The sequence below is a fragment of the Bradyrhizobium murdochi genome (genome assembly GCF_000472965.1).
Lineage (GTDB): Bacteria > Pseudomonadota > Alphaproteobacteria > Rhizobiales > Xanthobacteraceae > Bradyrhizobium > Bradyrhizobium murdochi.
The window spans coordinates 1-55,958 of the sequence record NZ_AXAU01000013.1; the positions used below are offsets into that span (position 1 = coordinate 1).

General features: G+C 63.0%; 54 protein-coding genes and 2 pseudogenes (1 of these 56 running past the window's edge). 32 read left to right on the forward strand and 24 right to left on the reverse strand.

The window, feature by feature from the left end:
• The 7 genes and pseudogenes from YUO_RS48965 to YUO_RS0122965 form a co-directional block, all read left to right on the forward strand.
• Positions 1 to 96, forward strand: a pseudogene (locus YUO_RS48965) (integrase core domain-containing protein); the annotation flags it as partial.
• Positions 78 to 263, forward strand: a pseudogene (locus YUO_RS41425) (IS3 family transposase); the annotation flags it as partial. The pseudogenes YUO_RS48965 and YUO_RS41425, both read left to right, overlap by 19 nt.
• A 41-nt stretch (positions 264 to 304) precedes the next feature.
• The gene (locus YUO_RS0122945; RefSeq protein WP_035727385.1) at positions 305 to 1,129 is read left to right on the forward strand and encodes an alpha/beta fold hydrolase; all 825 of its coding nucleotides are present in this window, start codon (positions 305 to 307) and stop codon (positions 1,127 to 1,129) included.
• A 317-nt stretch (positions 1,130 to 1,446) separates the two neighbouring features.
• Positions 1,447 to 3,495 (forward strand): elongation factor G, encoded by a 2,049-nt coding sequence (locus tag YUO_RS0122950; protein ID WP_028349383.1) that lies wholly within the window; start codon positions 1,447 to 1,449, stop codon positions 3,493 to 3,495.
• 126 nt (positions 3,496 to 3,621) lie between these two features.
• On the forward strand, positions 3,622 to 4,461 hold the full coding sequence (locus YUO_RS0122955; protein WP_156908737.1) for a shikimate dehydrogenase: 840 nt from the start codon (positions 3,622 to 3,624) through the stop codon (positions 4,459 to 4,461).
• Between the two features lie 134 nt (positions 4,462 to 4,595).
• Positions 4,596 to 5,174, forward strand: a complete 579-nt coding sequence (locus YUO_RS0122960; protein WP_198028076.1) for a hypothetical protein — start codon at positions 4,596 to 4,598, stop codon at positions 5,172 to 5,174.
• A 76-nt stretch (positions 5,175 to 5,250) separates the two neighbouring features.
• Positions 5,251 to 5,877, forward strand: coding sequence for a single stranded DNA-binding domain-containing protein (locus YUO_RS0122965; RefSeq protein ID WP_028349386.1), 627 nt, complete (start codon positions 5,251 to 5,253; stop codon positions 5,875 to 5,877).
• A 106-nt stretch (positions 5,878 to 5,983) separates the two neighbouring features.
• On the opposite strand, the gene YUO_RS0122970 is transcribed toward YUO_RS0122965, so the two are convergent.
• A complete protein-coding gene (locus YUO_RS0122970) occupies positions 5,984 to 7,120 on the reverse strand; it encodes an alpha-hydroxy acid oxidase (RefSeq protein ID WP_028349387.1) in 1,137 nt (378 codons plus the stop codon).
• A 104-nt stretch (positions 7,121 to 7,224) separates the two neighbouring features.
• Here YUO_RS0122970 and YUO_RS0122975 point away from each other — a divergent pair, with 104 nt between their 5' ends.
• The 11 genes from YUO_RS0122975 to YUO_RS0123030 all read left to right on the forward strand — a co-directional run bounded on the left by YUO_RS0122975 (position 7,225) and on the right by YUO_RS0123030 (position 18,948).
• Positions 7,225 to 7,404: a hypothetical protein gene (locus YUO_RS0122975; RefSeq protein ID WP_028349388.1), complete on the forward strand. Its 180-nt coding sequence runs from the start codon at positions 7,225 to 7,227 to the stop codon at positions 7,402 to 7,404.
• A gap of 207 nt (positions 7,405 to 7,611) precedes the next feature.
• Positions 7,612 to 8,958, forward strand: a complete 1,347-nt coding sequence (gene glmM, locus YUO_RS0122980; protein WP_028349389.1) for a phosphoglucosamine mutase — start codon at positions 7,612 to 7,614, stop codon at positions 8,956 to 8,958.
• Between the two features lie 145 nt (positions 8,959 to 9,103).
• The gene (locus tag YUO_RS0122985; protein WP_035727388.1) at positions 9,104 to 10,366 is read left to right on the forward strand and encodes an MFS transporter; all 1,263 of its coding nucleotides are present in this window, start codon (positions 9,104 to 9,106) and stop codon (positions 10,364 to 10,366) included.
• A 290-nt stretch (positions 10,367 to 10,656) separates the two neighbouring features.
• Positions 10,657 to 11,484 carry an outer membrane protein gene (locus YUO_RS0122990; RefSeq protein WP_028349391.1) on the forward strand — a complete coding sequence of 276 codons (828 nt, stop codon included), beginning with the start codon at positions 10,657 to 10,659 and terminating at the stop codon, positions 11,482 to 11,484.
• Between the two features lie 275 nt (positions 11,485 to 11,759).
• Positions 11,760 to 12,515 carry an outer membrane protein gene (locus YUO_RS0123000; RefSeq protein ID WP_235782795.1) on the forward strand — a complete coding sequence of 252 codons (756 nt, stop codon included), beginning with the start codon at positions 11,760 to 11,762 and terminating at the stop codon, positions 12,513 to 12,515.
• Between the two features lie 82 nt (positions 12,516 to 12,597).
• A complete protein-coding gene (locus YUO_RS0123005; RefSeq protein ID WP_028349393.1) occupies positions 12,598 to 13,188 on the forward strand; it encodes a glutathione S-transferase family protein in 591 nt (196 codons plus the stop codon).
• A 17-nt stretch (positions 13,189 to 13,205) separates the two neighbouring features.
• A complete protein-coding gene (locus YUO_RS0123010) occupies positions 13,206 to 13,679 on the forward strand; it encodes a GNAT family N-acetyltransferase (RefSeq protein ID WP_028349394.1) in 474 nt (157 codons plus the stop codon).
• A 251-nt stretch (positions 13,680 to 13,930) separates the two neighbouring features.
• The gene (locus YUO_RS0123015) at positions 13,931 to 14,125 is read left to right on the forward strand and encodes a hypothetical protein (protein WP_028349395.1); all 195 of its coding nucleotides are present in this window, start codon (positions 13,931 to 13,933) and stop codon (positions 14,123 to 14,125) included.
• An 80-nt stretch (positions 14,126 to 14,205) separates the two neighbouring features.
• Positions 14,206 to 15,378, forward strand: coding sequence for a phosphoserine transaminase (locus tag YUO_RS0123020; protein ID WP_028349396.1), 1,173 nt, complete (start codon positions 14,206 to 14,208; stop codon positions 15,376 to 15,378).
• A gap of 167 nt (positions 15,379 to 15,545) precedes the next feature.
• Positions 15,546 to 17,135, forward strand: coding sequence for a phosphoglycerate dehydrogenase (serA, locus tag YUO_RS0123025; RefSeq protein ID WP_028349397.1), 1,590 nt, complete (start codon positions 15,546 to 15,548; stop codon positions 17,133 to 17,135).
• A gap of 157 nt (positions 17,136 to 17,292) precedes the next feature.
• Complete coding sequence (locus YUO_RS0123030) at positions 17,293 to 18,948, forward strand: mucoidy inhibitor MuiA family protein (protein WP_028349398.1); 1,656 nt, start codon at positions 17,293 to 17,295, stop codon at positions 18,946 to 18,948.
• Positions 18,949 to 19,125: 177 nt separating this feature from the next.
• On the opposite strand, the gene YUO_RS0123035 is transcribed toward YUO_RS0123030, so the two are convergent.
• The 7 genes from YUO_RS0123035 to hemP form a co-directional block, all read right to left on the reverse strand.
• A complete protein-coding gene (locus tag YUO_RS0123035) occupies positions 19,126 to 20,364 on the reverse strand; it encodes a DUF763 domain-containing protein (RefSeq protein ID WP_028349399.1) in 1,239 nt (412 codons plus the stop codon).
• A gap of 56 nt (positions 20,365 to 20,420) precedes the next feature.
• Positions 20,421 to 20,873, reverse strand: a complete 453-nt coding sequence (locus tag YUO_RS0123040; RefSeq protein ID WP_235782796.1) for an alpha-ketoglutarate-dependent dioxygenase AlkB — start codon at positions 20,871 to 20,873, stop codon at positions 20,421 to 20,423.
• A 270-nt stretch (positions 20,874 to 21,143) separates the two neighbouring features.
• Positions 21,144 to 22,496 carry an esterase-like activity of phytase family protein gene (locus YUO_RS0123045; protein ID WP_028349401.1) on the reverse strand — a complete coding sequence of 451 codons (1,353 nt, stop codon included), beginning with the start codon at positions 22,494 to 22,496 and terminating at the stop codon, positions 21,144 to 21,146.
• Positions 22,497 to 22,609: 113 nt separating this feature from the next.
• Positions 22,610 to 23,410: a heme ABC transporter ATP-binding protein gene (locus YUO_RS0123050; RefSeq protein ID WP_028349402.1), complete on the reverse strand. Its 801-nt coding sequence runs from the start codon at positions 23,408 to 23,410 to the stop codon at positions 22,610 to 22,612.
• Positions 23,407 to 24,498 carry a FecCD family ABC transporter permease gene (locus YUO_RS0123055; protein WP_028349403.1) on the reverse strand — a complete coding sequence of 364 codons (1,092 nt, stop codon included), beginning with the start codon at positions 24,496 to 24,498 and terminating at the stop codon, positions 23,407 to 23,409. The genes YUO_RS0123050 and YUO_RS0123055 overlap by 4 nt, the downstream gene beginning before the upstream one ends.
• Positions 24,495 to 25,445 (reverse strand): heme/hemin ABC transporter substrate-binding protein, encoded by a 951-nt coding sequence (locus YUO_RS0123060; RefSeq protein WP_028349404.1) that lies wholly within the window; start codon positions 25,443 to 25,445, stop codon positions 24,495 to 24,497. The genes YUO_RS0123055 and YUO_RS0123060 overlap by 4 nt, the downstream gene beginning before the upstream one ends.
• A 19-nt stretch (positions 25,446 to 25,464) precedes the next feature.
• Complete coding sequence (hemP, locus tag YUO_RS0123065) at positions 25,465 to 25,671, reverse strand: hemin uptake protein HemP (RefSeq protein ID WP_028349405.1); 207 nt, start codon at positions 25,669 to 25,671, stop codon at positions 25,465 to 25,467.
• A 261-nt stretch (positions 25,672 to 25,932) separates the two neighbouring features.
• Between hemP and YUO_RS0123070 the strand changes: the two genes are divergently transcribed.
• From YUO_RS0123070 to YUO_RS0123095, 6 genes are all read left to right on the forward strand, one after another.
• Complete coding sequence (locus YUO_RS0123070) at positions 25,933 to 28,302, forward strand: TonB-dependent hemoglobin/transferrin/lactoferrin family receptor (RefSeq protein ID WP_028349406.1); 2,370 nt, start codon at positions 25,933 to 25,935, stop codon at positions 28,300 to 28,302.
• A 134-nt stretch (positions 28,303 to 28,436) separates the two neighbouring features.
• Complete coding sequence (gene hmuQ, locus YUO_RS0123075; protein WP_028349407.1) at positions 28,437 to 28,772, forward strand: heme-degrading protein HmuQ; 336 nt, start codon at positions 28,437 to 28,439, stop codon at positions 28,770 to 28,772.
• A 13-nt stretch (positions 28,773 to 28,785) separates the two neighbouring features.
• Positions 28,786 to 29,301 (forward strand): heme utilization cystosolic carrier protein HutX, encoded by a 516-nt coding sequence (gene hutX / locus YUO_RS0123080; RefSeq protein WP_028349408.1) that lies wholly within the window; start codon positions 28,786 to 28,788, stop codon positions 29,299 to 29,301.
• A 55-nt stretch (positions 29,302 to 29,356) separates the two neighbouring features.
• On the forward strand, positions 29,357 to 30,118 hold the full coding sequence (gene exbB / locus YUO_RS0123085) for a tonB-system energizer ExbB (RefSeq protein ID WP_051379605.1): 762 nt from the start codon (positions 29,357 to 29,359) through the stop codon (positions 30,116 to 30,118).
• A gap of 18 nt (positions 30,119 to 30,136) precedes the next feature.
• Positions 30,137 to 30,580 carry a TonB system transport protein ExbD gene (gene exbD, locus YUO_RS0123090; RefSeq protein WP_028349410.1) on the forward strand — a complete coding sequence of 148 codons (444 nt, stop codon included), beginning with the start codon at positions 30,137 to 30,139 and terminating at the stop codon, positions 30,578 to 30,580.
• Between the two features lie 4 nt (positions 30,581 to 30,584).
• Complete coding sequence (locus YUO_RS0123095; RefSeq protein ID WP_028349411.1) at positions 30,585 to 31,418, forward strand: TonB family protein; 834 nt, start codon at positions 30,585 to 30,587, stop codon at positions 31,416 to 31,418.
• On the opposite strand, the gene YUO_RS0123100 is transcribed toward YUO_RS0123095, so the two are convergent.
• The 4 genes from YUO_RS0123100 to YUO_RS0123115 form a co-directional block, all read right to left on the reverse strand.
• The gene (locus YUO_RS0123100; RefSeq protein WP_028349412.1) at positions 31,419 to 32,315 is read right to left on the reverse strand and encodes a carbohydrate ABC transporter permease; all 897 of its coding nucleotides are present in this window, start codon (positions 32,313 to 32,315) and stop codon (positions 31,419 to 31,421) included.
• Positions 32,308 to 33,264 carry a carbohydrate ABC transporter permease gene (locus YUO_RS0123105; protein WP_028349413.1) on the reverse strand — a complete coding sequence of 319 codons (957 nt, stop codon included), beginning with the start codon at positions 33,262 to 33,264 and terminating at the stop codon, positions 32,308 to 32,310. Before YUO_RS0123105 ends, YUO_RS0123100 begins: the two co-directional genes overlap by 8 nt.
• A gap of 128 nt (positions 33,265 to 33,392) precedes the next feature.
• Entirely contained in the window at positions 33,393 to 34,739 is a 1,347-nt protein-coding gene (locus tag YUO_RS0123110; protein ID WP_028349414.1) for an ABC transporter substrate-binding protein, read from the reverse strand.
• A gap of 72 nt (positions 34,740 to 34,811) precedes the next feature.
• On the reverse strand, positions 34,812 to 35,855 hold the full coding sequence (locus YUO_RS0123115) for a C-terminal binding protein (protein WP_028349415.1): 1,044 nt from the start codon (positions 35,853 to 35,855) through the stop codon (positions 34,812 to 34,814).
• A gap of 252 nt (positions 35,856 to 36,107) precedes the next feature.
• Here YUO_RS0123115 and YUO_RS0123120 point away from each other — a divergent pair, with 252 nt between their 5' ends.
• Entirely contained in the window at positions 36,108 to 37,793 is a 1,686-nt protein-coding gene (locus YUO_RS0123120) for a methyl-accepting chemotaxis protein (RefSeq protein WP_028349416.1), read from the forward strand.
• A 119-nt stretch (positions 37,794 to 37,912) separates the two neighbouring features.
• On the opposite strand, the gene YUO_RS0123125 is transcribed toward YUO_RS0123120, so the two are convergent.
• From YUO_RS0123125 to YUO_RS0123145, 5 genes are all read right to left on the reverse strand, one after another.
• A complete protein-coding gene (locus YUO_RS0123125; RefSeq protein ID WP_430649558.1) occupies positions 37,913 to 38,839 on the reverse strand; it encodes a Bug family tripartite tricarboxylate transporter substrate binding protein in 927 nt (308 codons plus the stop codon).
• Between the two features lie 307 nt (positions 38,840 to 39,146).
• Positions 39,147 to 40,082 (reverse strand): DMT family transporter, encoded by a 936-nt coding sequence (locus YUO_RS0123130; protein ID WP_028349418.1) that lies wholly within the window; start codon positions 40,080 to 40,082, stop codon positions 39,147 to 39,149.
• A 232-nt stretch (positions 40,083 to 40,314) separates the two neighbouring features.
• Positions 40,315 to 41,325 carry a tripartite tricarboxylate transporter substrate binding protein gene (locus tag YUO_RS0123135; protein ID WP_051379595.1) on the reverse strand — a complete coding sequence of 337 codons (1,011 nt, stop codon included), beginning with the start codon at positions 41,323 to 41,325 and terminating at the stop codon, positions 40,315 to 40,317.
• 54 nt (positions 41,326 to 41,379) lie between these two features.
• The gene (locus YUO_RS0123140) at positions 41,380 to 42,288 is read right to left on the reverse strand and encodes a VOC family protein (protein WP_235782798.1); all 909 of its coding nucleotides are present in this window, start codon (positions 42,286 to 42,288) and stop codon (positions 41,380 to 41,382) included.
• A gap of 52 nt (positions 42,289 to 42,340) precedes the next feature.
• Positions 42,341 to 43,336, reverse strand: a complete 996-nt coding sequence (locus YUO_RS0123145; protein WP_028349421.1) for a zinc-dependent alcohol dehydrogenase family protein — start codon at positions 43,334 to 43,336, stop codon at positions 42,341 to 42,343.
• A 110-nt stretch (positions 43,337 to 43,446) separates the two neighbouring features.
• Here YUO_RS0123145 and YUO_RS0123150 point away from each other — a divergent pair, with 110 nt between their 5' ends.
• The 3 genes from YUO_RS0123150 (at position 43,447) to YUO_RS0123160 (ending at position 45,764) form a co-directional block, all read left to right on the forward strand.
• The gene (locus YUO_RS0123150) at positions 43,447 to 44,148 is read left to right on the forward strand and encodes a GntR family transcriptional regulator (protein ID WP_028349422.1); all 702 of its coding nucleotides are present in this window, start codon (positions 43,447 to 43,449) and stop codon (positions 44,146 to 44,148) included.
• Positions 44,149 to 44,307: 159 nt separating this feature from the next.
• Positions 44,308 to 45,174, forward strand: a complete 867-nt coding sequence (locus tag YUO_RS0123155) for a fumarylacetoacetate hydrolase family protein (protein ID WP_028349423.1) — start codon at positions 44,308 to 44,310, stop codon at positions 45,172 to 45,174.
• Entirely contained in the window at positions 45,171 to 45,764 is a 594-nt protein-coding gene (locus tag YUO_RS0123160; protein WP_028349424.1) for an amino acid synthesis family protein, read from the forward strand. Before YUO_RS0123155 ends, YUO_RS0123160 begins: the two co-directional genes overlap by 4 nt.
• A 70-nt stretch (positions 45,765 to 45,834) precedes the next feature.
• Here YUO_RS0123160 and YUO_RS0123165 read toward each other — a convergent pair whose 3' ends face one another.
• Together YUO_RS0123165 and YUO_RS0123170 are read right to left on the reverse strand one after the other, a co-directional pair.
• The gene (locus YUO_RS0123165) at positions 45,835 to 46,062 is read right to left on the reverse strand and encodes a hypothetical protein (RefSeq protein WP_156908728.1); all 228 of its coding nucleotides are present in this window, start codon (positions 46,060 to 46,062) and stop codon (positions 45,835 to 45,837) included.
• 304 nt (positions 46,063 to 46,366) lie between these two features.
• A complete protein-coding gene (locus tag YUO_RS0123170; RefSeq protein ID WP_028349426.1) occupies positions 46,367 to 47,374 on the reverse strand; it encodes an alpha/beta fold hydrolase in 1,008 nt (335 codons plus the stop codon).
• A gap of 119 nt (positions 47,375 to 47,493) precedes the next feature.
• On the opposite strand from YUO_RS0123170, the gene YUO_RS0123175 reads away from it, so the two are divergent.
• The gene (locus YUO_RS0123175; RefSeq protein ID WP_028349427.1) at positions 47,494 to 47,913 is read left to right on the forward strand and encodes a CopG family transcriptional regulator; all 420 of its coding nucleotides are present in this window, start codon (positions 47,494 to 47,496) and stop codon (positions 47,911 to 47,913) included.
• Positions 47,914 to 47,918: 5 nt separating this feature from the next.
• Positions 47,919 to 49,121: an extracellular catalytic domain type 1 short-chain-length polyhydroxyalkanoate depolymerase gene (locus tag YUO_RS0123180; protein WP_028349428.1), complete on the forward strand. Its 1,203-nt coding sequence runs from the start codon at positions 47,919 to 47,921 to the stop codon at positions 49,119 to 49,121.
• Between the two features lie 189 nt (positions 49,122 to 49,310).
• Here YUO_RS0123180 and YUO_RS0123185 read toward each other — a convergent pair whose 3' ends face one another.
• From YUO_RS0123185 to YUO_RS0123200, 3 genes are all read right to left on the reverse strand, one after another.
• Positions 49,311 to 49,499: a hypothetical protein gene (locus tag YUO_RS0123185; RefSeq protein ID WP_028349429.1), complete on the reverse strand. Its 189-nt coding sequence runs from the start codon at positions 49,497 to 49,499 to the stop codon at positions 49,311 to 49,313.
• A gap of 647 nt (positions 49,500 to 50,146) precedes the next feature.
• Positions 50,147 to 51,364: an alpha-hydroxy acid oxidase gene (locus YUO_RS0123195; protein ID WP_235782799.1), complete on the reverse strand. Its 1,218-nt coding sequence runs from the start codon at positions 51,362 to 51,364 to the stop codon at positions 50,147 to 50,149.
• A gap of 41 nt (positions 51,365 to 51,405) precedes the next feature.
• Positions 51,406 to 52,221 carry an MlaD family protein gene (locus YUO_RS0123200; protein WP_028349432.1) on the reverse strand — a complete coding sequence of 272 codons (816 nt, stop codon included), beginning with the start codon at positions 52,219 to 52,221 and terminating at the stop codon, positions 51,406 to 51,408.
• Between the two features lie 334 nt (positions 52,222 to 52,555).
• Here YUO_RS0123200 and YUO_RS0123205 point away from each other — a divergent pair, with 334 nt between their 5' ends.
• Positions 52,556 to 54,088, forward strand: a complete 1,533-nt coding sequence (locus tag YUO_RS0123205) for a L,D-transpeptidase (RefSeq protein ID WP_028349433.1) — start codon at positions 52,556 to 52,558, stop codon at positions 54,086 to 54,088.
• 17 nt (positions 54,089 to 54,105) lie between these two features.
• On the opposite strand, the gene YUO_RS0123210 is transcribed toward YUO_RS0123205, so the two are convergent.
• Positions 54,106 to 55,035, reverse strand: coding sequence for a DMT family transporter (locus tag YUO_RS0123210; RefSeq protein ID WP_028349434.1), 930 nt, complete (start codon positions 55,033 to 55,035; stop codon positions 54,106 to 54,108).
• Between the two features lie 367 nt (positions 55,036 to 55,402).
• Here YUO_RS0123210 and YUO_RS0123215 point away from each other — a divergent pair, with 367 nt between their 5' ends.
• Entirely contained in the window at positions 55,403 to 55,579 is a 177-nt protein-coding gene (locus YUO_RS0123215) for a hypothetical protein (protein WP_156908729.1), read from the forward strand.
• Between the two features lie 23 nt (positions 55,580 to 55,602).
• On the opposite strand, the gene ybaK is transcribed toward YUO_RS0123215, so the two are convergent.
• Positions 55,603 to 55,958: the 3' portion of a Cys-tRNA(Pro) deacylase gene (gene ybaK / locus YUO_RS0123220; RefSeq protein WP_028349436.1), read on the reverse strand. It continues 118 nt past the right edge of the window; 356 of the gene's 474 nt are visible here — the last part of the coding sequence; its start codon lies beyond the right edge, outside the window; its stop codon occupies positions 55,603 to 55,605.

The window sequence follows — 55,958 nt, forward strand, 5'->3', positions numbered from 1 at the left end:
CCATGCTGCTCGAACTCGGCATCAAGCATCGCTACACCAGACCCTACCGGCCGCAAACCAATGGCAAGGTCGAGCGCTTCTGGCGAACCCTCGAAGAGGACGTCATCGAGGGCGCAACCTTCGACAATCTCGACCATTTCGCCAAAGAGCTGTTCGAGTACCTGATCTACTACAATAACCACAGGCCTCATCAGGCCCTTGCAGGGCTCACCCCGAAGGCCTTTGCAGCCACCAAGACCACCGCGATCCAATCAGCGAATTAGTGAACATCGACAATTGCGAGCCAACTGGGCTAGCATCAATCATGATTTCGAATCATCAGATTACGTCCGGCCAGGCCAAGTTGGCCGCGACAGTCGTCGGCCACGGCGCCCCTATCGTCTTTCTGCATGCCGCGGTCTGCGATAGTCGAATGTGGCTCGCGCAACTGGATGCACTCGGCGCAAGCAACAAGGCGATCGCGTACGATCGGCGGGGCTTTGGCGAGACTCGCGCGGAAAAGGAGGACTTTTCAGCAGTCGCGGATTTGCTGGCGGTGATTGACGCCGTCGGGAACGGCGCGCCGACGATCCTTGTTGGATGCTCTCAGGGTCGACGGATCGCGCTCGACACTGCTCTTCTGCATCCATCCTATGTCCGTGCGCTCGTTCTCATTGCGCCCGCCGTGAGCGGCGCGCCTGAGCCGATTTATCCGCCTGAGATCGAGGGCCTGATGGCGAAGCTCAAGGACGCCGAACAAGCCCGCGATTTGGATCGCGTGAACGCAATCAAGGCTCATCTTTGGCTGGACGGTCCGCTGCAGCCCGAGGAGCGTGTCACAGGTGAGGCGCGCCGGCTGTTCCTCGACATGAACGCCATTGCGCTACGGTCGGCGCCGGCCGGGTCGAACCTCGATGTCGTGCCCACCTTCCATCGTTTGCGCGCGATATCAGCACCATCGCTTGTGATCTGGGGTGACCTCGATTTTCCGCACATTCAGGAACGAAGCCGCCAAATTGCAACGGCGCTGTTGAAGGCGGCGGGCCATATGTTGACCGGCACTGCCCATCTACCGAGCCTGGAGCGGCCAACTGAAATCACGGGCCTCGTTGCGGAGTTCATCGAGCGTTGTTCCGACCGTCGGGCATAAGCCGGCGTAACCATTGAGCGTCCAGGGTCAGGTTGGGGTCAGCATCGCTGCCGGATTGGAGAGCCTGGAACTCAGGCAGGACGGTAACTTTCGTCGGTCCTCCGCCGTCATTGCGAGCGAAGCAAAGCAATCCATTTCTCCGCACGGGACAAATGGATTGCTTCGTCGCTTTCGCTCCTCGCAATGACGGCGTCTGGCCTTTTCGGTCTCACCTCGCACCGCAGCGACGTTTTCCCGCTTGCCAAATCGTTGCGACAGGCGGAGCATCAGAGGTTGCCGACCCAATCACGGGCCGAGCTCCAAACAGGGAGGCGGCAATGGGACAAGACGTCAGAAGTCCCCAAGGTCCACGGTGCATTGCGCTGGTGGGCCCTTTCCAGAGCGGTAAAACCACACTTCTAGAAGCCATACTGGCGCGAACGGGCGCCATTAAAAGTGCCGGCAGCGTCGATGCCGGAACTTCCGTCGGCGATGCCAGCCCCGAGGCGCGCAATCACAAAATGGGCGTGGCCTTGAGCGCCGCCACCACCACCTTCATGGGCGACAGTTACACCTTTATCGATTGTCCCGGCTCGGTCGAGTTCGCGCATGACATGCGCGCCGCGTTGCCCGCGGTCGATGCCGCGGTCGTGGTCTGCGAGGCGGACGAGAAGAAGCTGCCGCAACTGCAGATCATCCTGCGCGAGCTGGAAGATCTCGGCATTCCGCGTTTTCTGTTTTTGAACAAGATCGACCGCGCCAACAAGCGCATCCGCGAAACGCTGGCAACCCTGCAGCCGGCCTCGCGCGTGCCGCTGGTGTTGCGGCAGATTCCGATCTGGAACGGCGACTTGATCGAAGGCTTTGTCGACCTCGCACTCGAGCGCGCCTTCGTCTACCGCGAGCACAAGCCTTCGGAAGTGATCGCGCTGCAAGGCGGCGATCTCGACCGCGAGAAGGAAGCGCGCTTCTCGATGCTTGAAAAGCTCGCCGATCATGACGACGCGTTGATGGAGCAGTTGCTGGAGGACATCCAGCCGCCGCGCGACGCGGTGTTCGACGATCTCGCTCGCGAATTGCGCGAAGGGCTGATCTGCCCGGTTCTGCTGGGCGCCGCGAGCCGCGAAAACGGCGTGCTGCGGCTGATGAAGGCGCTGCGGCATGAATCGCCCGGCGTTGTTGAAACGGCGAAACGCCTCGGCGCATCGTCGCAAAAGGAGGCGCTGGCCTATGTGTTCAAGACGCTGCATCTGCAGCACGGCGGCAAGCTGTCGCTGACGCGGCTGCTCGCAGGCCACCTCGATGACGGCGCGACGCTGCAATCCTCCTCCGGCGAAGCCGGACGGGTGTCCGGCATTCTCGCGGTCAACGGCGCGCACGATACCAAGCGCTCCGCGGCGGAAGCTGGCGAGACGATCGCGCTCGGCAAGCTCGACGCGATCAAGACCGGCGACACGCTGTCGAGCGGCAAGGTCGCGCCCGCGGCACTGGTGCAGATCGCGCCGGCACCGCCGGTGCTCGCCATGTCGCTGTCGGCGGCCGATCGCAAGGACGACGTCAAGCTGGGCCAGGCGCTGCTGCGGCTGAACGAGGAGGATCCGTCGCTGACGATGATCCAGAACCAGCGCACCCACGATATCGTGCTATGGGGACAGGGCGAGATGCACTTACGCGTCGCGCTCGAGCGGCTGCGCGACCGCTTCGGCGTCAACGTCAAATCGCAGCCGCCGGCGATCGGCTATCAGGAGACCATCCGCAAACCGATCACCCAGCGCGGCCGCCACAAGAAGCAATCCGGCGGCCATGGCCAGTTCGGCGACGTGGTGCTGGAAATCAAACCGATGCCACGCGGCTCGGGCTTCGAGTTCCACGAAAAAGTGGTCGGCGGCGCAGTGCCGAAAAATTATATCGGCGCGGTGGAAGAGGGTGTGGTCGACGGCCTCGCCAAGGGTCCGCTCGGTTTTCCCGTCATCGACGTTGAGGTCACGCTTATCGACGGCTCCTATCACAGCGTCGATTCGTCCGATCTCGCGTTCCGCACCGCGGCGCGAATCGGCATGACCGAGGCGCTGCCGCAGTGCCAGCCGGTGCTGCTGGAGCCGATCCACATGGTGGAGATCGTCTGCCCGACGGAAGCGACGGCGAAGATCAACGCCATCCTGTCGGCGCGACGCGGCCAGATTCTCGGCTTCGACACCCGCGAGGGCTGGCCGGGATGGGACTGCGTCCGCGCCACCATGCCGGAGGCCGAGATCGGCGATCTGATCGTGGAGTTGCGCTCGGCCACCGCCGGCGCCGGCGGGTTCACCCGCCAGTTCGACCGCATGGCCGAGGTCACCGGCCGCGCCGCCGACCAGATCATCGCCGCGCATCGCGTCGCGGCGTAGTTGGCCGGCCTGGCCGCCGCAGCTCCGTCTGCGGCGGCGGGTGCGTGGCTTGACTCATTTCAGCGGAAGATAAATTGATAATGGTGGCCGGGTTTATCCCGGCCATCGACGTCTTTGGAGGAGGCTATTGCCGTGCCTAAACCCCCCGCCGCGTGCCTGATCGGATGGCCGGCCGCGCATTCGCGCTCGCCGTTGATCCATCATTACTGGCTGCGGACGCTGGGCATCGAGGGCGGTTACGTCATCGAGGCGGTGCCGCCCGACGAATTTCAGGATTTCGTCTTCCGCCTGTCGCTGCGCGGCTTTGTCGGCGCCAACGTCACCATTCCGCACAAGGAGCGCGCACTTGCGCTGTCGAAGCCGGACGAGCGCGCCCGCGCGGTCGGCGCCGCCAACACGCTGTGGTTTGCAGACGGCGAATTGTGCTCGACCAATACCGACGTCGAAGGCTTTATCAACAATCTCGACGCCTGCGCCAGCGGCTGGGACCAGGCAGAGGATGCACTGGTGCTGGGCGCCGGCGGTTCGTCACGCGCCGTCGTGTTTGGACTGCGCGAACGCGGCATCAAGCGCATTCATCTCGTCAATCGCACCATGGCGCGCGCGAGCGCGTTGGCGGATCAGTTCGGCGCGAGCGTGTTGCCCGTGGCGTGGGATGCGCTGGGCGATCTCCTGCCGCGCGCCGGACTTCTGGTGAATACCACCTCGCTCGGCATGAAGGGCCAGCCGCCGCTCGAACTCGATGTCGGCCGGCTGCCGTCACGCGCCGTCGTCGCCGATCTCGTTTATGTGCCGCTCGACACGCCGCTGCTGACGGCTGCACGCGCCCGCGGGCTGAAGACCGCCGATGGGCTCGGCATGCTGTTGCATCAGGCGGTGCGGGGATTCGAATTGTGGTTCGGGCGGCGCCCCGAGGTGACGCCGGAGCTTCGTGCGCTCGTCGAAGCCGATCTCACGAATACATGATCGGCTGATCGCGGAATCTTGAGCCGGAATTTTTTTGAAAGGCCGGGGTCAATGGCTACGTCAGTGCCACTATCGGAGACCCTAGCATGCCCGTCCGTCATTTTCAGCTCGTTCGCCCGCTTGTCGCCGTCGCGATGGTCGCGGGCTCCACGCTTTACGCGATCGCGCAGCAGCCGCCAACGTCGACGCGCGTTCGCGGCACCATCGAGGCCGTCGATGGCGACGTGCTCGCCGTGAAGTCGCGTGGCGGCGAGGACGTCAAGCTGCATATGACCGGCGACGTCAACGTCGTCGGGATCAGCAAGATCTCGCTGTCCGACGTCAAGGTGGGATCGTTCATCGGCACCACCACAGTGCCGGGACCTGACGGCAGCCAGAACGCGGTGGAAGTGCATGTGTTTCCGGAAGCGATGCGCGGCACCGGCGAGGGCTCGCGGCCCTATGATCTGCGTCCGAACTCCACCATGACCAACGCGACGGTCGCGGATTCCGTGGTCGGCAATGACGGCCATACCCTGACGATCAAATACCGGGGCGGCGAGAAGAAAGTGGTGGTCTCTCCGGAGACGCCGGTGGTGACCTATGTTCCCGCCGGCAAGTCCGACCTCAAGCCTGGCGCCAAGGTGATCGCCTTCATGAAGAAGCTGCCGGACGGCTCGCTCGAAACCAGCCGCGTCAGCGTTGGCCGCGATGGGCTGACCCCGCCGATGTGACGCCGCCTGCTGGAATAGCTACCTCCGTGCGGTGTTTGCGTTGAGTTGGGCGCCAATACATCTCGGGAGGAATACCATGCTGAAATGTTCTTCATGGCCGCGTGGGTTTGCGGCCTCGCTGGGCCTTGTCGCGCTGTTAGCAACGGAGGCCTGGGCACAGCAACCACCGACGGTGCGCATTCGTGGCACGATCGAGGCAGTCGACGGGTCCATGCTGTCGATCAAGTCGCGCGAGGGCGCCGACATGAAGGTGCGTCTCACCGACAATGTCGCCGTGTTCGGCGTGGCCAAGACCGCGCTGTCGGAGATCAAGGAAGGCTCCTATATCGGCGTCACCGGCATGCCGGAGCCGGACGGCACCCAAAAGGCGGTCGCGGTGCATATCTTCCCGGAGAACCAGCGCGGCGCGGCCGAAGGCTTTCGGCCTTGGGATCAGCGCCCGAACTCGACCATGACCAACGCCACCGTCGCCCAGACGGTGAAGGGCACCGATGGCCAGAATATTTTGGTCAAATACAAGGACGGCGAAAAGAAAGTCGTGGTGCCGCCGGATACGCCTGTTGTCACCTTCGTCGCCGGCGACAAGTCCGAGCTGAAGCCGGGCGCGAAGATCATCATCTTCGGCGCGGTGAAGAAGGACGACGGCACACTCGAAGCCAACCGCGTCAATGTCGGCCGCGACGGCATCACGCCGCCGATGTGACGCGAAGCGTCATTCCGGGGCGATGCGCAGCATCGAACCCGGAATCTCGAGATTCCGGGTCTGGTCCTTCGGACCATCCCGGAATGACGGCGTGAAACGGTCGCCCTCAAACCGCCAGCACGCGATCGTCGATCTCGGCAATCGTGTTGACGCCGCACAGCCCCATCGTGGTGAGCATTTCCTTGGCCAGGATGTCGAGCGCCTTGGCGACGCCGGCCTGGCCAGCGGCCCCTAGGCCGTAGGCATAGGCGCGGCCGATCATGCAGGATTTGGCGCCGAGCGCGAGCGCACGCACCACGTCCTGGCCGGAGCGGATGCCGCCGTCGAACATGATCTCCATCTTCGAGCCGACGGTATCGACGATTTCGGGCAGCACCTCGATCGAGGACGGCGCGCCGTCGAGTTGGCGGCCGCCATGGTTGGAAACCACGATCGCCTGCGCGCCGGTCTTGGCGGCTTCCTCGGCGTCCTCGACGTCGAGAATGCCTTTGAGGATCAGCTTGCCCGGCCAGATCGAGCGGATCCAGTCGAGGTCCTTCCAGTTCAGCGAGGTATCGAATTGCGACGCGGTCCACTCCGAGAGCTTGGTGAGGTCCTCGGTGCCTTTGACGTGGCCAACAATGTTGCCGAAGGTGCGGCGCTTGCCGCGCAGCACGCCCGCGACCCATGACGGCTTGCTGGCGAAATCGATCAGCTTCGACAGCGACCATTCCGGCGGCACCGTCATGCCGTTCTTGATGTCCTGATGGCGCTGGCCGATCACCTGCAAATCGACGGTCAGCACCAGCGCCGAGCATTTCGCCGCAATGGCGCGCTCGATCAGCGATTTGATGAAGCCGCGGTCCTTCATCACGTAGAGCTGGAACCAGAACGGCTTGTCGACGCTGGCTGCGATATCCTCGATCGAGCAGATCGACATCGTGCTCTGGGTGAAGGGAATGCCGGCGGCCTGCGCGGCGCGGCAGGCATGAATCTCGCCGTCGCCATGCTGCATGCCGAGCAGGCCGACCGGGGCAAGAATCAAGGGCATCGCGGCCGGCTCGCCGAGGATCGTCGTGGAGAGATCGCGCTTGGAGACATCGACCAGGATACGCTGGCGGAACTTGATCTGCTGAAGATCCTCGGAATTGGCCCGCAGCGTGTCCTCGGTGTAGGAGCCGCGGTCGGCGTAGTCGAAAAACGCCTTGGGAACCCTGCGCTTGTGCAACTGGCGCAGATCCTCAATGCAGGTGATATGCTTCATGGACTCCCGGCCCTTCTTGAAACTTCTTCGCTGCGTCGTCATCTAGCATGGTTGGATGGCCAGCCAAATCGCATCTCGCGGCGCCATTCCCGGGAGGACATCCCATGACCGGACCGCGCAAAGCCGTCCCCGTCGAGACCGGCACGGCCGATCGCGAGGAAAAACGCCGGCTCGACGACGCTTTGGAGGAGGGCCTGGAAGAGACCTTTCCGGCATCCGACCCGGTCAATGTCATCCAGCCGCCGCCTTCGAAAGGCGACCAGCACGTCAAGCGGCGCGGTTGAGCCGGCAGGCGGATGGCCTGCCTGGGGTGAATATCCAGATATAACAAATAGTTATATTGCCTTTTGGCCACTAATGGCCGTAATGATTCATCATATTTTTTGAAGCCATTTTAGCGGGCGAAGGATTATAACCCCCAGCACGCTACGATGGAGGCGTTCGGGATTCGTGGCCGTGATGGCCTGAAGACCAGAATGGCTGGGGGTCACATGAGCCGCAAATATTTCGGTACCGACGGAATTCGGGGCCGCGCCAATGGTTTGATCACGCCGGAGCTCGCGCTCAAGGTGGGGCAGGCGGCCGGCCTGGTGTTTCAGCGTGGCGATCACCGCCACCGCGTCGTCATCGGCAAGGATACGCGGCTCTCCGGCTACATGATCGAGTATGCCATGGTGGCCGGATTTACCTCGGTCGGCATGGACGTGCTGCTGCTCGGCCCGATGCCGACGCCGGCGGTCGCGATGCTGACCAAGTCGATGCGCGCCGATCTCGGCGTGATGATTTCAGCGTCGCACAATCTGTTCGAGGACAACGGCATCAAGCTGTTCGGTCCGCAGGGCTTCAAACTGTCCGACGACGTCGAGAAGCAGATCGAGCAACTGCTCGACGAGCCGATCGACCGTCGCTTGGCGCAGAGCGCTAGCCTCGGGCGCGCCCGCCGCATCGACGGCGTCCACGACCGCTATATCGAATTCGCCAAGCGGACGCTGCCGCGCGAGCTCTCGCTCGACGGCCTGCGCGTCGTGATCGATTGCGCGCACGGCGCGGCCTACAAAGTGGTGCCGGAAGCGCTGTGGGAGCTCGGCGCCGACGTCGTCGCGATCGGCGTCGAACCCGATGGCTTCAACATCAACAAGGAGTGCGGCTCGACCTCTCCGGAGGCGCTCGCCAAGAAGGTGCGCGAGATGCGCGCCGATATCGGCATTGCGCTCGATGGCGACGCCGATCGCGTCATCCTGGTCGACGAGCGCGGCCACGTCGTCGACGGCGACCAGTTGCTCGCGGTGATCGCGCAAAGCTGGAAGGAAGACGGCCGTCTCGCCAAGCCCGGCATCGTCGCTACCGTGATGTCGAATCTCGGGCTCGAGCGCTTCCTCGAGGGGCAGGGCCTCGGCATGGTGCGCACGCCGGTCGGCGACCGCTACGTGCTCGAGCAGATGATGTCGCAGGGCTATAATCTCGGCGGCGAGCCCTCGGGCCATATCATCCTCTCCGACTACGCCACGACAGGCGACGGCTTCGTCGCCGCGCTCCAGGTGCTGGCCGTGGTGCAAAAGCTTCGCCGCCCGGTGTCGGAGGTCTGCCACCGCTTCGATCCGCTGCCGCAGATCTTGAAGAATGTACGCTATCGCTCCGGCAAACCGCTCGACCACGCCGAGGTGAAATCGGCGATCATGGACGGCGAGAATCGCCTCAACGGCCATGGCCGGCTGCTGGTGCGTTCGTCCGGCACCGAGCCTGTGATCCGCGTGATGGGCGAGGGCGACGACCGCGTGCTGGTCGAGGAAGTCGTCGACCAGATCGTCAACGCGCTTGGCCACGCTGCGGCAGCATAAGCACGCTTTATCCAAAGGACGCGTGATTGCTGATCGGCGGTGCGCATGAGCGCATCGCAGCTATCGGCTATTGCTGCTGGTCGCAACCGGTCGTGCGGCGTAAAACGCGGCATTGCGTCCACGAATCCCTTTCGGAAATGCGCCGTTGAACAAGCCCGTCATCGTAACCGAGGAAAGCGCGACCGCGCCGGTGATCGTGTCGGACGCGGCGCCGGGGCTCGCTCCGAAGGCGGCCGTGGCAGGGCCGGCCTATATCGTGCTCGCCGGCATCAGCTTCTCGCATTTCCTCAACGACACCATGCAGTCGTTGATTGCGTCGGTCTATCCGATCCTGAAGGACGCCTACGCGCTCGACTACGCGCAGATCGGCATGATCACGCTGGCGTTCCAGTTCACCGCATCGCTGCTGCAGCCCGTCGTCGGGCACTTCACCGACAAGAAGGCGCAGCCGTTCTCGCTCGCGATCGGCATGGGCTTTACGTTTTTCGGCTTGCTGCTGCTCAGCGTCGCGCATCTCTATCCGATCATCCTGATCGCAGCGGCGCTGGTCGGGCTTGGTTCTGCCGTGTTTCATCCGGAGTCGGCACGGATCGCGCGCCTTGCGTCTGGCGGGCGGTACGGCTTCGCGCAATCGGTGTTTCAGCTCGGCGGCAGTTTCGGCACCTCGATGGGACCGGTGCTGGCGGCGCTGATCGTGGTGCCGTTCGGCCAGCCCTCGATCGCCTGGTTTTCGTCGATCGCGTTTCTGGCGATCGTGATCCTGTGGCGGATCGGCGTCTGGTACAAGCCGCAGATCACGACGAAGAAGGCGGCGGCGGTGGAACGTCATCCGGACCTGCCGGATTTCCGGCGCGTCAGAATCGCGCTCGCGGTGCTGGTCGCGCTGCTGTTCTCAAAACAGCTCTATGTGTCGAGCCTGTCGAGCTATTACATCTTCTATCTGATCGACAAGTTTCAGGTGTCGACACAGGCAGCTCAGCTCTATCTCTTCCTCTTTCTCGCCGCCAATGCGGCGGGCGCTTTCTTCGGCGGCCCGCTCGGCGATCGCTTCGGACGCAAATACGTCATCTGGTTCTCGATCCTCGGCGCGCTGCCGTTCACGCTGGCGCTGCCCTATGCCGGCCTGGTCGGAAGCGCCGTGCTGACGATATTTATCGGATTGATCATTTCCTCGGCGACGTCTTCGATCATCGTATTCGCGCAGGAGCTGATGCCGCATCGCTTCGGCATGATCTCCGGCGTGTTCTTCGGCGTCGCCTTCGGCATCGGCGGACTGGGCGCGGCGGTGCTCGGCAAGCTTGCCGACCACACCGGCATCGCCTTTGTCTATCACCTCTGCGCGTTCCTGCCCGCGCTCGGCCTGCTTGCAGTGTTCTTGCCGAAGATTCGGCAGGCGAATAGCGAATAGGGAGTGGCGAGTAGCGCGCAGGAAACGAAGGGCTTCTCTACTCGCCATTCGCTATTCGCCACTCGCCCTTCATCAATACATCGTTAGGACATATGGCGCTTTCGCCTCATGTGTCGTTTTGCAAATGCATCGAGACTCGCGTCGTAAGCGGCGCCGTGAAAAAAGTCAGAGATTGTCAACCTTAAAAATTAGGGTTAAGCGCCGTTTAAGCATTTAATGCCATCGTCCGTCCGTGGATTTTGAAGTGGGGCCCCTTTGCAGTCAGCCTCACCGGACAAAAGGACGAGCCCATGCGTAGCGTTAAGTCTTTCATTGCCGCCGGTGCGGCCACTTTGTTGTCCCAGGCGGCGTTTGCCGCCGACATGGCGATTGCGCCGCCTCCTTATGCTCCGGCCCCGGTGGTCGAGGATTTCGGCGGCTGGTATCTGCGCGGCGATATCGGTTTCAGCAATCAGCGCGTCGATCGTCTGAACAACGCGCTCGATGCCACCACTACTTCGTCGGTGCAGACGAACACCTTCAACACGGCCGGCATCTTTGGCCTCGGTGTCGGTTACAAGGTCAATAACTGGTTCCGCGCTGACGTGACTGGTGAATATCGCGGCAATTCGCAATTCTTGGGCAAAGACGTCATCACCTTTCCGGGCGGCTTCGGCACCGATACCTATCACGCCACCAAGTCGGAATGGGTGGTCCTTGGTAACGCCTACGTCGATCTCGGCACGTGGTGGTGCGTCACCCCGTTCATCGGCGCCGGTGTCGGCGGAGCACGGGTTTCGATCGCGAACTTCACCGATCAGGGCATCACCAATATTGGCGGCGTCACATCACCGAGTCTCGCTTTCGGCGACAATGTCGCGAAGTGGAATTTCGCCTGGGCCGCGCATGCCGGTATCGCCTACAAGGTCACGCCGAACTTCACCGTCGAACTCGCCTATCGTTATCTCGACATGGGCGATGGCCTGACCGGCGATCTCCGAACCTTCGACGGTACCAACGGCATCAACAACCCGACTACCTTCAAGAACATCACTTCGCACGACCTGAAGCTCGGTGTGCGTTGGGATCTGACCAGCCCGGAGGTCTACGCGCCGCCGCCGCTGATCCGCAAAGGTTAATCGCGACCTTCTTTCGTTAACGTTTGCAAACGGCGCGGGAGCTCTTCCCGCGCCGTTTTGCTTTTGCGCGATGCCAGCGCGACTGAGGCGCGATGAGAAAAATGCGTCGGCTTTCCGACAAGATTGCGCCAATCTGAGTTCTCGACAACCATTGGTTAAGGTTAACAGGCGATGATCAGCGCAAGTTCAGAGTGGGGCGATGGAGCGTTGCGATGCGTCGTTTTTTATTGGTTGCGGTGATGTGTGGGGCGGTAAGTGGTGCGCAGGCGGCTGATATGCCGTTTCTCCGCGGCAGCTTCACCGACGGATTGAGTGCAAGCAACGTCAATTGGGGCGGCGGCTATATCGGTGGCCACGCTTCTCACGGCGCGGCGGATATGGACTTCACCAATTCCGGCCAGGACTTGCTCGCCAAGCTCTTGAACAATCTCGACCTGGAAGCGGAGTTCAACATCTCGAGGTGGCCGTTGCTCGGCAAGGCCCATATGCAGAACAGCGGTTACGGCGGATTCATCGGTTACAATTGGCAGTGGACCGAAGCCGTCGTCGCCATCGAACTGAACTATACCCATGGCAATTTTTTTGGAGCCAACAGCGGCTCGCAATCCCGCTCGTTTCAGTATCCGACCGACTATGTGTCCACCGCTACCGTATCCTCGAGCGCCTCGATGAAGGTCACCGAATACGGCTCGCTGCGGGTGCGCGGCGGATACGCGATCGACAACTTCTTGCCCTATGGATTTGCCGGCATTGCAATGGGGCAGGCGAACATCAACCGCAGGGCCGATTATTCCGCTTACTATCGATATGTCGGTGATCCCCTTCTGCCGCGTCCCGATTTCGCCGGAAGTGGTAGCCTGACGGACGACGCCAACTCTCATTTCATCACCGGCTTCGCCGGCGGTGTCGGTGTCGATGTGATGCTATACGCGGGCCTTTTCCTTCGCGCCGAGTGGGAGTATCTCCGGTTTACTTCGAGCGTCGATACCACCATCAACACGGTCCGCGCCGGCCTCGGCTACAAATTCTGATCCCGCCACGGCGGCGCCGGTCCGGCGCCGTTGACAGAATTGCCGCCGCCTGTTGCACTGTCGCCCTAACGAGGGGCGGCGCATGAAGGTCTACGGCGATACCAATTCCGGCAACTGCCTGAAGGTGAAGTGGGTGTGCGATCATCTCGCGCTGCCCTACACCTGGATGGCGGTCGATACGCTCGAGGGCGAGACGCGGACGGCGGAATTTCTCAAGCGTAATAGCGCCGGCCAGGTGCCGACGATCGAACTCGACGACGGCCGCACGCTGGCGCAATCCAACGCCATCATCCGCTATCTCGCCCGCGGTTCTCGTCTCATTCCGCAGGATGCGTTCGCGGAAGCGAAGATGGACGAGTGGCTGTTCTGGGAACAATACAGTCACGAGCCCTACATCGCCGTCTGCCGCTTCCAGATGTTCTACCTGAAGAAGCCGGCATCCGATCTCGACCCTGAAAAGGTCAAGCGCGGCTATGCGGCGCTGGCGCGGATGGAGCACCAGCTTGCGCTGACGCCGTTCCTGGTCGGCGACGCCGTCACGCTCGCCGACATATCGCTGCTGGCCTATACCCGTGTGGCGCACGAAGGCGGCTTCCATCTCGACGGCTACGCCGCGGTGCGCCGCTGGATCGGCGAGACCGAGAAATTTCTCGCCCTTGCGCCGGCGCGCTGACTTCACCGGAATGCATCATGACTGAGATTGCGAGGGTCACCATCCGCCCCGCGCGCCGCGAGGACGTCGGCACCATCATCGCCATGCTGGCGGACGATCCGCTGGGCGGTGCGCGTGAGCGGATCGAAGATCCACTGCCGCAATCCTATTTCACGGCATTTGAACGGCTGCAGCACGACCCGAACATCTTTCTCGTCGTCGCCGAGGACGGCGAGGGCGCCGTGGTCGGCTGCCTACAGCTATGCATTCTGCCGGGGCTGAGCTCGCAGGGCGCGTCGCGTGGCCTGATCGAGGATGTCCGCGTCGCCAGCCACTGCCGCAGCCGCGGCATCGGCGAGCAAATGGTGCAGTGGGCGGTTGTGGAAGCGCGCGCCAGGAAATGCAAACTGGTCGAATTGCTGACGCATCACACCCGCGCCGACGCGCAGCGGTTTTACGAGCGGCTCGGCTTTGCGCGCAGCCATGTCGGCATGACCCTGCGACAGCCATAGCGTTTTCGAGCGAAGCATGCCCTCGGACTTGATCCGGGGGTGGAATCCGGTTTGCGTAAAGAAAACGTGTCAGAATAAACGTCAGCCAACCGCGGTTGAGGCGCGCTTGCGACGAATGCCTGAGGTAGTCGTCACTGTGCGATCCGGTTAACAAGCGATAAACTACGCATGCGTCCGTGATTTTACGGACCGGAATGTCTCCGCTATGCCGGGCTCTCCCATAGGGCTGTGGGGCAGCTTGGGGATTTCCAATGAAAAAATATTCGATTGTCCGGATCGGAAGCGAATATGTCGTGCAGGCAGGGGACACCAGCATTTTGAAGGTCTCGAGCCGGCAAGAGGCCGCCAAACTGGTCACCGATGCCGCCGAACTTTTGCAGCAGGAGCCGGCTCCCTGCGTGGACGAGGCGCCATCAATGGAGCGTGAAGCGCCCGAAGCTTCTTGACGATCGGGCCCGATTCCCCTAATGACCGCGGCGGGACACCTCCCCCCAACGGGAGGCTTACTATCTGGAAGGATAGATTCATGACCGTAGCGAAGCCCGCTGCTCGGCCAAACGTGCCGCATTTTTCCTCCGGCCCCTGTGCCAAGCGCCCCGGCTGGAATCCCCAAAATCTCAAGGACGCAGCCCTCGGTCGCTCGCACCGCGCGAAGATCGGTAAAGCGCGGCTCAAGCTCGCGATTGATTTGACGCGCGAAGTGCTGGAAGTGCCGGCCGACTACAAGATCGGCATAGTGCCGGCGTCCGATACCGGCGCGGTCGAAATGGCGTTGTGGTCGCTGCTTGGTGCGCGCCCCGTCACCACGATCGCCTGGGAATCCTTCGGCGAGGGCTGGGTCAGCGACATCGTCAAGGAATTGAAGCTCAAGGACGTCACCAAGCTGCACGCCGGCTATGGCGATCTTCCCGATTTGAGCAAGGCCGATCCGGCTTCCGACATCGTCTTCACCTGGAACGGCACGACTTCAGGCGTGCGCGTGCCGAACGCCGACTGGATCAGCGCGGACCGCCAAGGCCTCACGATTTGTGACGCGACGTCGGCTGCGTTTGCGCAAGCACTCGATTTCGCAAAACTCGATGTGGTGACGTTCTCCTGGCAGAAGGCGCTGGGCGGCGAGGCCGCGCACGGCATGCTGATCCTCTCACCGCGCGCGGTGGAGCGGCTCGAGACCTACAAGCCGGCCTGGCCCCTGCCGAAGATTTTCCGCCTCACCAAGGGCGGCAAGCTCAACCAGGGCATCTTCGAGGGCGAGACCATCAACACGCCGTCGATGCTGTGCGTCGAGGACTATCTCGATGCCTTGAACTGGGCGAAATCGATCGGTGGCCTCAAGGCCCTGATCGCGCGGGCCGATGCCAACACCAAGGTGCTGTCGGACTGGAAGGCGAAAACGCCGTGGATCGACTTCCTGGCCAAGGATGCATCGATCCGCTCCAACACCTCGGTGTGCCTGAAGTTCATCGATCCCGCGATCACCTCGCTGACCGCCGACGCGCAGGCCGAGTTTTCCAAGAAGCTGGTTGCGCTGGTGGAGAAGGAAGCTGCCGGTTACGACTTCGCCTATTACCGCGATGCGCCCGCGGGCCTGCGGATCTGGTGCGGCGCCACGGTAGAAGCCTCCGATGTCGCGCTGCTGACGCAGTGGATCGACTGGGCGTTTGCCGAGACCAAGGCCGCGCTGCCAAAGGCGGCGTGAAGCTTGACCCTCCCCTGGAGGGGGAGGGTCGACGCATCCGAAGGATGCGTCGGGGTGGGGTGATCTCTCCGCACCCGACGCACGCAGAGTTCGCACCGGCAGTTCACCGCACCCTGGCGCTGCGCGCCGGCCCTCTCCCTCCAGGGGAGGGTGAAGGAAACATTCAGATGACCAAACCCAAAGTTCTCATTTCCGACGCGCTATCTCCCGCCGCCGTCCAGATCTTCAAAGATCGCGGTATCGAGGTCGACTTTCAGCCCAATCTCGGCAAGGACAAGGACAAGCTCGCCGAGATCATCGGCAATTATGATGGCCTGGCGATCCGCTCGGCGACGAAGGCGACCGCGAAGATCATCGACAAGGCGAAGAAGCTGAAAGTGATCGGCCGCGCCGGCATCGGCGTCGACAACGTCGAGATTCCCGCGGCGACCGCCAGGGGCATCATCGTGATGAACACGCCGTTCGGCAATTCGATCACGACCGCCGAGCACGCGATCACCTTGATGCTGGCGCTGGCGCGTGAAATTCCGCAGGCCGACGCCTCGACCCAGGCCGGCAAGTGGGAGAAGAACCGCTTCATGGGCGTCGAGATCACCGGCAAGACGTTAGGGGTGGTCGGCTGCGGCAACATCGGCTCGATCGCTGCCGACCGCGCGCTCGGTCTGAAAATGAAGGTGGTTGCGTTCGATCCGTTCCTGTCGCCGGAGCGCGCCAAGGATATCGGCGTCGAGAAGGTCGAACTCGACGAACTGTTCAAGCGCGCCGATTTCATCACGCTGCACACGCCGCTGACTGAGAAGACCAGGAACATCATCGACGCGGCGGCGCTCGCCAAGATGAAGAAGGGCGTGCGCATCATCAACTGCGCCCGCGGCGGTTTGGTCGACGAGCAGGCGTTGCTCGATGCGCTGAATTCCAAGCATGTCGCCGGCGCCGCCTTCGACGTCTTCGTCGAGGAGCCCGCCACCAAGAACGTGCTGTTCGGCCATCCCAACGTGATCTGCACGCCGCATCTCGGTGCCTCCACCAGCGAAGCGCAGGAGAACGTCGCGCTGCAGGTCGCCGAGCAGATGTCGGACTATCTTCTCACCGGCGCGATTTCGAACGCGGTGAACTTCCCCTCGATCACGGCGGAGGAAGCGCCGAAGCTGAAGCCGTTCATCGAGCTCGCCGAAAAGCTCGGCTCGTTCGCGGGACAGCTCACCGAGAGCGGCATCCTGAAGACGGAGATCACCTATGAGGGACACGTCGCCGAGATGAAAATCAAGGCGATCACCTCGGCGGTGCTGTCGGGCCTGCTGCGCCCGATGCTGGGCGAGGTCAACGTGGTCTCCGCGCCGGTCGTCGCGAAGGAGCGCGGCATGGTGGTCGACGAGATCGTACGCGCGGCGCAGAGCGATTACGAAAGCCTGATCACGGTGACCGTTACCACCGAACGGCAGGAGCGTTCCGTCTCCGGCACCGTCTATCACGACGGCAAGCCGCGGCTGGTCGACATCAAGGGCATCCGGGTCGATGCCGAGTTCGGCAAGTCGATGATCTATGTCACCAACGAGGACAAACCCGGCTTCATCGGCAGCTTCGCCAGCCTGCTCGGCGACGCCCAGATCAACATCGCCACCTTCCATCTCGGCCGCGTCAAGCAGGGCGGCGACGCAATCGCATTGGTCGAGATCGACGGCCCCGTGCCGGCCGACGTGCTTGCCAAGGTGCAGGCGCTGCCACAGGTGAAGCAGGCCAAGGCGCTGGCGTTTTAAAGCGCGCATCCCCTTCCTTCCGGGGAAGGTCCTTCGCCGCGGTGCTGCCGCGGCGAAACCCCGATCGAACCGATTCCTTCCTCGCCGCGTCTCATGACCGGGAGTGGTGGGCGTTGTTTGTCCGCAGCCATTCGGCGGGCGGTTCAGGAGGGTATCCATGCGATTGATTGCGAACAGCTTTTTGACGACGAGCCTCGTCGTTCTGACGGCGCTTGCTGCCGGTGAGGCGCAGGCCGCCGACATCGCCGCGAGCTCGGCGGTGGATGCTGTCACCGTCTATCCCGACGGCGCCAGCGTAACGCGCCTCGTCACGCTCGATCTGCCGGCCGGCGAGAATTCCGCTGTTCTCAAGGATTTTCCGCTCACGCTGGATCCGTCCTCGCTCAGGGTCGAAGGCGAGGCCGCCGCAAAACTCACGATCGGCGCGATCGACGCCAAACCGCCGCGCGCGGCGCCGCCGGTCAATTTGCCCGAACTCGACAAGCGCATCGAGGCGCTGAAGGACGAGCGGGTCAATTTGCAGGGCGCGATCGATGCGGCGAGAGCGCGGCGCAAGTTCGCCGAGCGATTTGCGGATATCGCGCCGGTCGGGATCGGCGACAAGGGCGAGGCGCGGCCGATATCCGAATGGCGCGCGGCCTTTGCCGCGGTCGGCGAGGAAGTTGCGAGCACTGAGGTCGCGATCCGCGATGTGGAGCGCAAGCAGCGCGATCTCGACCGTGAAATCGCGCGCCTCGAGCAGGACAAGGCGCAGAAGCCGCCGAGCAAGCTGGAAGTGCGGATCGAGCTCGCGGCGGCTGCCGCGACCAAGGCGACGCTGCGGGTGACCTATGCGGTGCGCAGTGCGCGCTGGACGCCGCTCTATGATGCCCGTCTCGATACCGGCGCGAAAGACCGCAAGCCCGCGCTCGAACTGGTGCGCCGCGCCGAAATCACGCAGGCCACCGGGGAGGATTGGTCGAACGTCGCGCTCAGTGTCTCCACCGTGCGCACGGCGCGCGGCGGCAGCGCGCCCGAACTCAATCCGCTGATCGTGCAGTATCCGCAACCGCCGCGGCCTCAGGCGTCCGTCAGCGGTGCGATAGATAATAGGTTCCGCTCGGTGCCGGCGCCTGCCGCGAAGGTGGCGGAATCGCTCGCCGAACGTGCCGACGAACAGCAGGCCACGGCTGATGTCAGCGGCTTCCAGGTGGTGTTCAAAATTTCCGGCCGCGTCAGCCTCGGTGCCAGCGAAGGCGCCAAGAGCCTGCGCGTCTCTAGCGTAACGCTCGCGCCCGATCTCGCGGTCCGCGCTGCCCCGGTGAAAGACCCGACCGCGTTCCTCGAAGCGAGCTTCAAGCAGAACGAGGACGCGCCGCTATTGCCTGGCCGAGTCTCGATCTATCGCGACGGCGTCTTCGTCGGCCGCGGGCAGATGGCCGCCGCGGCCAAGGACGAGACCGTGCGGCTCGGCTTCGGCGCCGACGACAAGATCAAGATCGAACGTGCGGTTCTCAAGCGCAACGAGGGATCGGCCGGCCTGATCGTGACGTCGAAGACCGACGAGCGCGCGTTCAAGACCACCGTGCGCAACGGCCATGATTTCCCGATCCGGATTGCGATCGAGGACCAGTTGCCGGTCAGCGAGAACGAGGAAATCCAGGTCGAGATGCTGTCGTCCACGACGCCGCCGACCGCGAGCAACATCCGCGACAGACGCGGCGTGCTGGCATGGGCGTTCGAGGCCAAGCCCGGCGAGGTGAGGGATATCAACTTCGCCTGGCGGATACGCTGGCCCAAGGACAAGGGCGTGGTGATGGTGCCGGCGGGGTAGGTTAGCGGTAGCTCACATTTTCTCGTCATGCCCCGCGAAGGCGGAGCATCCAGAATCCGCGGCGTCAGATGTACGCACAATAGGCGCCGCGGCGTACTGGATCGCCCGCCGGAGCCTGTCATCGGGCGGGCATTCGCGACCCGTTGGCGGGCGATGACGCCTGAATTGGAAGCCGATCTACCCGCTCCTGCCCGCCTTCAACTCCGCTTCCCATCCAAATACCGAGCGGCCGTCGAGCGCCGGCGACGCCGCGCGCTCACCCGCAATGAATGCGTCGAGCGACGGCCCTTCCGCGAAACGTTCGAGCCGGCGCGACTGGTCGTCGAGGCGCTTCAACGCCTGTATTTCCTCGTCGCGTCCGAGCTTTGCGTTCTGCACCGCCGACTTCAATACGCGGATGGTCTCGTCATAGACCTTGATCGGTACGGGGTAGGGATGGCGGTCTTTGCCGCCATGCGCCAGCGAGAAACGTGCCGGGTCGCTGAACCGGTATGGCGCGCCGTGGACGACTTCGGCAACCATCGCCAGTGAACGCACCGTGCGCAGGCCGACGCCGGGCGTCAGCAGCAATTCCGGAAAATCGACCGGCCCGCGCTCGGCGGCGGCGGCAAGCGTGCCGTGCAGGCGCCGGCTGAAGACATCGCTTGACCTGACGTCGTGATGCGTCGGCATCACCAGGTGCGGCAGCACGGCTTGGGTCGGCTCCTTGCGTTCGATAGCCGCCAGTTCATAGGCGATGCCATCCGGCCCCAGTTCTCTCAGCAATTCAAGCTGCGCCGCGCGCGACCGCCCGGCACGGTGGTCGGTGAGGTTGACGATCTCGCCCTGCTGCGGGCCGTCGATTGCGCTATGCGGTTCGTCGACAAAGCTTTCGAGCTGCTCGGAATGCCAATGGTAACGCCGTGCCTGCCGCTTGTCGCCGTTCATGCCCTGCTGCACGACCGTCCATTTGCCGTCATCGGTAACGAAAAAGCCGTGAAGATAAAGGTCAAAACTGTCCTGGACCGCGGCGCTGTCGACCTTGGCAACGAGACGGCTAGCGCGAACCAATTGGGGAGCGTCGAAGCCGGTTCGTTCGCCGAGCAAGCGAAGCTCGTCCGGAGTCTTGCGGGAGTGCTGGCCACGGCCGCCGCAGACATGAATCCCAAGCTCACTCTCCAGCGGCTTGAGCCCGCGCTTCAGCGCGCCGATGACGCTGGTGGTGATGCCGGACGAATGCCAGTCCATGCCCATCACGGCGCCGAACGACTGAAACCAGAACGGATGCGACAGCCGCCTTAAGAATTCATCACGTCCGTAATGATGCACGATCGCCTGGGTGACGATCGCGCCGAGCGAGGACATGCGCACCCCTAGCCAGGCGGGTACGCGCCCGCCATGCAGGGGTAAGTCGGCGCTGCCGGTACGTCTTGCCATCGCATCCTGCGGTATCTGAATCGGTAGCCAGCTTATCAGACCCTGCGGCCGAGCCGTCAGGTCTTTCGGTCAGCCATCGTGCGGAACGTGATCGAATAGCGCTTCGCCTCGACCGGAGGAATGCTGTGTTCCCAGACCTCGCGGGATTCGCCGGACATCATATAGAGCGAGCGCGGCGCGGCCTCGAGCATGTAGCGCTGCCATTTTTCGCCCACCGCCCGGCGAAACCGGAATTTGCAGGACGATCCGAGCGACAGGCCAAAGATTCTGCCGAAATGCGGCTTGTCGCGGTGCCAGCCAATGCCGACGCCGGTATCGTATTCGGTGCAGAGAACCTGCGCGATCTTGGTCGAGGGTCCGCCATAGGCCTCGACCTGCCCGATCAGCGGACCGAGCCAGTCAGGGATCGGCTCGGCCGGTTGCAGCCGCCGCAGCGTATAATCGTATCGGAACCCGAACGATGCCACCCGACGCTTGCCTTCATAGGCGCCAAATTGGAACGGCTGCAACGGCAGCGCCGAGACGTGGCCAATCAGCTCGCGCTCCAGCGCGGGCGGGATGAATTCGGTAACGTATTGCAGGCCCGCCAGCGAGCCGGTTACCTGGGGAAAAAAGTGCGAGCTGCTCGGTCAAACCGCCGTCCCCTGTGATGTCTGCATGCATCAGATATGGGGATGTCGCCCTCGGAATAAAGAGACGGAATCAGATGGGAAGCAAGCAATCCCTCCCGGCGGACGGGAAGGGACTGCCGGATGCGCGATCGAAAGAGATTTACGGCGTCACTTCGCCTTCAAGAACTCCCCCACTTCCAGCAGCACGAACTCGTTGTCGTCGGCCTTGTTGGGATCGCGGCTCGACGAGAAGGGCAGGTTGTTGTCGTTGCCGACGATGATATGCGTCTCGTCGACGCGATCGACGTTCTCGATGGTGAAGAACGGAAAGGTCAGCACGCCGCCGTTGAGCGGCTTGCGCGCCTTCTTGTCGGGATCCTTGATCTTCATCAGGTCGACATAGGCGACCTTGCGCACCGGCTTGCCGACATTGGCGTCGGAGAGCTCGATCTTGTAGACGCGCTTGAATTTGGCGAGATCCGCAAAACAGTTCTCGCCGCGCTGGCCGGCCGGGCAGGCCTTGTCGGCGGTGCCTTCGCCATTGTCGCGCTCGATGATCAGACCCTGCGATCCGTCGATCATGTTGAAGTCACCGATGGCGTGACCGTTCTGCTCGAACACATAGTGCCAATAGCGGCCGGTGAATTTTTCCGCCGCGACGTCGAATTCGAGGATCCGCGCGGCTTCCTTGCCGTCGACCTTTTCAACGTCCTTCTTCTCGGCATCCCACAGCGGGCCCTCGAGCAGGCCATAGAGGAACTTGCCGTCCTTCGAGCCGGCAAAACCTTCATAGCCCTTGGAGCGGCGCAAATTGACCGTTGTGTAGCTCGCGCCTGGAGCAGCCGGCGACTGCACCGACCAATGATCGGGCGAGCGCACCGGCTTGCCGTCGGCGGTGGTTTCGAACACCGCCAAGACCTTGCCGGTCTTGTCGGCCTTCAGCACATAGGGTCCGAACTCGTCGCCGATCCAAAAAGTGTCGCCGATGATCTGAAAACCTTCGGTGTCGAAGTCGGCGCCGGTGAGATAGCGCTTGGCGGTGTCTTCATGGAGGATGCGGAACGGCACCTTCTTGTCGGGATCGTGCAGGAAGACGGTTTCCTGCCGCTCGATCTTGCCGCTCGCCCAGTCGATCTTGTGCCGGTTCAGATACAGCATCGAGTCGGCCGAGTTGTAGCGCGAGCCCATGCCGTTGTCGGTGAGCACCCAGAACGAGCCGTCCGGCATCACCTTGATGCCGGAATGGCCCTGCAGCGGCTGGCCCTTGAACGGCAGCGAAACGCCGGTCGGGCGTTCGTAGGACTTGCCCATCACGGTGCCCGCAGTGTCGACGCGGCGGCCGGTGGTGTATTTGCCTGATGTCTTGAGATCGTCGGGCGCGTCAGCGGGCGCATCGATAAAGGTCTGCGCCGGCAGCACGGCGTGGGCCTTCAGCGTGGCGGGAAACTCGCCTTCACCTTGAGCGAAGGCGGCGCCGGCCAGAAACATGGACGCGACGGAGCAGAGCAATGACACGCGCATGGCGGATCTCCTGTAGATTGCGATGCGGTGTGTCTTGCGCAGCGGCTGTTACAGCCGGCTGACAGTTTTGTGAAAGCCGCGTAACGGCGTTGGATAAGGCTGCGGTCTCGGTGTTACTGCGCTGCAGCCGGCCGCATGGTCTGCGGCAACAGGAAGGGCACGCCGGCCTCGGTATAGTCGATCTTCACATCGACCTCAAATATCCGGCGGATGGTCTCCGCCGTGATCGCATCGCTGCGGCCGCCATCGACGGCGAGCCGACCGCGATGCAAGAGCACGATGCGGTCGGCGAAGCGCATGGCGAGATTGAGGTCGTGCAGCACGGCGATAACAGCCGTGCCGTTCTGCGCGCGCCGCTTCGCCGTTTCCACCAAGTCGATCTGGTGGCGCATGTCGAGGCTCGAGGTCGGCTCGTCCAGCAGCAAGAGGCCTGGCCCGTGCTGCGCCTCGCCGCAGGCGAGCTGCACCAGCACGCGGGCGAAATGCGCGCGCTGCTGTTCGCCGCCTGAGAGCGTCGGTAATTGCCGTTGGCTGAAATGCGCCAGATCGACCTCGCCGAGTGCCGCATCGACCAGCCGCTGCGCGGCGGCGCGGCCGGCATCGCCCGCGCCCATATGGACGATCTCCTCGACCGTGAACGGGAAGGTGACGTTGACATGCTGCGACAGCATCGCGCGGTGAAAAGCGAGAAGGCGCGGCGGATAGCTTTGGATGTCGCGCCGCTTCAGCCTGATCTGGCCGCGCGTCGGGCGGAGATCGCCGGACAGCATCCGCAGCAGCGTCGATTTGCCGGCGCCGTTGGGGCCGACGATCGCGACCATCTCGCCGGGGGCGACGCAAAGATCGATGCCATCGACCAGCGTGGCGCCACCAACGACCATTGAAACCGAATGTGCTTCGAGAATGGCGGTCATAGCGAAACCAGCCCGCGCTGGCGGAGCAGCATCGCCAGAAAGAACGGCGCACCGATCGCAGCCGTCAGGACGCCGATCGGCATTTCCGCGGGCGCCACGATGGTGCGGGCCAGCGTATCGGCGCCCACCAGCAGCACCGCGCCCAGCAGCATGGAAGTGGGCAACAGCAACCGGTGCGCCGGCCCGATCACCAGCCGCAACAGATGCGGCACCACGATGCCGATAAAGCCGACGACGCCGCAGACCGAAACCGCCACGCCCGTCATCGCCGATACCAGCACGATCGAAATCCGCTTCAGCCGTTCGACGTCGACGCCGCTATGGAATGCCTCGGCCTCGCCGAGCACCAGCACGTCGAGCCCACGCGCAATCGAGAGGCAGGCGATCGCGGCGCACCCCAGCACCGGCGCCAGCGTGGCGAGCTTGGGCCAGGTCGCGCCGCTCAGCGAGCCCAATAGCCAGAACGTGATGTCGCGCAACTGGCGATCGTCGGCGATGAACACGAGAAGGCCGATGCCGGCGTTCGCGATGGCAGCGATGGCAATGCCGGCCAGCAGGAAAATCGCGATCGAAGTTCGCCCGGAACGGCTCGCGATCGAATAAAGGATGACTGTGGTCGCGAGCGAACCGACAAAGGCCGCAATCGGCAGCAACTGATGCTGCATGAAGCGGAAGTTCTGGCCGATCTGGCTGTCGGTGAAGACGATCGCAGCCGCTGCCGCCAGCGCGCCGCCGGAGGAAACGCCGACCAGTGCGGGGTCGGCGAGGGGATTGCGAAAAAGCCCCTGCATGATGGCGCCCGATGCCGCGAGCAGCGCGCCGATCATCGCGGCCGCGCCGATCCGTGGAATCCGGATCGACCACAGCACGAGCTGGTCGCGTGCGAGACTGGGACCGGCCCCAGCGTCACCCCACAGGCCGAGTGCGGCCGGCAGTCGCGCCAGCGGAATTCCGGCAGCGCCTACCGTCAGCGCGATCAGCGCCGCACCGGCCAGCGCGCCGAACAGGCAGATGAGGGTCACGGAGGCTGGAGGGCGCAACGCGTATCCGCTGCGGCGCTTGGTGCTACCCTCGGTCAGAACGGTCATTTCCGGCAATCGGCGGTGAGTGCCGCAGGCTTGAATTTCTCGGCCTGCGGCGCCAGCGCCGGGTAGAGCTTGATCGAGAGATCGCGGGCGGCGGCCGCCGTGCGCGGCCCGAAGCCGAGCAGATAGAGGCCTTCCATCGAGATGAAGGCCTTGTTGGCCGCAGCCGGCGTCAGCGCGAAGGCCGGATGGACGTATACGGCTTCGGCGTCCAGCGAGTCCTTGCTGCGCTGGATCGAGAGCACGACGTCGGGCTTCGCCGCGACGATCGCCTCGTCGTTGATGGGTTTGTAGCCTTCGTAGCCGTCGATAGCGTTGATGCCGCCGGCGAGCGCGATGATTTCGTTCGCCGCAGTGTTCTTTCCGGCGGCCATCGCCCGGCCGTTCAACAGCGACATCACAAACATCACGCGCACCGGCTTCGTCACCTTGGCGCGCAGCTCGCGCAGTTGCGCCAGATCGTCCGACACCGCCGCGGTCAGGCATTCGGCCCGCTTGTCCGCGTCCATGGCGTGGCCGACCAGCTTGATCTTGTCGAGCAGGCCTGCTTCCGAAAACGTGTCCGGCACCAGCACCAGCGGCACCTTGGCGGCTTCCAGCACGTCGATGGTTTCCTTCGGCCCGGACCCTTGCGCCGCCAGCACCAGGGAGGGGTTGAGCCCGAGCACGCCCTCGGCCGAAAGCTGGCGCATGTAGCCGACATCCGGCTTCTCGCGCGCCGCGGCCGGATAGAGGCTGGTCGAGTCGACGCCGACGAGACGGTCCTCGAAACCGAGCGCATAGAGAATTTCCGTGATCGCGCCGCCGATCGAGACGATCCGCGCGGGGTCTGCGATCGTGACGTCGCGATTACGGGCATCATGCACCGTAACGCCCGCAGCGAGCGCGACGCCGCCGAGCAGGAAACAGCCCACGGCGGCCGACACTGTGAGCGTGCGACAAACTGTCATTTCCGGTTCACCAGGTAGGTCACTTCGTCAGGATCAGCTTGTTCTGCGACGTCAGCCGCAGACGGTAATGCTCCTCGCCATGCGCGATGATGATTTCGCGCTCGGTGGCGAACAGTTCGCGGCTGTCGATCCGGTTGCCGCTGATGGCAAGCGATCTGGCTGCGGAAGCGGGATTGCCGGCTTGTGTCCGGGCCGCTCCGAGCTTGTCTCCTGTTGTCGCGGACATTTTGTGTTTTTGGTGCCCCGAAAAATTCAATCGACCCACGCATGTATAATTGGGCGGAGCCGCAATCCAACCGCTGCACTTTACAATTGATATAAAGTGCCTATTGCGGTTCTTGACCGCCCGGGAACCGCCACGTAACCAAGCATGATGCGATGTTGGCACAATGCCTGCATCGTGAATGTGGCAGCCAGCAAGCAGCTCGCAAGTTACGCGCAGCGCCCGCCAGCCAGACCCAAAAGAGCAGATATCGGGACTGGGTGTATGGCTGACGGGGCTAGGATTTCGCGCGCCCTATTGTTGGGCGCGTCGGTGTTTTCAATTGCATTGCTGGTCGGGGAAGCCGGCAACGCGCAGACGGCGGGTACGCAGGCCGCAAACGGCGCGTCCGAGCGGCAGAAGCAGTCGCGGCGCAAGCCGGCGAAGCCGCCGCAGGAGCAGCAGGCAACGGCGCCGGCGATGAATGCGCGGGCGCAGATTGGCAGCACGGCGGTGCAGTCGCTCGATACCCTTACGGTCGTGGCGTCGAAGACCGAGGAGCGCGCCATCGACGCGCTGGCGCCGGTCAGCGTGGTGACGCTCGAGCAGATTCAGGGCCTGCAGCCGAACCGGTTGTCCGACATCTTTTACAATGTGCCCGGCGTGTCGTTCCAGGAGCGCGGTGACGATCCCTCGACCGTCATCAACATTCGCGGCTTGCAGGATTTCGGCCGCGTCGCTGTCGTCGTCGACGGAGCGCGGCAGAACTACCAGCGCACCGGCCACAACGCCAACGGCTCGTTCTTCCTCGATCCCGAACTGGTCGGCGGCGTCGACATCGTGCGCGGACCAACGGCGAACATCTACGGCTCCGGCGCGATCGGTGGCGTGGTCTCGTTCCGCACCAAGGACATCGACGACGTGGTGCGCCCGGGTGAGCGCTGGGGCGTCGATATGACGGGCTCTGGCGGTACTAACAACGCTCGCGGCCTCGGCTCCATCTTCGGTGGCGTGCGCGCGGATCCCAACGTCGACGTCTTCGGCGGCGCGGTCTACCGCACGCAAGGCAACTACAAGGACGGCAACGGCACCGAGATCGGCAACACCGGCAACGAGATCGCGGCCGGCCTGATGAAGCTCACGGTGCGGCCGGCCGACGGCCACGAGATCAAGCTCGGCGGCATCTTCCAGGACTACCAATACAATATCGGCCAGTTCAATCGCGGGCCGGTGCTGACTGCGGCGCAACGCGCGCTATTCCAGGGCTCGTCGGTCTATGCGTCCGACGCCAAGAACTACACGGGAACGCTGACTTGGAAGTACAGCAGGCCGGACGACAATCTCTGGGACTGGAATCTGTCGCTCTACGGCAACCGCACTGACAATGACCAGACCAAGATCTATCACAACAGCGCTACCGCCGCTGGCGCAGCCTTTTGCGGCAATGGCAGCTTCGGCAATAACATCTCGGGCTGCGTCGGCGACAAGCGGGGCTATGTGCTCGATACGCTCGGGATCGACGTCAACAATACGACGAGGTTCAATGTCGGCGATTGGCGCAACGCGGTCACGTTCGGCGTCGATGCGTTTCAGGATGACGTGAAAACCTTCGACAGCCGCGGCAATTCCAATATCACCACGCCGAGCGGCCTACGGACCGTTTCCGGCGGGTTCGCCCAGTTGAAGCAGAATTACTCGACCTGGTTCGAGGCCGTCAGCGCAATCCGTTACGACCGCTACGATCTGCATTCGCCGACGGTGGCGACCGGCGGAGGCGGCGACCGCTTCTCGCCGAAGATCACCATCGGTGTGACGCCGGTGGCGGGCTTTACGCCCTACGCCAGCTATGCCGAAGGCTACCGAGCGCCCGCGATCACCGAGACGCTGATCGCCGGCGCGCATGCTACCGGCGGCGGACCTCCGCTATTCCCGTGCCCGGGCGGCACCGCCGGCTTGTTCTGCTTCCTGTCCAACCCAAACCTGAGGCCCGAGGTCGGCAAGAACAAGGAAGTCGGTGTTAACCTCAAGTACAACGATGTGTTCACGGCTGGCGACAGCTTACGCGGCAAGTTCAACGTCTTCCGTAATGACGTCGATGGCTATATCGACCTCGTCGCATCGACCCCGAGGTCACCCATCCTGGTCCCGGCCCCCGGCCTGTTCAGCCAGTTCTACCAGTATCAGAACATCGCCCATGCCCGTATCGAGGGCTTTGAGGCTGAGACGATGTACGATGCCGGCCTGTGGTATGTCGGCGTCGCCGGCCACCTGATCCGCGGCAAGAACGTCGCGACCAATATTGGGCTGGCGACCATCACGCCACGCAAGATCACCACGACCGGCGGCGTTCGGCTGCTCGACCGCAGGCTGATCCTGGCAGCGCAATGGTCCTCGTTCGGTCCCAACAACGATGTGCCGGCCGGCTATCTGCCTGCAACCGGCTATGAGTTGGTCAATTTGTACCTTACCTGGAACGCGACGAAGGACATTGTTTTCACGGCGTCGATCGACAATCTCTTGAACCAGTACTATCGGCCCTATGCCATCCCCGGCAGTTCCACTGACGGCACCAACCAAAACGATGTGCTGTGGTCCAGTCCAGGACCGGGCAGGGTGTACAAGGCCGGATTGAAGATTCACTTTGGCGGAGTGTAGTTCCACGAGCTGACAAGCCATAAGTTGCACCGGGCCGCGCTGATGCTCCAGCGCGGCTTCGGCGCGTTCATGCTTTTAACCAACTCAAACGGTACGCCAGGCACACCCCAGCAACTAAGCCAAGGAGATTTCAAATGTTTATCGCGATGAACCGGTTCCAGGTGAAGATTGGCTCTGAAGCGGCCTTCGAGAATGTCTGGCGCTCGCGCGAGTCCTATCTCAGCAACATGGCCGGCTTCGTCGAGTTTCACCTGCTCAAGGGGCCCGTTGCCGAGGATCACACGGTGTATTCGTCGCATACGGTCTGGGTCGACAAGGCCGCGTTCGAAGCCTGGACCAAATCGGAAGAGTTCCGCCGCGCGCATGCCCGCGCCGACAACAAGACCGGCGAAAGCCTCTACCTCGGCCATCCCAAGTTCGAAGGATTCGAGGTGATCCTGAGCGAGCGCAAATCCAGCGCCGCCGCTTGACGGGGAGGGTACCATGCTGAGCACGGACCTTGCCGATCTCAAGGCGCATATGGCGGAGAATCCGGGTGCGGTGATCGAGGATGTGGCGCGGCAGCGCAAGGTCACGCCGCGCGCCGTGCTCGAAGCACTGCCTGACACGATGGTGCGTTTCGGTTCTGGCAGCGAATTCACCGCCGCGATGAACGACGTCGCGCAATGGGGTGAGGTGACGCTGATCGTCCACACCGACGATGCGATCTTCGAGTTCACCGGCGCCATCCCAGTGGGCGAGGTGGGCCGCGGTTACTTCAACCTGATGCAACCGAAGGGACTGCACGGCCATCTCCGGCACGAGCGCTGCGGAGCCATCGCTTTTGTCGAGCGGCCCTTCATGGGCAAGTCGTCGGCCTTCATCGCGTTCATCAATGTCGACGGCGGCATCATGTTCAAGGTGTTTGTCGGCCGCGACGAGCAGCGTGCGCTGCGCGGCGACCAGTTGCAGCGCTTTCATGCGTTGGCGGAAAGGATCGCGTCCGCGCACGCGACGTAACCGATCCGCATTGTCAGCCCGGGAGACGATCATGCAGCGAGCGATGCTGAACGTTATGATCCGTTGGTGCGCCGTTGTCGGAGTGGCCGGAATGCCGGGCGCGGCGCTCGCCGCCACCGATGTCGCGCTGCTGCCGCGCAACCTGTCGCCGTGGAACATGTTCGTGAATGCGGACGTGGTGGTGCAGGCGGTCATGGTGGGCTTGGCCTTCGCCTCTTTGGTGACGTGGACGATCTGGTTGGCGAAAACCATCGAGATCCGCCGTAAGACCGCGACCGCCAAACGACGCCTCAGCCTCTTGGAAACCGATACGGTGCTGGCCAAGGCCGAGCAGGAAACCCGAGGCGGCAACGATGCGGTGGCACAGATCATTCAGTCCGCTGCCCGCGAGGCCAGTCTCTCCGGCGGGCATTTCGACGACGGCCTCAAGGAGCGGGTCGCGCTGCGGCTGGAGCGGGTCGAGGCGGCGATGTCCAGGCAGATCGCCCGCGGCACCGGCGTGCTCGCCACCATCGGCGCCACCGCGCCATTCGTCGGCCTGTTCGGTACAGTCTGGGGCATCATGAATTCCTTCATCGGCATTTCCGAAGCCAAGACCACCAATCTCGCGGTGGTCGCGCCCGGCATTGCGGAGGCATTGCTCGCGACCGCGCTCGGTCTGGTCGCGGCGATCCCGGCGGTCGTGATCTACAACCATCTCACCCGCACGATTTCAGCCCATCGTGCCCTGCTCGGCGATGCCTCGGCGCTGGTGCTGCTCCTGATCAGCCGCGAGGGCGACCGTGGTTCGTTCCGCCTGGCGCGCGCCGCCGAGTGAGCTAACGGAGTATGAGCGATGGGCGCCAAACTAGGTAGCGTGGTCGGCGGACGCGCGCGTGGCGGCAGCGACGATCTTGCCGAGAATCACGAGATCAACGTCACGCCGTTCATCGACGTAATGCTGGTGCTGCTGATCATCTTCATGGTCGCAGCCCCGCTCGCAACTGTCGATCTCGGCGTCGATCTGCCGGCCAGCGCGGTCGAGCCGTCGCCGCGTCCGGACAAGCCGGTGTTCGTCACCGTGAAGCCGGACCTGTCGGTCGCGGTCGGCGAGGATGTCGTTGCGCGTGATGCGCTGACCTCTACGCTCGATAGCGCCACGCAGGGGAAAAAGGACGAGCGGATCTTTCTGCGCGCCGACAAGGCGGTTAGCTATGGCGACCTGATGGAGGTGATGAACCTTTTGCGCAACGCCGGCTATCTCAAGATCGCGCTGGTCGGCCTCGACAGCCGAAGCTAAGGCTATGAACGCGTTCGCGCTCCACGATGTCTCCGACCAGGTCGCCGTCCGGCGCTGGGGAGCATCGGCATTTGCGATCGTGGCGGCGCATGCCGCGCTGATCGGCGTGGCGATAAACTGGACTACGCAGCGGCCCACGCCTGGCGTCTCGATGCCGGCAATCATGGTCGACATGGCGCCGGTCTCTTCCGCGCCGCAGCCGACACCGATGGATCTCGCGCCGGGACCGGTGATGCAGCAGGCCGACGCGTCGCCACCGCCCGAGACCGCGCAGCAGGAGGTCGTGCCGGAACAGATTGCGCCGACACCACCACAGGAGAAACCGGAGGTCGTCGCGCCGCCGGAGCAGAAAACCGAGCCAACCCCGTCGAAACCGGAGCCTGCCAAGGTCGAGCCCGAGAAAAAGCCGTCACCGGTGAAGCCGAAGGTGGTTCGCGCGGAAGCGAAAAAGCCGAGCGATGCCCCGCCTGCGCCGCGTACTACGGCTTCCCCCAAGGCCGAGCGCCAGGCGCCGGCCGCGTCGGCCGCCAGTACCGGTGCTTCCGCTGCGGCTATTGCTTCCTACAACCAGCTCGTCCTCGCCCACCTGCGCCGCTTCAGGCAATACCCGCCCGAGGCCAAGGCCGCCGGCAAGCAGGGTGTTGGTCGGGTGAATTTCACCCTAAGTCGCAGCGGTCAGGTGATGGCAAGCAAACTAGTCGGATCAACCGGCCATGCGGCGCTCGATGCGGAGAGTCTGGCAACGCTCCGTCGGGCGCAGCCATTCCCGCCGTTTCCGTCCGACATGAAGCAGGCTTCGATGAGTTTCACCATGCCGGTGTCGTTTGAGCGTCGTTAGTTACTCCTTCACCGCGCCCGTCAGCGACGACACGTAATAATCCACGAACAGCGAATAAAACAGCGCGACCGGCAGCGAGCCGAGCAGCGAGCCTGCCATCAGCGCGCCCCACTGGTAGACGTCGCCGGTGACGAGCTCCGTCAGGATCGCGACCGGCACCGTCTTGTTAGCGCCGCTCTGGATGAAGGCGAGTGCGTAGATGAACTCGTTCCACGACAGCGTGAAGGAGAAGATGCCGGCCGAGATCAGGCCGGGCACCGCGAGCGGCAGCGTGATCCGTCGCAGGATCTGCAGCCTGGTGGCGCCATCGACCAGCGCGCATTCCTCGAGCTCATAGGGGATCGACTTGAAATAGCCGATCAATAGCCAGGTGCAGAACGGCACCAGGAAGGTCGGATACACCAGGATCAGCGCCATCGGCGAGTCGAACAGGCCGAACTGCACGATCACGGTGGCGAGCGGAATGAACAGGATCGAGGGCGGCACCAGATAGGCGAGATAGATGCCGAGGCCCACATAGGGGCTGCCGCGGAAGCGCAAGCGCTCGATCGCGTAAGCCGCGAGCGTCGAAGCGAACAGCGACAGGAAGGTGGAGCCGATCGCCACGAACATCGTGGTCTTGAGCCAGGTCGGATAGGCGGTGTCGAACAAGAGATGCTTGATGTGCGCCAGCGTCGGCGAGGAGATCCAGAACGGATTGTGCTGCTTGAAGTTCAAGAGCTCCGCGTTCGGCTTGAACGCGGTGATCGCCATCCAGTAGAACGGGAACAGCAGGATCAGCACGAAGCAGGCCAGCGGCAGGTAGATCATCATCACCCGCCGTGCGCGGGAATCCCACGCCATGGTGTCCGGCGTGGCGCTGGCGGCGTTGGTGGATTGGGCAGCTACGTCAGTCATTGGCTTCTCCCTGCTGCCATTTGCGGCGCGCCAGGCCGAAGTAGCTGAACAACGTCGCGAACACGAGGAACGGGATCATCGAGACCGCGATCGCTGCACCCTCGCCAAGCTCGCCGCCGGCGATGCCGCGCTGGAACGCCAGCGTCGCCAGCAGGTGCGTGGAATTGACCGGACCGCCACGGGTGATGGCATAGACGAGCTGGAAGTCAGTAAAAGTGAAGATGATCGAGAACGTCATCACGATCGCCAGAATCGGCATCATCATCGGCAAGGTGATGTAGCGGAAGCGCTGCCAGGCGGTGGCGCCGTCCAGCATCGCAGCTTCATAGAGCGAGGGCGAGATGGTCTGCAGGCCCGCGAGAAGCGAGATCGCGACGAAGGGAATGCCGCGCCAGATGTTGGCTGCGATCAGCGAGAAGCGCGCCGGCCACGGCGTGCCGAGGAAGTCGATGTTGGTCGAGCGGATATGCAGCACGTCGACCAAGAGATAGGAGATGATCGAGAACTGCGGATCGTAGATCCACCAGAACGCCAGCGCCGACAGCACCGTCGGCACGATCCACGGCAACAGCACGATGGCGCGGAGCAGGCTCTTGAGTGGAAAGTGGTTGTTGAGCAGGAGCGCCAGCCAGAAGCCGAGCGCGAATTTTCCGATGGTCGCGATGCCCGTGTAGAAGACGCTGTAGAATACCGCGTTCCACCACAGGGAATCCTTCAGCAGATACTGGAAGTTCTCCAGGCCAATGTAGATGCCGCGCTGGCCGATCGTGGTGTCGGTGAAGGCAAGCCAGACGCCGAGACCGAGCGGGTAGGTGAGGAATACCGTGAGCAGCCCGATCGCCGGCGCAAGGCACATCACGATCAGGAACGGCTTGTAGTCGAACAGGCGCGCGATCCAGTTCGATTGCCGGAGCGCCACGCCGCGCGAGGGTAGAGTGGTTACAGACATTGAATGCGTCCAACGTCGTCATTGCGAGGAGCGAAGCGACGAAGCAATCCATCCTCCTTTGTGGCGCTATGGATTGCTTCGCTTCGCTCGCAATGACGGCTTGATCCAGATGTGTCGTTTGGTAGTCGTCACCGTCCCTGCCGCCGGAAATACCGCTTCGCACGCTGCTCCGCCTCCGCGGCGGCGGCCTCCGGCGTCTGGGCACCTGTCGCGACCGCGGCGCACATCTGGATCAGCACGTAGTCGGCGCTGACCGCACCGGTTGCGGTCGAAATCGGCCCCTTGTAGCCATCGTAGTAGGTGCTCTGCATGGTGTTCTTGAAGATCGAGACCTTGGGGTCGCTGGACCAGACCGCGGCGTCGGTATAGGCGGCAAGCGGCTGCGACCAGTAGCCGGAGTTGGCGTTGAGCCACGGCTCGTACTGTTCCTTTTCCATCATGAATTGCAGGAACGCTTTTGCGGCATTCGGATAGGGGCTGTGCTTGAACAGCATCGCGTTCAGCGTCAGGCCGGCCATCGGCGAGACCTTGGCGAGGCCCTTCGGCAGCAGTTGATGCTCGCTGTCCTCGGCAATCGCCTTGGTCGCCTGATCGTTCTTCAGCGAGAAGTACAGCGAGACGCCGTTGGCGGTCAGCGAGATTTCCTGCGAGGAGTAGGCGCGGTTGTTGCTGACGTCGTTCCACGATGACGTGCCGGCGATGAAGGTCGGGTACAGTGCCTTGACCCACTTCAGCGCTTCGATGGTCTCCTTGCTGTTGATGATGATATTACCCTCTTCATCGAGCAGCGAAGCGTTGTGCGACCACAGCGCCCAGTTGGCAAAACCGTTGCCGTCGCCCTTGGCGTTGCCCAGCGCGAAGCCGGCCGGCTTGCCGGCCTTGTGCAGCTTCTGGCACAGGTCGAGAATTCCGGCATGGTCCTCAGGAACTTTGTCGAAGCCGACCGATTGCAGCACCGACTTGCGGTAGATCAGCGGGCCGGCGGTGGCGCCGAACGGCAATCCGATCCATTTGTCGCTCTTGCTGCGCTTGCCGTACGTCTGCGCCAGCGGCAGCCAGCCGCCGTAGCGCTTGCCGAGATAATCAGTGACGTCGTTCAGTTCGACCAGCTTGTCGACATAGATGTGCGGCGCATCGGAGAAGCCGATGATGATATCCGGGCCGGCGCCGGAATTCGAGGTCACCGCAGTCTGCTGGCTGATGTCTTCCCAGCCGACGAAGTCGACCTTGACCTCGATGCCGGTGTCCTTGGTGAACTTGGCCGCGTTGGCGCGGAACACGTCCTCGTCGGCTTGCACGAAGCGCACCGGGCGCAGCATGCGCAAGGATGCGCCTTTTTCGATTGCGAACTTGGGGGGCGGGACGTCGGCGGCTTTGATTGGTGATGTGGTCTGCGCCGATGCGCCGGTCACGGCCAGAGCCGCTGCCGAAGCGCCCAAAGCCAACGCATCGCGACGGGTGATGTCGTTCCTCATGGTGCTCTCCCTGTATCGGCTCCCGGCGTTGAATCGCCGGTGAACCCTGTCGTTCGAAACGCTCTCGCCGTGTTAGCTGTTGGGCCCTCGATCCATGCTGACGGGTTGCCAGCGGCGGAGCGAGGTGTTTTGCAGCACCGACGGATTGACACAGCTTACCGGCCACATGCCGGACAAGACCAGTGACAATTCGTAGCCCACGCGGCGCTTGCGCGCCTCGTCAAAACGTGCCGAGGCCGACGCCACATGGGCGGTCAAGGTGACGTTTTCCATCGAGAGCAGCGGATTGTTGTGCGACGGCGGCTCCTTTTCCAGCACGTCGAGGGCGGCATGGGCAATCCAGCCCTCCTGCAGCGCCTTGATCAGCGCTTCCTCGTCCACGGTGGCGCCGCGGCCGGTATTGATGAAGATGGCGGAATTTTTCATCTGGCGGAAATGCTTCTCGGTCAGCATGTGATGCACCTCGGGCCGGGCGGGCGCATGCATCGAGACGAAGTCCGACTGCTGCAGCACCTCCGACAGCGTCGCCGGGATCACGCCGTGGTCGTACATCAGCGTTTCCTGGATGAACGGGTCATAGGCCATCATGCGCAGGCCGAAAGGGGCGGCGCGCTTGGCAACGGCGCGGGCCACCCGGCCGAACGAGATGAAGCCGAGTGTCTGGCCCATCAGCCGCGGGATCTTCAACAGCGCAGGCCGGCCCTCGGACCAGCGGCCGCTGCGCGCCATATTGTCCTGCTCGACCAGCCGCCGAAAGCCCGCCAGCAGCAGCATCATGGCGTGGTCGGCGACCTCCTCGATGAAGGTGTCGGGAATGTTGGTGACGGGAATGCCGCGGGCGGTGGCGGCCTTGACGTCGACACTGTCGACACCGACGCTGCCGAGCGTGATCACCTTGCAGTTCTCCAGCGCGTCGATGACGGCTTTGGTAATCGGCATGCCCTTGGCGTAAATCGCGTCCGCGGTTTTTGCGGCGGCGATGAAGTCCGCCTCGTTGGCCGGCGCCTCAATGATTTCGGCCCCGATCGGATCGAGCGCTTCCATCTCATAGTCATAGCCGCCGCCGGCGACCGTGAAGCTCGCGCCCTTCGGCGTCACCACCCTGAATTTCGGCATTTCCTGCTCCCGATTTTATTTTCGGTGTTGGTTTGAGGCGGCGGGCGCCGCCACTTTCATCGTTGACGTACTTTCACCTTTTACGCGACTTGACTTGCTTCTGCTACAATCGCCGGTTGCCGCTTGGTCGGCAGCACCGCTTTCTGCCGGATTTCCGCGGGCCTTCGTAACAAAGCGCTAAAGGGTCTCACGATATTGTGCGCCGAATCAATCGGCCAATCGCGTGCCACGCGCCTATTTCCGGAGATCCCCGTGAAGCTGACCAATCTCAAGATCACCCCCAAACTCGGCATTCTGGTGGGCGTGACCCTGCTTGGCCTCTGCGCCGCCGGTGCGCTCGCGGGCTATTTGATGCAGCGTGAGATGCTCAATGCGCGGATCGAGCAGACCAAGGCGATCGTCGACATGGCGCGCAACATGGCGCTCGGCCTGCAGAAGCAGGTTGCCGCCGGCCAGATGACCAAGGAGGCGGCGATTGCCGAATTCAGCAAACGCGGCAATACGCTGACCTTCGACAATGGCAATGGCTACGTATTCGCCTACACGATGGATGGCGTCGCTGTGCTGGCCCCGGTTCCCAGCCAGATCGGCCAGAACCGCATGGACATCGACACCGGTGGCCGAAAGCTGGTGCGTGAGCTGCGCGATGGCATCGCGGCGAACGGCGAAATCATGCTGCGCTATGAATTCCGCAAACCCGGACAAGACGAGTTGATCCGCAAATTCTCCTACGCGGTTCCGATCCCCGGCTGGAACATGTTCGTCGGCACCGGCGCCTATCTCGACGACCTCGACGCCAAGATGAAGCCGATCGCGGCAGTGCTCGGGTTTGCCATTCTCGGCATCGCGCTGGTTGCCGGCAGCATCGCCTGGATGATCGGCCGCAGTATCAGTAAGCCGCTCGGTCAGCTCGGCGCCCGCATGCAGGACCTCGCCGAGGGCCGGCTCGACGGTGAAATTCCCGGCATCGGCCGCGGCGACGAGATCGGCGCGATGGCCGCGACCGTGCAGATCTTCAAGGACAACGCGGTGCGCATCCGCGGGCTCGAGCAGAAGGAAGCCGAGGTGCAGGCGCGCGCCGAGGCCGAACGGCGGGCGGCGATGGAAAGCATCGCCAACGACTTCGAACGCAGCGTGACCGGCATCGTCCGCTCGGTTTCGACGGCGGCCGCCGGCATGCAGAGCACGGCGCAATCCATGACCACGACCGCCAGCGACGCCAGCGCACGCGCGGCGACCGTCGGCGCGGCATCGCAGCGTTCGTCCGACAATGTCGGCACGGTGGCATCCGCCGCCGAAGAGCTCTCCAGTTCGGTTACTGAAATTTCCCGGCAGGTGACGCGCTCCAGCGAGATCGCCGCCAAGGCGGTCAGCGACGCCGAGCGCACCAATGCCACCGTCGGCGCGCTCTCGACCGGCGCCGAGAAGATCGGCGAAGTGGTCAAGCTGATCCACTCGATCGCTGCCCAAACCAATCTGCTCGCGCTGAATGCCACCATCGAAGCGGCGCGCGCCGGCGATTCCGGGCGCGGCTTTGCGGTGGTGGCGTCGGAAGTGAAGGCGCTCGCCAACCAGACCGCGAAGGCGACCGAGGAAATCTCCGCGCAGGTCGCGGCCATGCAGGCGTCCACCAGCGAAGCCGTGGCGTCGATCGGCGGCATCTCTGAGACCATCGCGCAGATGAGCGAGATCACCGTCTCGATCTCGACCGCCGTCGAGCAGCAGGGCGGCGCCACCCGCGAAATCGCCCGCAACATCCAGTCGGTGGCGGCCGGATCGAACGAGATCTCGGCCCATATCGGCGGCGTCACCACCGCTGCGGCCGCAACTGGCAAGGCAGCATCCGAAGTACTGGCGAGCGCCCGTGAGCTCGACACCCAGTCCGGCATGCTGCGCAGCGCAGTGGACGAGTTCTTGGGCAAGGTGCGCGTGGCGTAGCCGATAATGTGTAGGGTGGGCAAAGGCGCATCGCGCCGTGCCCACCATCTATCAACGAGACATGGCGTGAATGGTGGGCACGCTTCGCTTTGCCCACCCTACGCACCTCCGGCGCGGCCCTACTGCTTCTCGATCCCCGCGGCCGTGATCAGCTTCTCCCACACCACGAGCTGCTCCTTCACGAAGGCGTCGAACTCTTCCGGCGTGCCGGAGAATGCTTCCATGCCGCGCTCGGCGAGTTGGCTCTTGATGTCGGGCCGCTCGACCACTTTGCGGATCTCCGCGTTCAGCCTTGTCACGATATCCTTCGGCAGGTTGGCCGGACCGAAATAGCCCTGCCACGAGGTGATATCAAAACCCTTAACCGTATCGTCCATGGTCGGCAGATCGGGCAGCAGCGCCGAGCGCTTCTTGGTCGTCACCGCCAGCGCCTTCAGCGCCTTGGCGTTGACGTGCGGCAGGCCGGTCGGCACGTCGATGAACATCATGGAGACGCGGCTGGCGATCAGGTCGGTCAGCGCCGGCGGCGAGCTCTTGTAGGGAACGTGCAGCAAGTCGATGCCGGCGAGGCGGGCGAAGGTCGCGCCCGCGACGATGGCCGCCGAGCTGCCGCTGGCATAGGTGTATTTGCCCGGCTCCTTCTTGGCGAGCGCGATCAGTTCGGCCACGGAGTTGGCCGGAACGTCCGGGTTGATCACCAGCATGAAGGGCAGGTCGCCGGTGCGCGCGATCGGCGTGAAATCCTTGATCGGATCGTAGGTCATGTTCTTCAAAAGATACGGATTGGCCGAATGCGACGTGTTGGTCGTCACGAACAGCGTGTAGCCGTCGGGCGCCGAGCGCGCGACATAGCTCGCCGCGATCGAGCCGTTGGCGCCCGCCTTGTTCTCGATCACCATGCCGGCGCCGAGCGCGGTGCCGAGCTCCTTCGAAATGATGCGCGTGGTGGTATCGGTGCCGCTGCCGGCCGCAAACGGCAGCACCAGCGTGATGTTGCGGTTCGGGTAGGGCGCCTGCGCGGCAGCCGTGGCGATCATCGCCAGCATCAGGGGAGCCGCTGTGGCGACGGGCCGATACCGCTTCAATAACGCGAACATATAGCTGTTTCCTCGGTTTGTTCTTCTGTTGAAATGGCCGGCAAGCTAGCCTGCCGAGGGACAAAGTGGAAGCCCGGTAAAAACGCTACGCCGCGTGGTTGGTGCGCGCCCAGGGCGCAGTGCGGCACCACAAGCGCGTTTACGCGCGTCTTCGACGCGCTATGGTGACGCGCTGCTGAACCGGGGCCCATGTGGGTCCCGGCTCTGCGGAGCAGCGCTGAAGTAGCGCTGCACCGCGTCCGGGACACGTAAGCTCTCATGCCTTCGCCGAAGCCCGTCTTGAAGCGATCACCACGCCGGCTAGCACCAGCGCATAGCCCACGAGATGGAATAACCGCAACTGCTCGCCGAGCAGCAGGATGGCCATCGCCGAGCCGAATACCGGCACCAGGTGGAAGAACGGCGCGGCACGGTTGGGCCCGATCAGCGCCAGTCCGCGGTTGAAGAACAGGTAGGCCAGCGTCGAGGGAAAGATTACGGCGTAGCCCAGCGTCGCCATCGAGATTATGTCGAATTTCAGCGTCGCGCCGATCGAGAATTCCCAGATCGAGAACGGCACCAGCATCAGCGCGCCGCAGCAGGTGGTGAATGAAATCAGCGACAGCGCATGCGTCACCGGGCGGCGCGGGATCAGCGCCGAATACAGTCCGAACGACACCAGCGAGCTCGCAAACATCAGGTCGCCGCGGTTGAAGCTGATGCCGGCGAGCGCACCGAAATCGCCGCGCAGGATGATGGTCAGGACGCCGGCGAGCGAGATGGTGATGCCGGCAAGCTGCGCAGCCGTCAGGCGGACGCCGAACAGCGCCAGCGACCACAGCGCGACAAACAACGGCCCTGCCGACTGGATCAATAGCGCATTCAGCGCCTCGGTATATTGCAGGGCCCAGTAGGAGATCGCATTGTTGTAGGCAAATCCGACCAGCGACAGGAACAGCATCATCGGCAGATGCGCGCGCAGCACCGGCCAGTCCTGCTTCAGATGCGGCCAGGCGAACGGCAGCAGGATCAGAAAGGTACCGATCCAGCGGACGCAGGACAGCGTCAACGGCGGTACGTGCCCGGCGACATGGCGCGCCAGCACGATGTTGCCGGCCCAGAACAGCGAGGTCAGGCTCAGCAGCAGGTAAGGCTGGTTGGTCAGCCACCGGACCGGATGGAAGGAAGGCGGCACTGGTGCGGGCTTGGTCATGGTCGCGAGGCGAGTAGGGCGAAAATTCCGCCGCACGACAAGTCCCGCGCGCGCAATGCACCCCCGCTGTCATGCCCCGCGAAAGCGGGGTATCCAGTACGCCGAGGCTTCTCGATTGACCCTGAACGTCTCTGGAATACTGAATCACCCGCTTTCGCGAAAGCGGGTGACGACAGCCTTATCGCTGAGAGCGCGGTGCCTCAGAGCTTTCCAGCAACCCCGGCGCAACCCCTCAGATGCGCGGGATACCTGCGTCGTTGATGACCTTCGACCACTTGTCGATCTCCGACGTGATCAGCGCGCGCATTTGCTCCGGCGTGCTGCCGCGGACCTCGCCGCCGGTTGCCGTCTCCAGCGCCGTCTTCGTTGCGGGGTCGGCCAGCATCGACTGGATCTCCGTGTTCAGCCGCTTCACGATATCGGGCGGCGTGCCCTTCGGAGCTACCAGCCCGGCCCAGGTGCGAACGTCGAAGCCCGCAACGCCGGCTTCCTGCACGGAAGGCACGTTCGGCAGCAATTTGGTGCGCGCGGGCGAGGTGACGGCGAGGCCGCGAATGGCGCCGCTTTCGATCTGGCCTGCGAGCAGCACGGTTGTCCCGACGATCACGGGAACATCTCCGGCGAGCAGGGAAGTGACGGTCAGTGAGTCACCGCGATAGGGGACGTGCACCATCTTGGTGCCGGCGGTGACGTTCAACAGCTCGCCCGCGAGATGATGCGTGCTGCCGAAACCGACCGAGCCGTAGCTCAGGGCATCGGGCTTGGCTTTCGCCATCGCAATCAGGTCCGCCAGCGTCTTCGCCTGATGGTCGGCGCGAACCGCGATTACCAGCGCGTAGTAGACCATCGTCGACAGCATCTCGAAACTATCGGTGGGGCTATAGGCGAGCTGCTTGTACAGCGCGCCCGAGATCGCGTGTGCGCCGGTGACGAGGCCGATCGTGTAGCCATCCGGCGCCGATTTGGCGACGGCGTCCGCAGCGAGATTGCCGCCGGCGCCCGGCTTGGCTTCCACCACCACCGGCTGCCCCAGGCGCTTGGAAAGTCCGTCGGAGACGATGCGCGCCTGGGCGTCGGCGGCGCCGCCCGCCGCAAAGCCGTGCAGCAGCCGGATCGGCCGATTGGGATACGTCTGCGCGGCGGCGATGGAAGGCGCCAGGCATGTGAGGCTAAGCGCTGCGGCAACGATGCAGCAGCGCAGGGCAAGCAACTGTCCGCGCAGGACGTTCAACGATCGAGCCATTTGTGTTTCACCCCTGGTGTTTTGTTTTTTGAACGTCAGTGGCGGCGTGCGCGATTACTTCACGCCGCGCATTGCCGGAGAAAATTCGGTGGCTTCCCTGGCTGGGCCGACGCCCCAGACGTCGCGCGGCAACCCGATCCAGGTCTTCGGCCGCTGCGGACGATCGTGGTGCCAGGGACGCGGCTCGAAATAGCCGAGCTCTTCGTCGAGCATCAGATCCATGCTGTAATAGAGCTCGATCAAGTAACCATCGGGGTTGTAATGGTAGACCGCCACGTTGTGGCCGGGTCCATGCCGCACCGGTCCCCAGAGAATCTGAAACTTGTTGCGGCCGAGTAGGTCGCAGGCCTGGTGCATGTGCGAGGCGTCGCGCAGCTCGAAGGCGAGATGATGCAGGCGGCCGTCGGTGCCGCGGGCAAAGTTCATCGCGTGGTGTTCGGGGCCGCAGCGCATGAAGACGAAATTCTCCTCGATGCGGTCGGAGACGCGGAAGCCGAGAACGTCGCCGAAGAACTTGGCGGTTCGCTCGGGATCGGGCGTATGGAGCGCGACGTGACCGAGCTTGACGACGGCAAGGCCACGGATCGGCTCGACGGCCTTGCAGAACTCCCATCTGGAAAACACTTCGATCCGGTGTCCGTCGGAATCGTCGAAGACGAGTGCCTTCGCTATTCCCGGCGCGGGGTCGCTCCTGACTTCCGATTTGATGCCGAGGCTTGCCAGCGATTTCTGCAGGTCGGCCGGATCGAGGTTGGGCGCAACTTCATAGGCGATGGAAGTCAATTGCGAGGCCGCACCGCGTTCGAGAACCAGTGTCAGCTCCTCGGACTCGGTGCCGAGCAGGATCCGGCCATCGCTGCGCTGGATGATGCCGAGCCCGATGATGGACTGGTAGTAGTCGAGCTGCGCCTCGATGTTCGGAGTGGTGAAAGTGACGTGTCGCAGCCGCTTGACCTTGATCATCTCGTGACCTCTTGAATTCAGGCAGAATGTTTCGGCCGTGCGGGCACCCAACTCAATCCGGGGTCATCACGATCTTGCCGAACGCCGCACCGGAATCGAGCAGTTCATGCGCGGCGCGAACTTCGGAGAGTTTGAAGCGCCTAGAGATCGACGGGCGAATGGCGCCATCGGCGAGATAGCCGATCACCTTTCGCATGATGTCGCGCCGGCCTTCGCGGTCCTGATCGTAGATGTGAAAGGAGAAGCAGCGGATCGCCGGGCAGATGTCGAGATATTTCCGCATCTCGCCCATCAGGTTTTCCGTCGGTAGTCCGGCAAACGCGTTGTAGGAGACGATGGTGCCCCATTTATCGAGCGCACCGAGATAGGAATAGAATTCGGGGCCGCAGACGTGATCGAGGACGAGACTGACGCCGCGCCCGCCGGTCAGCGCACGGGTGCGGGCGACCACGTCCTCGTCGCGATAATGGATGATCTCGTCCGCGCCCATCTTTCGCGCGAAGGCGGCCTTCTCCGGCGTGGAGACGGTGCCGACCACCTTCATCCCGGCGAGTTTTGCGAGTTGTACCAGCGACGTCCCGACCCCGCCGGCCGCGCCGATGACGAGGGCGGAGTGGGGCGGCGTAGCGGCGCCGCAATTGTGCAGCAGCGCCCAGGCGACCTGGTAGTTCGGCAGGCACACCGCGTCCTCGAACGCCACGTTGTCCGGCAACACGTGCACCGCGTCCGCAGGCGCTGCGACATATTCGGCGTAGCAGCCGCCGCGCTGGGCGAGGTCGCGCGCGCTCAGGAGCACCCTCTGGCCGACGGCAAGCCCGCTCACCTGCGCACCCATGGCTTCCAGGATTCCGGCGACATCATTGCCGGGATTGGCCGGCAGCGGCGGCATCCATTTGTAGACGCCGCTGCGGATCAGCTTGTCAGGCTGGCCAATGCCAAAGGCCTGGGCGCGGATCAGAACGTCCCGCTCGCCTACCGCCGGCATCGGCACCTCGACATAGTCGAGCGCCTCCGGGCCTCCAGGGCGATGCACCAGTACAGCCTTCATCGAGCGGCTCCCCAACTTTGCGTATTTTCGAAAATATGTCTCATTACGAAAATCATTGCAACGGGATTCTTTTGGGCTAGGATCGCGGCCTTCGGGTCGCGAGAGAATCAATGACGACGACAGCCCTCAAGGCGCGCAAGGAATTCGGCAAGACGCTCGCCTCCGACATCGCGCACCGGCTGAGGAACGAGATCGTCACCTGCCAGCTCAAGCCGAATGAATCGCTGAAATTCGATGCGCTGCGCCTGTCGTTCGGCGCCAGCTTCACGACGCTGCGCGAAGCCTTGACGTTGCTGGTGGCGGAGGGGCTCGTCGTCGCCGAGGAACAGCGTGGCTACAAGGTCGCGCCGGTGACGCTCGAGGACCTGCACGACCTGACGCATGCCCGCATCCTGATCGAGGTCGATCTGATGCGACGCTCGATCGAGAAGGGCGACGATGACTGGGAAATAAGGGTTATTTCGTCGCTTCACCGGCTCGTCAGGATCGAGGAGCGGGCGCCGGAGGATTACGCAAGCAATACCGAATGGAAGGCGGCGCACCGCCAGTTCCATGAGGCGCTGGTCTCGGCATCGGGATCGCCGACGCTGCTTGCCGTGCGAAACTCGCTGTTCGATCGCGCCGAGCGCTACCGCAATCTGTCGGCCATATTCCGGCCGCACCCGCGCGACAAGGCCGGCGAGCATCGCGCGCTGATGCAGGCTGCGATCGGCCGCAACGCCGATCAGGCGTGCGCCCTGATCGCCAGCCACATCCAGACCACGTCCAACAACGTCGCAAGATACGCTTCCGGCGTGATCAGCGCCGGCTGATCGCCTGCGGCCGGCCGGCAGCGGCCTTCCTCATAAAGTACTCAGTGGATGCCGCCTCGGCGGCGGATTTTGGTTGCGTTCGGCAAGATTTTCGAAAATAGTCTCTCCTGACGAAATTCCAGTTCATCAGCCCGTCCAACCGAGAAGGATACACGTCCCATGCGGCTGCTTTCATTTCTGAACAATGGCAGGGAGACCTGGGGAGCGATCGTCGGCGACGGCGTGGTCGACCTCGGGAGCAAGCTGTCCCACGCCACGCTGCAGGACTTCATCGCAAGCCCCGATTTCGAGAAGCGCGATCGCCTCGTGGCCGGCCACAAGCCCGACCTGAAGCTCGCCGACGTCAAATATCTTCCGGTGATCCCGCGACCCGAAAAGATCGTCTGCGCCGTGCGCAACTATCTCGACCACCACCGGGAGGCGGTGGCCCACGGCATGAAGCGGGAGATCACGGCGTTTCCGCCGATCTTTCTGCGGGTCTGGCGTTCCCAGGTCGGGCACGACGCGCCAGTGATCCGGCCGAAAGTGTCGACGCATCTCGATTGGGAGGGCGAACTCGCCGTCATCATCGGCAAGCCCGGCCGCTACATTTCCGAGGCCGATGCCATGGGCCATGTCGCCGGCTATTCGATCTATAACGACGTCAGCGTCCGCGATTACCAGATGCATGCGCAGCAGATCGCGGCCGGCAAGAATTTCGTCGGCACCGGGCCGTTCGGGCCGTGGATGGTGACGACGGACGAACTGCCCGATCCGACCAAGCTGAAGCTCGAGACCCGCATCAACGGCAAGACCGTGCAGAAGTCGGACACCTCGTTTCTGATCTTCTCGATTCCGCGGCTGATCAACTACGCCTCCGAGATCTTCGATCTGATGCCGGGCGACGTCATCGCCACCGGCACGCCTGCAGGTGTCGGCTTTACGCGCAAGCCGCCGATGTTCCTGGTTCCCGGCGACGTCGTCGAGGTCGAGGTGGAGAAGATCGGCGTGCTGCGTAACCCCGTGATCGATGAGGCCGCGCAGTGACGGCCCAAAGGACGGTCTACGACGTCAGGAAGACGCAAGTCTCGATCGAAGAAGTCTGGCACGAGCGCGGGCCGCGCCGGACACAGCCGCTATTGATCGGCACCGCGCTTGCCGTGATCAACAATCCCTATGCCGGCCGCTACGAGCCGGACCTGATGCCGTTTCAGGCCGGCTTGCGCGATCTCGGCCGGCAACTGGCGCGGACGTTGTGCGAGCGGCTTGGCGGCAGGGACACCATCGAAGCCTATGGCAAGGGCGCGATCGTCGGCGGCGACGGCGAGCTCGAGCACGGCGCGGTCTGGCACGAGGCAGGTGGCGCTGCGATCCGCGAAGTGATCGCGCAGGCCAAGGCGATCGTGCCCGCGGCAAAAACCGTCGGCGCGGTTGGTACGCGGCTGATGGTCCCGCTCGGCCATATCGAGGCGGCCTATGTCCGCAGCCATTTCGGCACCGCCGAGATGACGATCTGGGACGCGCCGCGGGGTGACGAGATCGTGTTCGGGCTGGTGATGGCGACCGGCGGCCGGACGCACGCGCGCATCGGAGGGCTTTCGGTCGACGCGATCTCAGTGCACGACGGGCAACGATGAGCGTAGCGTTTTCTCGCCCAAACCGATGCCTTCAATTTCCGAGATCGCGCACTGACCGGACATGTTGCGCCTAGTTTGCTCGCGCGGATCTTCTAAGCGTCAGCACATGGACCACAGCCACGATGACTGAGAACAGCAGCAAACCTATTTCAGCGCCGTGAACTTTGTCCGGAGCGTAAGTTGAGGCGACCCAAATCAGCAATCGAACTGAAAGGGCGAACGCCACCATGCCCCAAAGCCCCACTGCATTGGGTGCGTACCAAGTTGGCTCGCCGTCGAGCCTCCACTGCATAGCCATGCGAGCGCTCCTGATGCGAGGTCCAAAATAAAGATTGCACCCGGCAAGAAAGGCGACGGCTGGCCAGAACACAAGGTCAGCAACCAACATGAGTGTACCTTCTAGTGCAAGACCGCCCCAGTTGGGGGCCTCTTATTTGCCGATTATTGGCCCAAACGGGTTAAGGGGCATCTGAACAGAATTATCAATCTTGAGCGATTAGGCGCGATTTCCGGGTTTGGCACCAAGCCGACCTGACGTTGATCCTGAGCGACGTCCGCTGTCGAAGCAAAGCGGCAATCGACAATTTGCCCTTAGGTCGGCGTCACAGTTGGCGCCCGCGCATCCAATCAATTACCTTAGGCCAGATTTTTCGATGCGCCTGCCTGCCCACAAGTGGTCCCACGTGCTGAAGCGCCACTCCGATTTCTCGCTCATACGAAAATATCGAAGGGTTCTTCAACGCTCCTAAGACCGACAAGGATGGGACCACTCGGCTTGCATGATCGACAATTGCCGCGACGGGTATTTTGGCCAGCGAGTCGGATCGGGCATCCCGCCCCAGCAAATGAAGCTCGTTGCGCGCGAATCGGTCTTCACGGTAGAGTAGCTGGATTACATCTCGGATCAGTTGGCCGCTGGGCGCGAACTCGTCCAGACTCCAACGAATGACGGCAACATGGATTGCCAACGCTTCCGGATCCAGCAAGCTTGCGCAGCTATCGCTATAACGCCCGATAACGAATTCTTCCGGTGCCGCGACAACGCTCGCCAGATCGAGCAGACTTCCCGGAACAGCACCGAGCGGCGCTGTTGGCGAAGACAGCACAATCGGCGCTAGTGCTCCGGTCTGTTCGCCGAACTTTAGGGGAGCTTCAACAAGCACGAGTTTGCTGACCAGGCGCGGCTCAATGGCCGCAGTGATCGCGGCAAGGGTCCCACCAAGAGAGTGCCCAACGAGGATGGATGGGCCGCGATGCTCGGTCGCGACTATGTCAGCTGCAAGGCTGAGCGAGCGTATGCTGGATTCAAGGTCCGACTTGCCATCCTGTTCCTCTGGCCATTCGTACAGGTAGACGGCAAATCCCGCCTGGATGAGACGCCGCACCACGCTCACGTCCGGCAAGAGGTCGAATATGTAGGCCCGCTTGATCGGGGCGGGTACAATCAAGGCTGACGAAGGGTTCGCCGCGGACTGTGCGTAGCGGCGTAATCGGAAATCAGGATGCTCAACGCGGTCCCATGCCGTTTCATGCGGCCCGTAGCCCGCACTTTCCAGCATTTCGCCAACTGACCTTCTAAAGGTGTCGCTAACCGAAAAAATCGGAAACATCGTCTCGCGCCCCCGGAATGCACTTCAAATTGGAGAACCCACTAGCGTTCCGTCCGTTGACAGGCTGCCTTAGCATCCATATACCATCCACATAGATGGCGCTAGGATGGAGTGAGGCCATGACAAGCAACGTCCGCGAACTCCGGCCAAAGCCCCCGGAAAGCGAAAAAATCACGATCAATCTCGGCTATGTCGATCTTGGTCAGGTCGACTTGATGGTTCAGGAAGGTTTCTACTCGAACCGTACCGATTTCATTCGAACGGCAATCCGCAACCAGTTGGAACGTCACGCGGACGTCGTCAAACAGTCAACGACCCGAAAAAGTTTGGATCTGGGTCTGAGGCACTTCAGCCGAGAGGATCTCGAAGCGGCGCGGCGAGCCGGGGAAATGCTGCACATCAACGTTTTGGGCCTTGCCAGTATCGCTCAAGATGTCACGCCCGAGCTTGCTCGCGCCGCAATTGCTTCGGTCTGCGTCCTGGGCGCTTTGCAGGCCAGTCCGGCGGTCAAGGCCGCGCTCGTCGATAGAACACGGTGAACGCGATGCTCAGACAGGACATAGTTGGCGAAGCCACACGCCTCACGCGCGCTGGCCGACTCGTGGAGGCCACCGCGCTCCTTCAACGCATGCTGCGCGACGAAATCGCGCCAGACCCGGAAGCGCGCATCGGTCACCCCGCGCTTATTGGACAAGAGCCGTCGGTCATTGACGCGAAGGCCAATGCTGTTGAGGAGAACGATAGCCCGGACCTGGCGCGGCCGCCATCCGCTGAACCTCGCATGCTCCGCGAGTTTCTCAATCGCACAAGGCAGCGCCCTGGGTTCAACTTGCGCGCTGTGATTGAGCGCAAGCCGCTTTCCCCGTTAGATATCGTGCCTGACGGCACAAGGTTCATCGAAGGAACCTACAGCAATCCGGCGGGAAGCCGTGCCTACAAGCTTTTCATCCCCAGCCGCTATCAGGACCAATCGCTTCCTTTGGTCGTGATGCTACACGGCTGCACTCAATGCCCAGACGATTTCGCCGCTGGTACGAGGATGAACTTCATCGCTGAAGAACAACCTTGCTTTGTGGTCTATCCGGCCCAGCGCAGCGAGGCAAACCAGGCGAAATGCTGGAACTGGTTTCGCCCAGCCGACCAGCAGCGGGGCAAAGGTGAACCCTCGCTTATCGCGGGCATCACTCGCCAAGTCATGCACGACTTTTCGATCGATCCAAATCGTGTCTATGTTGGTGGACTATCGGCCGGAGCTGCCGCTGCTGCGATCATGGGAAATACTTATAAGGATCTGTACGCAGCGATCGGCGTACATTCTGGCCTTGCCTGCGGGGCCGCTATTGACCTTCCATCTGCGTTGGTCGCCATGCGACAAGGTGGCGGAGCCAGTCATAGGGTTACTTTATGTGATGGGCCACCCGTCCCAACCATTGTTTTTCACGGCGATTGCGACACTACCGTGCATCCCAACAACAGCGATCAAATTCTTGCGCAGTCTGCGAAAGCGATGAACCTGCAAAAGAAGGTTGTTCGCGGCCAGGTACCTGGAGGGCATGCCTATACCCGCACGATCCTTAGCGACGCGAATGGGCGCGGAATATTGGAGCATTGGGATATCCACGGAGCTGGTCACGCATGGTCCGGAGGCAACCCTGTCGGCTCCTACACTGATCCGAAAGGACCGGACGCAGCAAGGGAAATGCTGCGTTTTTTCCTCGAGCATTCGCTCCCACAGCAATCAGGTTAGGGTCAGCCCGCTCGCGGCACTTTCGGAAATGACGGGTCGAGCCGACATGTCAGCTCATTGAGGCAAAGCGGACATACTCAGAGCAGACAGTGTTACAGGACTTAGCGGTGTGGTTGGACTTGTTAGCTGGACCTCTGTGGCCGAGTACTCAGGGCTGCCTCTTCCGTGTTTCATTGGAAGGAGAAGCGGCTAGATGATCTCCACGCCAGGATCGTTGCCTGGTACGACAAAATCCGGGTTTGCAGGTGACGGTGAAATACCGCGCTCAACGATGCCAGTGGCTACCAGCCACTCGTTTGCATTGCCGCTAGCAAAAATTACAAGCGCATCCTGGTTGGGAAGCGCCTGCAGTCGAATTATGAGCTCTTTGACGGTCATCGCGATTTCTCCTGACGACAGGTCCTTGCTAGCCAGTCGTAAGAAATCGTCGCCTCGATCTCGATCTTATCGAGAAGAGACCGTCGTCCACCAAATCAAATGTTAACGTGTAAAGCCCGCCTTGTCCGTGACGTAAGCCGGATCATCTCGTCCGTCCAAACCTGGTGCCCCGTTCCGCCTCTTGCGCAAGCTTCAGCCAATCCTCCGCAAGGCGCACCCAAGCCTCCTTATCCAGAGGGCTCATGGCCTTCTCCGCCAGCTCACGGCATTCCTCAGCTTCCTTACGGAACCTCTCCGCGTCGGTTTGGGACGAGGATGTCATCTGCGGTTCTTTCCCCCTTCATCTACATGGGTATGGCGTTGTCTGTGGGAACAGCACCGAGCTATCCCGCGAAACGCGTCTCGCGATTGGCCGTTCCAAAGAAGATAATCGGCATTTATATTATTGCTGCGGATCGCCTAACGCGCTCTGCGCTAAATTCGACCGTTCCGCGCCGCGCGTGAATGTGCGAGAGCGGTAGGTCTGCTTCTGGGCACTTTCCGGACCTGGGGTGATTGTCTGACTTGAGTCCGGGATGCGCGCCTAAGCGGACGTCCACTGATCAGTCTGAATTTATGGGTTCACGCCCTATGATCAGAATTGCGCCTCAGAACTTCCGCACCAGATCCGGCGTGATCTCGCTGAGCTTGCGGACTCCGAGCAGTGCGAGATCGCGGTCGATCTCGGCCTTCAGGAGCCCGATCGCGCGCTGTACGCCGGCTTGGCCGCCTGCGATCGCCGCATAGAGGAAGGGGCGGCCGACCCAGACGAAATGCGCGCCGAGCGCGAGCGCCTTGATCACGTCGGTGCCGCGGCGGATGCCGCCGTCGACCATGATCGTCATGCCCTTCGCTTCCGCTGCAATCTCCGGCAGCGTGCGCAGGCCGGAGACCGTGTAATCGAGCTGGCGGCCGCCATGGTTGGAGAGCATCACGCCGTCGACGCCGCTCTCGCGCGCGATTCTAGCGTCGGCCGGTGAGACCAGGCCCTTGACCACGAGCTTGCCCTTCCACTTCTTGCGGATCAGTTCGACATGCTTCCAGGCGAGCTGATCGCGGGCGCCGATGTTGCGCATCAGATTTTTCGCCAGCACCGGCGGGCCGCGCTGCGCGTCCATGTTCTCGAAATGCGGCATGCCGTGGTTAATCGCCGTGCGCGCCCAGGTGCCGAACAGCCAGTGCGGATGCGTGACCGTGTCCCAGAACACCCGCGGCGTGATCGCAAGCGGCACCTGAAAGCCGTTGCGGATGTTGTTCTCGCGGTTCGGCGGCACCGGCACGTCGGCGGTGACGACGAAAGTGTCGTAGCCGGCCGCCGCCACGCGATCGACCAGCGGCTCGATCCGCTCAGGTAAGCCGGCGAGATAGGCCTGGTACCACGCAGCCTGATTGGCGGCGCGGACATCCTCCAGCGTGATCAGGGAGGAAGCGCTCAAGATCATCGGAACGTTCTCGCACCTAGCGGCTTGCGTCAGCACGATGTCGCCGCGGTAGGCGCACAGCGCCGAGGAGCCCATCGGTGGAATGCCAAACGGCGCGGCGTAGGTCTTGCTGAACAGCGTCGTGGTCTGGTCGCGGCCGGAGACGTCGTTGAGCACGCGCGGCACAAAACCGTATTCGTCGAAGGCTTTGCGGTTGTCGCGCAGCGCGGCATCGGTCTCGGCGCCACCGGAAATATAGCCGTAGAGAAATTTTGGAATCCGCCGCCGCGCCACGGATTCGAAATCGTCGAGCGAAAGATATTTCTGTAGAGCCCGCGGCACCGCGCTCTCGGTGCGGGTCACTGTCGGAGGCGGCGCAGTCAAGCTTGCGGATTTGTCTAGCACGTCGGGCGTTCCATTTTTTTGATTGTTATGCGAACGGCAGGTTAGCGGCGGGGAGGCGGTCCGCCAAATTTCTGGCCGGCCTTGTTGACGGATTCGCTGACGTCGCCGAGCATTTTTCGCGTCTCGGCGATCACCCGCCCGGACTTCTTGTCGAAACTTTCGATCAGCTCGCGCAGCGAAATCACGGTCGGCAGCAGTTCGCCGCCATACTTGTCGCTGGCGAGGCTGCCGAGGAAATCCTTGGTCTTGTCCATTGCGCCGTCGACCGCGCCGATGCCGGATTCGGCGGTTGCGATGATGGACGTGATTTTCGTGCCACTGTTTGAGAGCGAGGCGGTGAACGTCTCGAAATTCCGCAAAGTATCCTTGATCGCCACCTCGTTGTCGGCAATCACGCGGTCGACGTTGCGCAGCGCCACGCGGATTTTTTCCTGGGTATTGAGCATTCCTTGCGGATCGGCGCTGAGCTCCGGAATGCCGTCCGCGCCCTTCGGCGGCGGCGGCGCCTCGTCGGTGCCGCCGGTAAACGAGATCGCTGCTATCCCCGTCAGCCCCTGAAATTCGAGGCCGACCTGGGTGTCGCTCTTCACCGGCGTGTTGCCGTCGATCATGGCAAGCGCGACCACGCGGCGCGGATGGTCGAGCTTCAGCGACACCACTTCGCCGACCCGGATGCCGGCGAAATTGACGCTGCCGCCGTTGCGCAGGCCCGAAGCCGAGCCTTCGAAGATCACGCGGAACGGCACCTTCTGCTTGATCCCGGCGAGCTTCTGGTAGCTGAGCCACGCAGCAAGCGACCCGGCGATCAGGGCCAAGGTCAAGGTGCCGATCATCAGATTGCTGGCGCGGACTTTCATCGAAGATGCCTTAACGAAGCAGGCCTAAGAGATAACGGTTTTGTGACGGCAAGTCACCGCCGCGAATCACCGACGTGCACTCATAAATCGGCTGTACTGCTGCACCGCTCGCCCGCTCTGCTCTGAAAACGACAGGGGCCGACAGGACAGCGAATCCGTTTGGGGCCAATTTCAGCCGCAAACGATCCTTCCTCCTGCGCTGGCTGTCGTATATGAGAGATTTGCCGTCCTTTTAGAGCGAATTGGCAGCGTGGATGGCGGCTGCGGTTAGTTGATCCAAAATCCGACACTTCATCGATGTAAGCGCGGACAGGCATTTCAACCGGGGCATCGCATGGCAACTCGATTTACGACGGCGCAATCCGGAGAGGCGATGCGGCGCTGGGGGCCTCCCGCCAATGCGGCGCTCGTGGCGATGGCCGCACTGACGGCGTTGACCGTCGACGCCGCGGCCAGACAAGCGCGCCCGGCAGCACCCACCGAGGCGACGGCGCCGCGCGATGCAGGCGAGCCGATCATGGCGATCGTGTCGATCAAGTCCCAGCAGGTCACTCTCTACGATGCCGACGGCTGGATCCTGCGCGCGCCGGTGTCGACCGGCACCACGGGACGCGAGACGCCGGCCGGCGTCTTCACCGTCGTCGAGAAGAACAAGGACCACCGTTCGAACATGTATGACGATGCCGAGATGCCGAACATGCAGCGTATCACCTGGAACGGCATCGCACTGCACGGCGGGCCGCTGCCCGGGTATGCGGCTTCGCATGGCTGCGTGCGGATGCCCTACGGCTTTGCGGAAAAGCTGTTCGACAAGACGCGGATCGGAATGCGGGTGATCATCTCGCCAAACGACGCGGCTCCGGTGGAGTTTTCTCACCCCGCGCTGTTCGTGCCAAACGCGCAGGCCGTCGCAGCCGCGCCAGTGCGTGCCGAGACGTTCGCGCGCGAGGCCGCGGAGGCCGCCAGGACGGCCGACGAGGCGAAGAAAGCCGCCGTCACAGCGGCACGCGAGGCAGCATCGCTCACGGCGTCGCTGCGCAAGCTGGAAGGGCTCAAGAAGCGCGCCGACGCCGAGCTCGCGTTGGCCGACAAAGCGATCGGCGCCGCCAAGACGGACGAGGCCAGGGCGCGAGCCGAGGACCTCAAGCAAAAGGCCGCTGCCAAGGCCGCGGACCTGGGGACGCAGCTCGATGCCGCCCAGGCCGATGCGAAGTCGAAGCCCACCGTCGCCGCGGCCAAGGACGCGGCCAAGGCGGCCGCGACCAGGAAGGCCGACGCCGCCAAGGCGGCGAGCGAGGCGAAGCTCGGGCTCGAGCCGGTCTCGGTCTACATCAGCCGCGCGACACAGAAGCTCTACGTGCGGCGCAACACGCATAAGCCGGCGCCGGACGGCGGCGGCGAGGTGTTCGATGCGTCCATCGAGGTTCCGGTCACGATCCGCAATCCCGAGAAGCGAATCGGCACGCATGTTTTCACGGCGGTGGCGCATAGCGACAAGGGCCTGCGCTGGACCGCGGTCACGATCGACGACGCCGATGACGCCAAAGGCGCGCTCGACCGCATCGCCATCCCACACGATATGCTCGATCGCATCGCGCCGACCGCATTGCCGCGATCTTCGATCATCGTCTCGGACGAGCCGCTGAGCCGCGAGACCAACTATCGCACCGAGTTCGTCGCGGTGCTGAGCAACCAGCCGCAGGGCGGCTTCATTACGCGCCAGCCTACGCCCGATGTCATTGCAAGCGGCAACGACTGGGGTGGCGACAGCTTCTTCCCCTTTTTCGCGCCCAATTCGAACCCCCAACCTGGCACTACGCGCCGGCGCGGCGGGCAGTACTATCAGCAACCGGGCTGGACGTGGTGAGCTTGAGCTCACCGGTCCTAGGCACTTCGAGGCTTTCGTGACGCCACAAACACTCCCGTCAGCACCAACGCAAAGCCGATGAAGTGGAACGCCTGCGGGTGCTCGCCGAGGAAGATGATCGACATGACGGTGCCGAACACCGGTACCACGTGAAAGAAGGGTGCTGCGCGGTTGGCGCCGATCAGTTGCACGCCGCGATTGAAGCAGAGATAGGCGATCGTCGACGGGAACAGCGCGACGTAAGCGAGCGTCAGCAGATTCGCCGCGTCGATCTGCATCAGCGGCCGCGCGAACAATTCCCAGATGAACAGCGGAATCAGGCAGGCCGCGCCGGCGCCGAAGGTGAAGGCGACGAACGACAGACCATGAATGTCGGGACGTTTCAGCGACAGCACCGAATAGATCCCGAATATCGCGAGCGCGACCAGGAAAATCAGATCGCCGATATTGAAGTCGATCTTCGACAGCGTGGTGAGATCGCCGTGCAGAATGATCACCAGCACGCCGGCCATCGAGAGCAGAACGCCGGCCGCCTGCGCCAGCGTCAGCCGCACGCCGAGCAGCACGAGCGACCATACCGCGACCACCAGCGGTCCCGCCGACTGCAACAACAGCGTGTTCAGCGCCTGGGTGTGCTCGAGCGCCCAGTATTGCAGCGTGTTGAAGGCGCCGATGCCGGTGATCGAGAGCACGACCATGATGCCGAGCCGGCCGCGGATCGCAGCCCAGTCCTTGACGAGATGCTTCCAGGCAAACGGCAAGATGATCAGGAACGCGAACCACCAGCGCAGGAACGATAGCGTCACCGGCGGAATGTGGCCGGCGGCCAACCGCCCGACGATGGCATTGCCTGCCCAGCACAGCGCGGTGATGCTGAGCAGCAGATAAGGCTGATTGGCGAGCCAGTTCCCGGATCGTGCGGGTGAAGTCTGTTCGGTAGCCGACATTCGAAGGACCGGTTCATGGCGCCGCGGCCCGCCCGGCGATCGATGCCGGGCCGGAATGTGGCCCGGCCCTGGTCACAGACACCGATTTGCGCTGCTCATCAATGGTGCAGGATGCATCGCGACCATGCAGCCCGTCTTGCTGGCTGTTTGGGGTTGCCAGCAGGCAGGCAAGTATGCAATCAAAGGACGATTGATTAATGTGACCCAACCTTGGTTTGTTTTTCGGGGGCACATGCAGTGAGTTATTCCGGGCTGTTTTCAGTATTGGCCGTTCGTTCGATCGTTGGGACCACGGTTTGCGCGACTCCGCTCTCAAGCGCTTCGCCTGTCCGTGACACTGAATTTTTTGCAGATGATGGGTCATTCCGTGAGCAAGCCGATGTCGGCCGAAGAAGCCGAAGCCGAAACACGTCACCAGTTTGCCGTTCGCGCCAATTCCATTCTGGCGTTCATCGAATGCGATGAAGAGCAGCGCCCGAAACTGCGCCAGGCCATCATCGAGGCGATGCTATGGGCGCAGACGCAACCCAAACTCACCAAATAGCGTTTCGCCTTGGCGAAGGCCGCTCACGCCACGAGTGCGCGCGCGATCGCGCCCGCAGCCTTCACGGCGTCGTTGGGATCGAGTTCGACTTGCAGGCCGCGCTGGCCGCCATTGAGGAAAACGCTGGTATGGCCGAGCGCGGCTTCTTCGATCGCGACCGGGACGCGCTTCTTCTGTCCGAACGGCGAGATGCCGCCGACATGATAGCCGGTCAGCCGTTCGGCATCGGCCGGCCGCATCATCTTCGCCGACTTGGCGCTGAACGCGGTCGCGAGCTTTTTCATGCTGACCTCGCAGTCCGACGGCACCACGACACAGACCGGCTTGCCATCGACCTCGGCCATCAGCGTCTTCAGCACGCGCGCGGGCAGCACGCCGA

Bases quoted from the DNA above. Each gene is read 5' to 3' on its own strand.
- YUO_RS0122945 (WP_035727385.1), top strand. From the start codon at position 305: ATGATTTCGAATCATCAGATTACGTCCGGCCAGGCCAAGTTGGCCGCG.
- YUO_RS0122950 (WP_028349383.1), top strand. From the start codon at position 1,447: ATGGGACAAGACGTCAGAAGTCCCCAAGGTCCACGGTGCATTGCGCTG.
- YUO_RS0122960 (WP_198028076.1), top strand. From the start codon at position 4,596: ATGGTCGCGGGCTCCACGCTTTACGCGATCGCGCAGCAGCCGCCAACG.
- YUO_RS0122965 (WP_028349386.1), top strand. From the start codon at position 5,251: ATGCTGAAATGTTCTTCATGGCCGCGTGGGTTTGCGGCCTCGCTGGGC.
- YUO_RS0122970 (WP_028349387.1), bottom strand. From the start codon at position 7,120: ATGAAGCATATCACCTGCATTGAGGATCTGCGCCAGTTGCACAAGCGC.
- YUO_RS0122975 (WP_028349388.1), top strand. From the start codon at position 7,225: ATGACCGGACCGCGCAAAGCCGTCCCCGTCGAGACCGGCACGGCCGAT.
- glmM (WP_028349389.1), top strand. From the start codon at position 7,612: ATGAGCCGCAAATATTTCGGTACCGACGGAATTCGGGGCCGCGCCAAT.
- YUO_RS0122990 (WP_028349391.1), top strand. From the start codon at position 10,657: ATGCGTAGCGTTAAGTCTTTCATTGCCGCCGGTGCGGCCACTTTGTTG.
- YUO_RS0123000 (WP_235782795.1), top strand. From the start codon at position 11,760: ATGCCGTTTCTCCGCGGCAGCTTCACCGACGGATTGAGTGCAAGCAAC.
- YUO_RS0123005 (WP_028349393.1), top strand. From the start codon at position 12,598: ATGAAGGTCTACGGCGATACCAATTCCGGCAACTGCCTGAAGGTGAAG.
- YUO_RS0123010 (WP_028349394.1), top strand. From the start codon at position 13,206: ATGACTGAGATTGCGAGGGTCACCATCCGCCCCGCGCGCCGCGAGGAC.
- YUO_RS0123015 (WP_028349395.1), top strand. From the start codon at position 13,931: ATGAAAAAATATTCGATTGTCCGGATCGGAAGCGAATATGTCGTGCAG.
- YUO_RS0123020 (WP_028349396.1), top strand. From the start codon at position 14,206: ATGACCGTAGCGAAGCCCGCTGCTCGGCCAAACGTGCCGCATTTTTCC.
- serA (WP_028349397.1), top strand. From the start codon at position 15,546: ATGACCAAACCCAAAGTTCTCATTTCCGACGCGCTATCTCCCGCCGCC.
- YUO_RS0123030 (WP_028349398.1), top strand. From the start codon at position 17,293: ATGCGATTGATTGCGAACAGCTTTTTGACGACGAGCCTCGTCGTTCTG.
- YUO_RS0123035 (WP_028349399.1), bottom strand. From the start codon at position 20,364: ATGGCAAGACGTACCGGCAGCGCCGACTTACCCCTGCATGGCGGGCGC.
- YUO_RS0123045 (WP_028349401.1), bottom strand. From the start codon at position 22,496: ATGCGCGTGTCATTGCTCTGCTCCGTCGCGTCCATGTTTCTGGCCGGC.
- YUO_RS0123050 (WP_028349402.1), bottom strand. From the start codon at position 23,410: ATGACCGCCATTCTCGAAGCACATTCGGTTTCAATGGTCGTTGGTGGC.
- YUO_RS0123055 (WP_028349403.1), bottom strand. From the start codon at position 24,498: ATGACCGTTCTGACCGAGGGTAGCACCAAGCGCCGCAGCGGATACGCG.
- YUO_RS0123060 (WP_028349404.1), bottom strand. From the start codon at position 25,445: ATGACAGTTTGTCGCACGCTCACAGTGTCGGCCGCCGTGGGCTGTTTC.
- hemP (WP_028349405.1), bottom strand. From the start codon at position 25,671: ATGTCCGCGACAACAGGAGACAAGCTCGGAGCGGCCCGGACACAAGCC.
- YUO_RS0123070 (WP_028349406.1), top strand. From the start codon at position 25,933: ATGGCTGACGGGGCTAGGATTTCGCGCGCCCTATTGTTGGGCGCGTCG.
- hmuQ (WP_028349407.1), top strand. From the start codon at position 28,437: ATGTTTATCGCGATGAACCGGTTCCAGGTGAAGATTGGCTCTGAAGCG.
- hutX (WP_028349408.1), top strand. From the start codon at position 28,786: ATGCTGAGCACGGACCTTGCCGATCTCAAGGCGCATATGGCGGAGAAT.
- exbB (WP_051379605.1), top strand. From the start codon at position 29,357: ATGATCCGTTGGTGCGCCGTTGTCGGAGTGGCCGGAATGCCGGGCGCG.
- exbD (WP_028349410.1), top strand. From the start codon at position 30,137: ATGGGCGCCAAACTAGGTAGCGTGGTCGGCGGACGCGCGCGTGGCGGC.
- YUO_RS0123095 (WP_028349411.1), top strand. From the start codon at position 30,585: ATGAACGCGTTCGCGCTCCACGATGTCTCCGACCAGGTCGCCGTCCGG.
- YUO_RS0123100 (WP_028349412.1), bottom strand. From the start codon at position 32,315: ATGACTGACGTAGCTGCCCAATCCACCAACGCCGCCAGCGCCACGCCG.
- YUO_RS0123105 (WP_028349413.1), bottom strand. From the start codon at position 33,264: ATGTCTGTAACCACTCTACCCTCGCGCGGCGTGGCGCTCCGGCAATCG.
- YUO_RS0123110 (WP_028349414.1), bottom strand. From the start codon at position 34,739: ATGAGGAACGACATCACCCGTCGCGATGCGTTGGCTTTGGGCGCTTCG.
- YUO_RS0123115 (WP_028349415.1), bottom strand. From the start codon at position 35,855: ATGCCGAAATTCAGGGTGGTGACGCCGAAGGGCGCGAGCTTCACGGTC.
- YUO_RS0123125 (WP_430649558.1), bottom strand. From the start codon at position 38,839: ATGCTGGCGATGATCGCCACGGCTGCCGCGCAGGCGCCCTACCCGAAC.
- YUO_RS0123130 (WP_028349418.1), bottom strand. From the start codon at position 40,082: ATGACCAAGCCCGCACCAGTGCCGCCTTCCTTCCATCCGGTCCGGTGG.
- YUO_RS0123135 (WP_051379595.1), bottom strand. From the start codon at position 41,325: ATGGCTCGATCGTTGAACGTCCTGCGCGGACAGTTGCTTGCCCTGCGC.
- YUO_RS0123140 (WP_235782798.1), bottom strand. From the start codon at position 42,288: ATGATCAAGGTCAAGCGGCTGCGACACGTCACTTTCACCACTCCGAAC.
- YUO_RS0123145 (WP_028349421.1), bottom strand. From the start codon at position 43,336: ATGAAGGCTGTACTGGTGCATCGCCCTGGAGGCCCGGAGGCGCTCGAC.
- YUO_RS0123150 (WP_028349422.1), top strand. From the start codon at position 43,447: ATGACGACGACAGCCCTCAAGGCGCGCAAGGAATTCGGCAAGACGCTC.
- YUO_RS0123155 (WP_028349423.1), top strand. From the start codon at position 44,308: ATGCGGCTGCTTTCATTTCTGAACAATGGCAGGGAGACCTGGGGAGCG.
- YUO_RS0123165 (WP_156908728.1), bottom strand. From the start codon at position 46,062: ATGGCTATGCAGTGGAGGCTCGACGGCGAGCCAACTTGGTACGCACCC.
- YUO_RS0123170 (WP_028349426.1), bottom strand. From the start codon at position 47,374: ATGTTTCCGATTTTTTCGGTTAGCGACACCTTTAGAAGGTCAGTTGGC.
- YUO_RS0123175 (WP_028349427.1), top strand. From the start codon at position 47,494: ATGACAAGCAACGTCCGCGAACTCCGGCCAAAGCCCCCGGAAAGCGAA.
- YUO_RS0123180 (WP_028349428.1), top strand. From the start codon at position 47,919: ATGCTCAGACAGGACATAGTTGGCGAAGCCACACGCCTCACGCGCGCT.
- YUO_RS0123185 (WP_028349429.1), bottom strand. From the start codon at position 49,499: ATGACCGTCAAAGAGCTCATAATTCGACTGCAGGCGCTTCCCAACCAG.
- YUO_RS0123200 (WP_028349432.1), bottom strand. From the start codon at position 52,221: ATGAAAGTCCGCGCCAGCAATCTGATGATCGGCACCTTGACCTTGGCC.
- YUO_RS0123205 (WP_028349433.1), top strand. From the start codon at position 52,556: ATGGCAACTCGATTTACGACGGCGCAATCCGGAGAGGCGATGCGGCGC.
- YUO_RS0123210 (WP_028349434.1), bottom strand. From the start codon at position 55,035: ATGTCGGCTACCGAACAGACTTCACCCGCACGATCCGGGAACTGGCTC.